This is a genomic window from Natrinema altunense (assembly GCF_000731985.1).
Taxonomy (GTDB): Archaea; Halobacteriota; Halobacteria; order Halobacteriales; family Natrialbaceae; genus Natrinema; species Natrinema altunense.
This window is the reverse complement of record NZ_JNCS01000011.1, coordinates 1-54707: the sequence shown is the minus strand read 5'-3', so window position 1 is coordinate 54707 and position 54707 is coordinate 1. Positions and strand designations below refer to the sequence as shown.

Below are 54707 nucleotides of genomic sequence, written 5' to 3'. Positions count from 1 at the left end.
TCGCCGCATACGCAGTGCTCTCGGGGATACTCATGGCGGCGTACGTCGGCGGACTCGATCGACGGCTCCGCGGCGAGCCGATCGCCGTCGGCTCGTGCGTCGCGACCTACGCGCCGCGGTTCGTTCTGTACAACCTCGTTCTGTTCGGCGCGTTCCTGCTGGGGGTCCCGGTTTTCGTGCTCCAACCCGTCCTCCTCGTGCTCGCGATTCCGGTGATCGTCGCACTCGGCTACGTCTTCTATCCCGTGCCGTTCCTGTTCGTCGCCGCCGACGCGCCGTTTCTCGAGGCGTTTCGCCGGTCCCTGCGACTCACGATGGCCGGCGGCGCAGTTCTCAGCTTCGCGCTCTGGCACCTCGGCACGGCGGCCGTCGCCTCGCTGGGTCTGTCCCTGCTCGTCAGCGGCGGCGGCGCGGCCGTCCTGCTGGCAGTGCTCGCTTCGGCCCCGCTCTCGCTCGTTCTGACGGCCGCGACGGTGTCGTTCTTCCGGGAGGACGTCGTGGGAGGGGCCGGAGACTCGGCCGGCGGCCCTTCGAGCGGCGACCCCGGAGCGATCGAGCGAGACGGGGAAGGATGGGCCGCCGACTGATCGTCGGACGCGGCTCCGTCGAACGCGGGCTCGATAGCGTCCGCATCACGAACCGTTTTTTCCCTCCCCCGTCAACACTGGAACATGGACCCGCGAATCCGCGAACACGCAGAGATCATCGCCAACCACTCGGTCGATCTGGAGGCGGGCGACAACGTCGTCATCGATGCCCACCCGGTCGCCGAGGATCTGGTCGTTGCGCTTCACGAAGTGATCGGCGACCTGGGAGCGAATCCGGTCACGACGAGCCAGCGAACCGGCAAACGACAGCAGCGTGCGTATCTCCGCTCGTCGGAGGGGAGCGAGGCGCGAAGCGCCTCGGACGAAACGAGCGGTGAAACCGCGAGTCCCGAGTTCGAGACTCCCGAACACGAACTCGCGCTCATTGAGAACACGGACGTCTACATCGCCGTTCGCGCGACGGACAACGCCACCCAGACCAGCGACGTCGATCCCGAAATCAGCGCGGCCCACCAGCAGGCCCGTCGCCCCATTCTCGAGGAGCGACTCTCCAAGCGCTGGTGTCTCACGCAGTACCCTGCGCCGGCCAACGCCCAGCTCGCGGAGATGAGCACCGAGGGCTACGAGAACTTCGTCTGGGACGCCGTCAACAAGGACTGGGACGAACAGCGCGACCACCAGGCGAACATGGTCGAAATCATGGACCCCGCCGAGGAGATCCGCATCGTCAGCGGCGATACGACCGACGTGACGATGTCCGTCGACGGCAACCCGACGATCAACGACCACGGCGAGCACAACCTCCCCGGCGGGGAGGTCTTCACCGCGCCCCAGCCCGACAGCGTCGAGGGCGAGGTACTGTTCGACATGCCGCTGTACCATCAGGGACGGGAGATCACGGACGTCTACCTCGAGTTCGACGGCGGCGAGGTCGTCTCCCACTCGGCAGCGAAGAACGAGGACGTGCTGACGGAAGTACTCAACACCGACGACGGCGCGCGCCGACTGGGCGAACTCGGTATCGGAATGAACCGCGACATCGACCGGTTCACCTACAACATCCTCTTCGACGAGAAGATGGGCGATACCGTCCACATGGCCGTCGGTCGGGCCTACGACGATACCGTCGGCGAGGGCAACGAGGCCAACGATTCGGCGGTCCACGTCGACATGATCGTCGACATGAGTGAGGACTCGTTCATCGAAGTCGACGGCGACGTGATCCAGCGAAACGGGACGTTCCGGTTCGAGGACGGGTTCGAAGAGTAGGCGGCGAGCGAGCTGCTATCGGCACGCATCGCGCGGGATCGCCGGACGGACCCGCCGTCGGGCGGGCGACGACAGGCACACGATCGACGAGGGTGACCGGTGCCGGCGATCGCGACCCGGGCGGGTGCCACCGAATGGGTTTATACTCCCGGAAGAGCTATCAGACGTATGGAAGTACTCGTCGCGTACGATGGCTCAAAGCCCGCACAGAAGGCGGTCGAACACGCGTTTTCGACGTATCCGGACGCCGAGATCGTGCTGCTGCGCGTCGTCGAGGCGGCAGGTGGGTCCACGGAGGCGGGAATCAATATGGTCCAGGAGATGCTTCGGGAGCGAGAGGAGACGGTCTCCGAAGAACTCCCCGACGAGATCGCGGCGATCGTCGGCGACCCCGACATCGAGTTTCGGACCGAGACCGTCGTCGGGAAGCCCGCGCGCGAAATCGTTCGGTTCGCCGAGGACCACGATGTCGACCACATCGTCATCGGAAGCCACGGGCGGTCCGGTCTCTCCCGCGTCCTGCTCGGCAGCGTCGCCGAGAAAATCGTCCGGCGCGCCCCCATGCCGGTTACCGTCATCCGGTAGACGGACACGTGAGGGCGGCCGCGGCTCAGCCTCGCATTTCAGTCGACCAGCGCCGCGACCAGGTCGGCGACGGCCGCCAGTTCGTCCTCGTTGATGCCGTGGCCCATCCCCTCGTAGAGCCGTGCGGTGACGTCGGCGTTCATGGCCTCGAACACGGCGGCCGTGTCGTGGACCCGCGCTTCGGGAATGTGTGGATCGTCGTCGCTACAGCCGAGGAAGATCGGCGTCCCCTCGAGATCGCCGGGGTACTCGTCGTCGAGTTGCGCGCCGATGAGACCGCCGCTCAGGGCGGCCAGCCCGCCGTAGCGGCGCGGGTTGCGCGCAACGCACTCGCTGGCGAGACAGCCGCCCTGTGAGAAGCCGAGCAACACGACCCGATCGGTCGGAATCCCGGCGTCGGTGGCCGTCCCGATCGCGTCGCCGATGGCCTGCAGGCCCGACGAGCGGCCGGGTTCGTTACGCTCGACCGGTGCCAGAAACGAGTCGGGGTACCAGGTCTGTCGCGCGGCCTGTGGGGCGAGGACCGCGACGCCATCGCGGTGAACCTCGTCGGCTATCCGGAGCATCCCGCGGGCGCTCGCGCCGCGGCCGTGGGTGCACACGAGCGCCGCGTCGGCGTCCGCGAGGTCGGTCCCGCCCGTCACGAGCGGCTGGTTTTGATGCGGCCCATCGACGCGGTCCGCGCTCATTCGACGCCACCGACGCCCGAACTGGCTTCGGGAAGGTCGTATTCGATCAACTCGAGACCCAGCGCTTCGATCGCACCGCGGAGGTGTTCGTCCTTGGCGTACTCGGCACCGTCGTCCTCGCGGAGTTCCTGTGCCGTCGCCAGCACGTCGCCCCGGCGGTCGTCGGGAATCTCGTACTTGTCGGTCGAGAGTTCGATGACGAGACCGTTGTTGTCGGTGGTGTAGATCGAGTGGAAGATGCCCCGATCGAAGACGTTGTACTGGTGGCCGGCGTCCTCCAGCGCCCGCATCGTGTCCTCGTACTCGTCCGGATCGATGCTGAAACAGAGGTGGTGGACGGCACCGGTGGCGCCGCGCTGTCCTCGCTGGTTCGACGGGCGGTCGTCGCTGACGAAAAACGTGAGGATACGACCGTCGCCCGTGTCGAAGAACAGGTGGGTCTGAGAGGGGTCGTCGAGGTTCGGCTGGCGCAACACCAGCGGCATCCCGAGCAGGTCCTGGTAGAACTCGATCGTATCGTCCTCGTTTGACCCCCAGATGGTGATGTGATCGGTTCCGGTGGTGTGGACGGGGCTGTCTGGCAGGTCGGCAGTGACTGGAGTGTTGTGGTCGTCGGACATGGTGATTGAATCGGGTCTCGTATCGGTACCGAAACGGGTTCGATCGGACTACTCCGAGAGGTGGTCGCCGAAGACACGCTCGGCGTCGGCGGGAACGTCGAAGTCGTGGTAGTGCTCCCCGCGCACGCTCGAGAGGATGTTGAGCGCCGCGGCGGCCCCGTCGCCGACGGCGATCGCGGCCTGCCACTCCTCGGCACGGACCATCGCGCCGGTCGCGTAGACGCCCGCGAGGCTGGTCTCCATTTCGATGCCGACATCGACGGTCCCGTCTTCGGCGAAGGCGACGCCGAGGTCGTCGGCGATGTCGCGGTTCGCGCCCGTCGCCAGGACGACGAAGTCGGCCTCGTACTCCCCGTCCTCGGTCTCGACCGCGAAGCCGTCGCCGGCCTCGCTGACCGCGGTCACTTCCTCGCTCTGTCGGCGGTCGGCACCGAAGTCGTCGACCTGCTGGCGGGCCGTCGCCATGAACTCGCTGCCGCCGACCGAGCCGATTCCGAGGTAGTTGAACAGGTGCGCCTTGTGCATCCACGTCTCGTCGGTATCGAACACCGTCGTCTCGAGGCCGTTCTTCGCGGTCAAGAGGGCCGTACTCAAGCCGGCGGGGCCCCCGCCGATGACTATCACTGACGCGTCGTCTTCGGTCGCTTCGTCGCTCATGTATACACAATGGGACCGGAGTCGTATCAATCCAGTAGCTACCCCGGGACAACCTCGTAACACCGGTGTTACCGGTCACGTCGGTCCCCGGCTGCGGCCCGGCCTACCACCTCCCGACCGGGCGTCGGCCCGCTATTGCCCGCCGCCGCGATGTCCGGGTGCGCGGCCGCTGTTTCCCGGCGGGCTACCGCCATGACCCGGTGCATGGCCGCTGTTTCCGGGACCGTTGCCGCGGTGGCCCGGTGCGTGACCGCTGTTGCCGGGTGCCTCGCCGGCCTCGCCCGTCCGGTCCGACGGCTCGTAGGCGTCAAACAGCGGGAAAGAGTGATTGAGCGCCGCCGTCTCGAGGACCGCGGGATCGTCCGCGAGGTTCCGGTCCGCGTCGACGATCCGGTCCGCGTTGAACCGGAGGTCCGTCCCGAGTTCGGCGGCGAGTCGATTCAGGTGTCGCGTGTGATCGGCGTCGGCCGCCGCGCTGCCAAGCAGGACGACCGCGCCGCCCGCGTTCCGATACTCGCGCAACGCGAGGCGGTCGCCGAACGCGAGTTCGTGCGCGGGCGCGGAGAGCAAAACGGCACGCGGCGGCTCCGATTCGTCGGGCAGCGTCCGCTCGAGATCGTTTATCTGGCGGAGCCGTTCGTCGACCCCCTCGAGGTACCGGCAGTAGTACTTGCAGTCCTCGAGGGAGAGCGAGCCCGCGGCGTTGAACTGCCCCTGTCCACCGGCGAGTATCACGTCGCCGTCGGTCTCGGAGAGGTGGTCGATCAGGTTCGTCAGGAACGGGAAGTTGCCGTAGCCGCTCGTGTCCGCACCGAAGCCCTCGCCGGCCTCGTAGCGTTCGTCGATCAGCAGCCCGCCGACGAGTGCGACCCGCCGCCGTTCGTCGACGCCGACCAGCGGCACGTCGCCGTCGTACGCGACGCCATCGTCCTCGAGGTGCTGCTCGGCGCTCGCGGCCGCCGACACGGCGACCCGGTCGTCCCGGACGCGATCGCCGGCCCGGCCCCGAGCGCTGCGAATGCTCCGGGCCGACGGGACGAACAGCTCCTCGACCGGCTCGTTACGAATGGCGGTGCGCGCGTCGACATCGGATGCCGACCAGACGCCCCGGCCCGCCGCGAGGGCGTCCTCCTCGAGCGCAGCGAACTCGTCGTGGGCCGCGAAGCCCGACGAGTAGACGCGGGCGTACCCGTCCGCCACGATCCGACGGTTGTAGTTCACGGCGAACGAGCCGGCGTCGAAGTCGGCCGTGAAGTCGTCGGGATCGTAGTGGAGGTACCCCAGCAGTCGTCCGTAGTTCCCGCGTATCGGCTCCGCCTCGTCGAAGGTAATCTTGACGTGGCGACCCTTGAGGTCGCCCTCGTCGACCGCCGCGCCGTCGGGTGCCAGCCGCTCGAGGGCGAACGCCGCCGCGCGCTCGCCCCAGTCGTGGAGGTGAGCGGTCGCATCGTCGGGAATGCCGGTCCACTCCCTGGGGCTGGCCTCCGTCGGCGGCGTCTCCGCGGTATCGACGCCGACGTTGCGAACGATTTCGCGGTGGCCGTACTCGGTGTCGAACTCGACCTCGACGGTGTCGCCGTCGAACACGCGAGTGACCCGGCCGTAGTACTCCCCGTCGCGATCGAACTCGATCCCGATCCCGGCCCGTGCGTCGGCGTACTCGAACGCGGGCGAGAACTCCGTCGCGACCGGCTCGTAGACCGGGCCGGCGTTCTGGACCTCGTCTTCGACCTGTCCCCCGTTAAAACGGAAGGCGAGGTCGAGTCGCTCGGCGATCTCGTTCAGAATCCCCGTTCGATCGTTCCCGCCGAAGTCCGACTGATCGAACAGGAAAAGCGCGCCCCCGTCCGCGACGAACGACTCGAGGATCGCGAGTTCCGACTCCTCGAACGCCGACTGGGGCGTCGTGATCACGAGTCCGTCGGCGTCCGACACCCCGACCGACCCCGACCAGTCCGCGAAATACGTCTCGTCGACAGCTGCCGTCGTGAACACGTGATCGTCCCAGCCCGACGCGTCGTCGGCAACCTGATCCGCGTTGAATCGGAACCCGAGATCGAGCCGCTCGGCGATCTCATTGAGGGTCCCCGTCTCGTCGTGGCCGCCGTAATCGGACTGGTCGTGGAGCAAGACGGCTCCGCCGTCAGCGACGAACGACTCGAGGGCCGCGAGTTCGGCGTCGGTAAACGCCGCCGCGGGCGTCGTGATCACGACCGCATCGGCATCGGGTGCCGTTGTGTCGTCCGCACCGTCGCTCGCACCCTCGAGAACCGCCCGCAGGTCGTCGGCGGCGGTGACGGTGTAGCCGTCGTTCTCGGCGGCAGCGATGAACGTCTCGAAACGGTCGGTATCGTAGTACTGGTCGTGGCTCTCGTCCCAGTAGACGGTCTCGCCGTCGATCACCGCATCCCAGACGCCCCGGACGAACGTCCGGTTCTCGTCGTGATCGCTGTCGTCCTCGACGAGCGGCGCACCGACCCCGACCACCCGATCGTCGCGGGTGATCAGCGGAATCCGCTCCTCGTCGCCGTATTCGACGGCATCGGACTGGGTCCGATCGCCGTTCGTCGCCGTCGATTCCGCCCACGCCAGGACCTCCAGGTCGTCGTCCGCGGCCAGATGTGTCTCGGTCAGTACGTCGCCGTCGGGTGCGATCTGACTCGCCGTCGAATAGAATTCGAGCGTCGTCCCGTCGGGGTCGAACTCCGCGAGCGCCCGGAGGTCGTAACCGTTGTCGGCGGCGTAGTGCCGGAAGGTTTCGTGCCTCGAGAGGTCCCAATACTGGTCGTGGCTCTCGTCCCACAGCACCGTACTCTCCGGCCCCAGCAGTTGATCCCAGACGTTCAGGACGAACTCCTCGTTGCCGGCAGTGAAGCCGCCACGTTCATCGCTGAGAAAGCTGGCGCTGCCGATCCCCATCACGGTTCCGTCCTGCGTGATCAGCGGGATGCGTGCGTCCTCGTATGAGACGACGTCGGCGTCGTCCGTTCCGTCGTCGGTACTCGTCACGTACGCGTTCTCGGACGCCCACGCGACGACGTGTTCCGCGTCGGTGAGTGGCCCATACGCCGCGCTCACCTGTGACGCCGTCGAGTAAAACGAGAGGGACTCGAGCCCGTCGCCGGACGCCGAGTCAGCGGTCGTGAACGCGTCGGACGATCGGGACAGCGCAAGCGCGCCCGTCGTCGTCCCGAGCAACGAGACGAACGCTCGACGATCGATACCACTCTCACCGATGGCTCGAAACGAGACCATGCTCCCGCTGCGATTCTTTCGTATGTGAGTGTTCCTAATAGTAATATATCGAGGTATGTAGAATTTTCACGAGACGGCACTCGAGTCGGCGCTCCGTGCTCCACCGTGGGCCGTTCGGAGACGCTGAATATTAGCTTCCAGGTGTGAGTAGCAGCGATATGCTGATTCACGGCGGTAGTGCATCATCGAGACTATTGTACGATCCCCACTCGATTATATTCACATTATTAATAAATATATTTTATGAATTAGTATATGGGGTATTCTCTATGAAGAAACTATGTAAAGAAATCGATGTGGAGCTCGAGCAACACTACCAAGAGCTAGTTGACCCAGAACTATGACAAATAATAGCGAATCAGAGGAAGAGTCTGAAGCAGAGTCCATCCCAGAGGGGATGAAAGATACGATTGAGGGACAAAAACAAGCTATCGAGTCGTTCAAAGAAGAGCTTGATTCAGAGGAAGAAGACGAGAGTGAAAATGATGAAAATGATGAGGATGAGACGAACGGCTCCTGTGAAGAGTGATCCTCGCTGACTAGTTCCCCGACTCAATTCAGATTGGCTATTTTTCCCACGAACCAGAGGGCTCTTTCTGTTCCGGACAATGTCTCAACCCAACTGATCCCCTGCTAAGTGCTTCCGCTAATTAGGATTGACAGAATCCTATCGACACCTACGACCAGTCTATGCATTGCTCACGTTTTGTTTCGGACAGTTCGCCTTTCCACCAGCGCGGTGCGCGCTCTGTGTACCGCGCAATTGTCCTGCCCCCTTAGGGGAACCAACCGTAGGAGTACCCGATAACCCCGTTCCCCGAGCCAACTTCTGAAACGGCCATATTTTCGCGCCCCCATCGCTGTATCTGCGATTCTATCGCTCCGTCGAGTCGGTGAAACCGGCCCAAATATTGCCGCCTCTTGCCGTTAATACTCTGGTGAAAGTAATACTTCGGTCGTCGTCACCGAAAACGCGACGGAACCGGTCCGTCACGTGGGCTCCGCAGTGATCGCACGTCGAGTTGTCGACTGACGGCCACGGTGCGACCGTCACGCAGATCACCCCGTGAGTTGAACAACAACAGAAAACGCACGCGGGCGAGGGGGTGCGTTCAACTGTTGAACGGAATCCCCATTCTCAGAATGGCTACCGAATCGGTAATCCGTTGAATCTGAACGGGACAGTCCGTAACACGTACTCCTGGATAGAAGATCTAAACAAACAGTTTTCGGACGGGCACGATGGGATTTGAACCCACGACCGTCGGATTAGAAGTCCGACGCTCTTTCCGGACTGAGCTACGTGCCCTCGAGTCCGACTCCACGACGGAACGGTATAAGCGGTTGGGATTTCCGATCGCGAACGACCACCTGTTCGGAGCCACGGTCGAACGGGAATCAGTGCCCGACGCTGTCCGATGAGTCGCACGAAAAGAAGCCCCATCCCTGAAACGGGATGCCCCGTCGACGCCGTTATCGCCCGCTGTTAGAACTCGACCTCCGAATCGTGGCCGCTCTCGTTTTCCGTGTCCGATTCGGTGTGCTCGTGGTCGCCCGTTTCGGTGTCGGACTCGGTACTGGACTCGTTGCCGTCGGACTCGGTACCCAGTCCATCGTCCTCGGATTCGTTCCCGAGTTCACCGTCACCGGACTCGTTGTCCGTGTTCGCATCGGAATCTGGGCCGTCGGAACCGTCGCTCGTGCCGTCATCGCTCGAGGCCTCGTCACTGGTGTCGCCGTCGTCCATGCAGCCTGCGACTGCAGCGACCAGCCCAGTGCTGACTCCGGTGACGAATCGACGCCTGTGACGATTGGATCGATCATAGTACAGCGTTTGTTCCTGTGGCTGACAGCCAGTTTATATTTCCCACGGCCTGAAGGTCGTGGTATTGCGCCTGTTCAGCGTATAAGCCACCCTGACTCGAGCGGGTTCGGAATCGAACTGTTCGGGAGGTCCGCGTTCCAGCACAGCCCTCGAAACGTCAATCAAGAAAATTGGCCAAGACGCCGGGAAACCGTAGAGCGGACTGGCAGTGACCCTTCCACAGACACCAACGTGGTAAAACGTTCTCCGTTGCCTGGAAGCCACACCGTTCACGGCGCGGAAAATGTCACAAAACCGTTATTTGTTGTACTAACCAAGAGCAAAACGAGATCGTGGAGGAGAAGTACCGCCGCTCCGAGACCGATCGAGACGAGGACTGTCGTCACAGTGGATGACAGCGAGACAAAGGCGTGGAACTGTGTGAGAGTGCTGATTCCAAACCAACTGAGGAGTTGGTACTCCGAAGGCGTGATCCCTACTGCAGATCGGACTGTAACCACCAGAAGTGGAGCGACGATGGCAAGACCACCTACGAGACCGTAGTGTACAGCCATTTCACTAGCTCTTGGTATAGCAGACATAATGAAGAACTTAGTTATATAAATTCACAATTCGATGCTTCGGGAGGGGGATGCGATTTCTGTCCCATTGTACACAGCAATTCTGCTACAATTTTTGTTAAATAGTATGTAGCGCTTTCTACAGTATTCGTAACGAAGTGATCGACAGCTCCGTCGGTCGAGCGTCCTGCCGTAACTACACCTGCGAACGCAACCAATACTGGAGATACAGCGGTGCTCGCTCCGCTAATTATGAGGGTCCGATACCAACGACCGATCCGGAGTCTTCGTACAAACGGTTGACGGAAACAACGGAGAGTGTCCGTCGAATCGAGCCGCCAGTACAATCCACCCCGTGTGGCGAACACAGCGTTTATGCACACCTCGCCGGTACGTTGAGCCAATGCACGTCATCGGAACGGTGGGACTCCCCGGGAGCGGCAAGGGTGAGGCCGCCACCGTCGCACGCGAGGACGGGATCCCGGTGGTGACGATGGGCGACGTCGTCCGCCAGGAGACGGCCGACCGCGGGCTCGACCCCGCGAAGGATCACGGGACGGTCGCGCAGGCGCTGCGCGAGGAGGACGGCCCGGCGGCGATCGCCGAGCGGTCGCTGCCGATGCTCGAGGACCGTCTCGAGCAACACGAGACAGTACTGGTCGACGGAATCCGCTCGGGCGTCGAGGTCGACGTCTTCGAGGACGCGTTCGGCGACGCGTTCACGCTGGTCAGTATCGAGGCCCCCTTCGAGGTTCGCGCCGATCGGATCGACGAACGCGGTCGGGACGCAGGCGAGGGCGACGGCGGCGAGGGACTGGCAGCGCGCGACGAGCGCGAACGCGGCTTCGGGATGGACGAGGCCATGGACCGCGCGGACATCGTCGTCGAGAACACCGACTCGCTCGAGGCGTTCCACGCGGAGATCCGGTCGGTCATCCGGACGGGAACCGACGGACGGAAACGCGCGGAAGCGGAATCGGAACCATGAGCGAGATCTACCGCGTCGACGTCGAGATCACGGCACCGGTCTACGATACCGAGGTCACGAGTCGCGTGCTCGACGCCGTGGCCAACGTCTTCCCCACCGCCGACATCGAGGAGGAGTTCGGCGAGATCAGGGCCGAGGCCCACACGCTCGATCACTTCTCGGAGTTGCTCCACCGCCAGGAGATCCTCGACACCGCTCGCGGCGAGTTCTTCGCCAATCGTGAGGGCAACACCTTCTCGTTTGCGCTCAAAAAGCAGGCGGCCTTCGAGGAGTACGTCAATTTTTCCGTGGGTAAACCGGACGAGCTCGGCGAGATCGCCGTTCGAGTCCGCGTCGAGGAACCCAGCCTCGAGGAGTACGTCGATCACATCGCGCCGCCGACCGAAGACGGGCGGCCGGTCGACGCCTGAGAACCCGACTCGTACCACGACGGTTGCGGCTCCCGAATAGGTCACGGTCGTGACGCGGGCGAGGAACGATATGCATCGCGCACGTAGTGCCGTCAAATGCACGACACGATACCCATCGCGGAGGTCATGCTCGAGGACGTCGTCACCGCTTCACCCGACGCGACGGCGACCGAGGCGGCGACGCTGTTGTGCGACGAGGGCGTCAGTTCGGTGGTCGTCGTCCGGGACGGCGAACCGGTGGGCATCGTTACCGAGGGCGATTTCGTCGCGCACCTCTGTGACCGGACGGACCTCGGTGGACTCGAGCTACGCGAGATCATGTCGACGCCGCTGACGACGATCGAAGCGACCGCCTCGATCGTCGACGCCGTCGAGCTGTGTCGCACCACGGACGTCGAACACCTGCCGGTCGTCTCGAGCGACGAAGACGCGACCGAGCTGGTGGGGATCGTCACGACGATCGAACTCTCCTACTACGTGCCCCAGCTCGTCCGCCGCGCCACGGACACGCGCGAGCAACCGCCCCGGCGGCGGGTGCGGACCGACACCCTCTACGAGCGGGACGACTGGACGTTCGAGTACCGCGGCGCGGACGAGACGACCGTCTCGGTTGGCGACGTCGCCCGGTTCTCGAAGCCGATCTCCGAAGCCGAGGTCGAGGCCTTCGCGGACGTGACGGGCGATACCAACCGGGTACATCTCGACGCGGCCTACGCAGCCGAGACCCGTTTCGGGAAGCGAATCGTCCACGGCGTCCTCGCAACCGGGCTGATCAGCGCGGCCCTCGCCCGGCTCCCGGGACTGACGATCTATCTCTCACAGGAGAGTAGCTTCCGCGCACCGCTCTCGATCGGGGAGGACGCGACCGCCGTTTGCGAGATCGTCGAGGACCTCGGCCGCGCGAAGTACCGGATCGAAACGACCGTGACCGACGGCGACGGAACCGTCGTTCTCGAGGGCAGTGCGGTGGTTCTCGTCGACGACCTCCCGCCGATGGCGACCCGCGAGGACGACGCGACGCCGGCCCAGTAAGGGGTCAGTTCGAACAGTCCCCGACCCGGTCGAGGGCGGCTTCGGCCTCGCTCCGGTGGTCGCTCGCCGCCGGGTCCCGGTCCGCCGCCGCCGTCGCCGCGTCGGCGAACGCCGCCGCCGCGTCCGTCAGATGGCGCGTCTGGCACGTGGCCGTCTCGAAGTAGCCGACGAGTCCGTCGGGCGCGTCCGCCGTTCCGTCCTCGAGGCGGTGATGCGCGTCCGAAACCGTCGATTCGGCGGTCTCGAATTCGTCCCGGGCGGCCTCGTACGCCGCCTCGTCCAGGTGGTCCCGACCGCGGTCGAGCGCGCCGTATCCCGCGTCGCCCAGCGTCGCGTCGTACGCCCCGGCCAGCGTCTCGAGGGGCGTCACGACCTCGTCGAGGGCGGTCGCTCCCTCCTCGAGATCGGTCCGCGGCACGTCGGCCAACTCGTCGAGCCTGTCGGCGTCGATCCCCTGAATCGTCGCGTCCGCCTCGGCCAACCGCTCGGCGGCGGCGGCGATGTCGGCGTGACGGTCGCCGACCGTCGTGCTCGCTTCCTCGATCCCGCGCTCCGTTTCGAGCGCCGTGGTGACGGTATCGACGTCCTCGGAAAGCCCCTCGTCGGTGACGGTCACAGTGACCGTGATCAGCCCCTCGAGAGCGTCGGCGTACGACCGCAGCGTGTCGACATCGGCCGCACGGTCGTCCCCCAGTTCGGCCGCGGCCGTCTCGAGGTGGTCCCGACCGTCGGCGAGCCGAGCCCGCGGTTCCGAGGGATCGAACTCGACCGCGCTGGGGTCCTCGAGATCGTCGAGTTCGTCCAGCGCCAGCGCGGCGGTGTTCAGATCGCCGGCGGCACGGTCGAGCGCGCGAACGCCAGCGCGACTGTCGACACCGCCGTCATCGGCGTCGGTCGTAGCATCGGTCGTGTTGCCGGACCCGCCCAGGTCGTCGAGACAACCCGCAATTCCAGTAAGAAATCCGACACTGGCGCCGGCCGCGCCGGTTCGTGCGAGATACTGTCTGCGGTTCATCCTACTCGAGAATGGGTCTAGAGGTGTATGAACGTACTGGCAGGGAGAACAAAACAGAACTGACAGGTCCGGGAAGAACGAGCGACGAGGTCGGGTGCAGCGGTCGCCGGAGAGCGGTCGGTGGACGGGACCGGTGGCTGCGGCGATCCGCGGGTTATCCGAACGGTCCCATGCCACCCATGCCGCCGCCACCGCCACCGCCGCCCTGTTGCATCTGTTTCATCATGCGCTGCATCTCCTGTTCGGAGCCCATGCCCTGGAACTGCTTCATCGTCCGCTCCATCATCTTGTACTGCTGGAGCAGTTCCCGGACCTGTTCCTCGTCGGTCCCCGACCCGCGGGCGATGCGCTCGATCTGGCTCGCGCCGATCGCCTTGGGGTACTCCTTTTCCGTCTCCGTCATCGAGTCCATGATGACGGTAAAGGTCCGCATTCGCTCCTGGGTGACATCCATCGCGTCGTCGGGGAGTTGGTCTTTGATCCCGCCGCCGAGCCCGGGGATCATGTCCATCACCTGATCGAGCGGCCCCATGTTGTTCATCGCCTCCATCTGCTTTTGCATGTCGTTCAGGGTGAACTGTCCCTGCAACATGTCCTCGGGGTCCCAGTCGTCCTCCTCGATGTCGGTCTCCTCCATCGCCCGCTCGACGCGCTCGGCGAGCTGGCTGAGATCGCCCATGCCGAGCAGCCGCGAGATGAAGCCGTCGGGTTCGAAGCGCTCGATGTCCTGGACCTCCTCGCCGGTCCCGAGGAAGGCGATCGAGGAGTCGGTCTGGTCGACGGCGGTCAGCGCACCGCCACCCTTCGCGGTCCCGTCGAGCTTCGTGATGACGACGCCGTCGATGCCGATCGACTCGTCGAACTGCTGGGCCTGGTCTTTCGCCCCCTGCCCGATCGCGGCGTCGAGGACGAGCAGGGACGTGTCGGGCTCGACGACGCCCTCGATCTGCTCGATCTCGTCGATCAGGTCGTCCTCGAGCGCGTGGCGACCCGCCGTGTCCACGATGTGAACGTCGGCGTCGCTGGTCTCTTCGAGGCCCTTCCGGGCGATCTCGACCGGATCGTCGTTGTCCGGATTGCCGTAGAAGTCGACCTCGGCGCGGCCGGCCATCTCCTCGGCCTGCTGGTAGGCACCGGGCCGGAAGGTGTCGGTCTGGATGACGGCGGGCCGCAGGCCCTTCGTCGAGAACCACCAGGCCATCTTCGCCGCGGACGTGGTCTTCCCCGACCCCTGGAGGCCCGCCAGCAGGATGGTCTGTTCCTCGAGCGGCAGTTCGGTCGAGTCGCCGATGAGGTCGACCAGCTCCTCGTAGACGATCCGGAGGACGAAGTCCCGTGCCGGCGTGCCGGCGGGGGGTTCTTCCTCTAGGGCCCGCTCTTTGATGTTGTCCGACAGTTCCATCACGAGCGAGACGTCGACGTCGGCGGAGAGCAGCGATCGCTGGATCTCCTTGACGATCTCCTCGATATCTTCCTCGCTGAGTCGCGACTTCCCGCGGAGCTTGTCCAAGGTGCCCCGCAGAGAACTCCCGAGATCGTCGAGTACCATTTGCCCACTCTACGGGGCGATGGCGTTAAAGGCTTTTTCTACTGTACACGCCGCGCACGGAACCCGACCGGCGGCCCGGGCCGTCTGGTGCCACGACGGCGATGCCCTCGAGAGCCGACCGATCGACGGCCGGAACCGCTCTACTGTAGAATTCGCTTTCGCTCGTCCGGCGTGAGTTCGACCGGGCCGACGGCGACGGCGGTACAGTGTTCGCACTCGAAGGCCCCGTCGCCGCTGTCGTAGGTGCGGATCGGGGTCCCGAACAGGAAGAAGGCGTCGCGCTGCTTGCGCGTGATGACGGCGTCGGCGGTCTCGCCGCAGTTGGGACACCACTCTTTCCCCGACGCCGGTTCCTGGTAGGTCACCTTGTGACGGCCGAACAGGTGCCCCTCGTATGCCTCCGCTTCGGTCTGCTCGACGAGCGCTTCCGGCGGGAGGGGATCGGACTCGAGGGCGTTGTCGTAGCCGCTCTCGGCCCCCGTCGTCGCCGTGACGTACGGGCCGACGCTGACGCGGTTGTCGCGGCCGACGAAGTAGACCGTCACGTCGACGGCTCGGCCCTCGATGCGGACCTCGTTCCCCCAGCCCGCGACGTAGAGAGTGATATCGTGCCGTGCGTCGGTCACGGTCAGTTCGTTCTTCGCGCCCCTGACGGAGACGCCGTCGCGGGGATCGCGGACATCCCGCGTCTGTCGCCACCCCGAGACCGAGACCTCGTAGTCCTCGGGCGATCGAGTGGGCGCGGCGGCGTCGTCGTGGAACACCTGCTCGGCACCGATCGTCGAGAGCGTCTCGGCCGCCCCGTGTTCGACGAAGACGTCTTCGGCGCCGGTGACGTGGGCGTCGCCGTCGACGCCGTCGACGTAGCCGTCCTCGAGGTCGCCGGTCAACACGGTCCGAGCGTCGGCCGCGTCGGCGGGCTCGTCACCGGTCGCAACGTCCGTGAAGACGTACTCCGGATCGTGGATCGTGAGCCGACCCGAGACGCTCTCGGCGCTCACGTAGACGTCTTCGGCACCGCGGAGTTCGACGGGTGCGGTCTCGCCGCCACCGACGCGAACGTCACCCGAGACCTCCCGCCGCACCGCGTTCTCGTTCCCGGTCATCCTACGCTCGCGGTACTCAGCCCGTTCACTTCAACCGTTCGAAGCGTGGAGAAAGAGAGGATCGATAAAACCTAAAACACTTTGTGATGGAACGTTCACAGGTGGGTATGAATCGACGGCGATTCCTTCGCCTCGGCGGGGGAGGGCTCGCGATCGCGACCGGGGGGTTGGCCGGCTGTCTCGGGGGCGACGACAGCGACGACCCGCCGCCGCGCAAGGCCGAAGTGTTCGAGGACGTGTCGATCGCCGACGGAACGATGGAGATCGACCTCGCGTCGCAGCCGGAAGTCGAATCGACCATCGACAACGTCGACGAGTCCGCGATCGTCGGCTCGCTGCTCCCGATCGGCACTGCACGTGCCGGCTCGCGGTCGTCGGGGTCCGGCTCCGGGAAAAGCGGTGCGACGGGCCGCGGCAGCGGCGGCTACTCCTCGGCACCGACGGGACGACACGGCTGGGCCATCTACGGGGCCCATTCGCACGGTAACTGGCGCGAGGAACACGGGGACGAAACGCAGATGTACACCGCGGCTCTCGGGGCCCTCGGCGTCGCCTACATGGGCTCGAACACCCAATACCGGACGAGTTCGCCGGGGCCAGAGCCGACCGATTGGGACCAGGAATGGCACGATCCCGATCCGGGGACGACCCTCGAGGTCGACCTCGCGGCCCTCACGTCGGACGCAGCCCTCGGCACCGAAGCGGGATCGGCAACCGGGATCGAGAACACAACCGCCTCTCTCAGCGAGAACGAGACCGCGTCCGACGCCGGATCGGCCGCCGAACCCGAGGCCGGTGACGACTCCGCGTCCGCCCTGACCGCCGACGAAGGCTGGTATCGCGTCGGCACTCGCCTCGAGTCGCCCGACGGCGACACCGACTTCGGCTGGCAGGCGGCCGACTTCAAACTCGACCGCACGTCGACCGGCGGCCTCACCGTCGACGAGGCCTGGCACGTCCGACCGGAGCCGTAGCCGCCGACCCGCCGGCTGACCGTCGTCCCGCTGCATCGGCTCTGACCGAGCGGTCGAGCGCGGTGAGCGACGAATCGATTCCGACGAACCCAGTTCACATGGCCGACGAAACACCGACCGAGAGCGCCGACAGGGGCCGACGCGACGCGACCGAGGGGGCGGGGAGCGAACGGTCCGGGTCGGTCCTCTCCGATCGCCGCGTCGCGCTAACGGCGACGTTCGTCGTCGCGTTCTGTTCGATCGCGTACGAGCTCGTCTACTCGGAGCTGCTGACGGTGTTTTTCGGCGGGACCGTCCTTCGGTACTCGATCACGATCGGACTCTACATGTTCTCGCTCGGGGTTGGATCGGTGCTCTCCGCACAGCTCGGCGAGACGGAATCGAACTTCCTCCGGACCGAGATCTATCTGGCGATCGCGGGCCCCGCGGGTGCGATGGCCATCGTCGCGATCAACTCCCTCCCGGACCTCACCGTCGCCGGGAAGGGGACGGTGGTCCTCGCGTGCTCGCACGTCCCGATCCTCGTCGTCGGCGTGCTGTCCGGGTTCGAAGTCCCGCTCCTGACGGATCTCGTCGAAGACCGCGAGGACACGATCTTCGCCTCGCTGGGGCGGCTGTATCCGCGCCGGATCGTCCGCGGCGTCCTCGGCGTCTTCTTCGCCGTCGGCGAGCCCGACGAGCGGTCATTCTCCGAAGTGCTCGGCGTCGACTACCTCGGGAGCCTGGCGGGGACGGTCGTCTACGCACTCGTGTTGTACCCCCGCTTCGGGCTCGTCGTCTCCGTGTTCGCGCTCGGCCTGTTGAACGCCCTCGCCGCGCTGGCCTTCGCGGTCTGGACGTTCACGGGCTCCGCTCGCGTGCTCTCGCGGCCGACCGCGGGACGATGGCGCGCCGTCCTCGTCGTCGGCGTCCTCCTGACGGGTACCTACGCCGGCCTCGTGGGCCATCCCGCCGCGGTCGATCGCGCGGTGACGACGACCTACCTCGAGCGAAACATCGAGGGCGAGTTCCCCGAGGGCGCGGCCGACGTCAGGGCGCGCAGCTACGAGACGACCCCCTACCAGACGGTGCTCACCTACGAGCGCGACATCGAGGGCCACGCCGGGACGGAGCAGTGTCTCCACCTCGATCGGGCGATCCAGTTCTGTGACACCTGGGTGGACTCCTACCACAGCGGGCTCGTCGACGTTCCGATGACGACGTTCGAGGACCCGTCCTCGCTGAACGTGTTGCTCGTCGGCGGCGGCGATTACATCGCCGTCGATCACCTCCGCCAGTACAACGCCTCGGTGGATCAGGTCGACATCGACGGCGAGTTCCTCGAGTTGGCGCGGGAACGGGAGTTCTTCCGGCAGCACAACCACGACGCCTACGAGTACGACCGGCTGAACACGACGACCGAGGATGCCATCACCTACCTCCAGGAGACCGACGAGACGTACGACCTCGTCTTGCTCGACATCCCGGGTGCGCGAAGCGACGAGACGCTGTCGCTGTACTCGACGGAGTTCTATACGCTGCTTCGACAGCACCTGACCGACGACGGGCTCGTCGTCTCCTGGGTCTACACGAGAAGCGGCCACCCAGCGCACAACAAGGCCTACACGACCACCGTCCGGGAGGCCGGGTTCGACCGCTACCTCCCCTACTACGTGTACGACGACCTCGACGGGGACGGCGGGCTCGAGCCCGGCGAGCGCTTCTACGTGCTTTCTGACGGCCCGACGCCGACCCCGGACCTCGAGCACGCCGAGAGCGACTACGTCCACGACCACGCGGAGACGTTCGACGAGTGGCGCTGGCGGTCGCTGCCCGTCTACGAGACCGTCGAGCCGAACAGCGTCTTGCGGCCGAACTACGATATCATCGTCGACTGACCATGTCCCGACAGACTCTCCAGTTCGTTCACACAAACCGTCCGCCGACAACCGACGACATCCGCGTGTTCGACTCGCGCACGCGGGCGCTCCTCGGAACCGAGTTCACGTTTCGGATCATCGGTAGCTCACACTACGTGAGCGCGCCCGAATACGAGTTTTACGAGGTCTCGACGTGTGACCCGGACCCGGTGGCGAATCACGAGGGGACGGCGATCCCGCTCGAGACGGATCGGCCCCCTCGAGCCCTCACCTTCGAAACCGACGCGTTCCGGTGCGTGACGCGGGTCGAACACCGGCCGCTGTCGGCGTTTCCCCGCGACCGATATCTGAATCGGCCGGATTCGTTCGATCTGGCGTACGCGTTCGGCGGCGATCCCGACGCCGTCACGACGATCGAGATCGACGACGACGGCTACGAGACGTATCACACCTATCCCGAGTTCGACCTCGCCCTGTACACACGGACCGTCTTCGGAACCGATCGGGACCCGGCGGCGCTCGAGGCGTCGGCCGCTCGGACGGCGGAGTCGGACGCGATTTGACCGCAGGCGCTATTCTAAACTTATATGATGGCCGTTTACATAACGAACCCCAATGCCAGAGAAATCAGGGGACGGTGCCGACAACGGTGGCGGGACCGACGCCGACGCGGGTACCGGGCCCGATGTCGAGGGCGGACCGAGGGCAGCGTCGGACGCCGGCACGTCCGTCGACCCGTCGGTGTTACACCTCTCGCCCGCAGAGCGGGAGGCCCGGGGGATCACCGACGACGAAGTCCGCGAGGCGTTTCGTGCGGTACTCGTCCGGGGGACCGAGGCCCAGAAGGACCTCAGCGGCGTCACGCTGCCCGATCTCTCGCTGGATCGGATCGCCCTCGAGAGCGTCGATCGCCACCCGGTCGATCTCAGCGGCGCGACCATCGAGGGGCTCTCGCTGACGCACGCGCGGGTGACGCTGCCGTTCGTGCTCGACGGTGCCACCATCGGATCGCTCCGGTTGACGGAGGCCCACGTCGAAGCATCGATTTCGTGTTCGAACGCGACCGTCACCGGGGAAACGGATCTCTTCGAGGCGCGGTTCGACGACGACGTCACGTTCGACGGGGCGACCTTCGAGGGACCGGTCGACTGCGACGAGGCGACCTTCCGCGACGACGTTCGCTTCGACGGGACGACGTTCGACGACGAGGTGACGTTTCGGGCGGCGGAGTGTCACGGCGATTCGAACCATCTCGAGGACAACACGACGTTTTCGGGGGCGACCTTTCGCGCCAGCGTGACCTTCCGCGAGACGGAGTTCGGCTTCTCGATGTTCGACGGGATCACCTGCGACGAGGCGGCGGTCTTCCAGGAGGCGACGTTCACCGGCGACGCGGAGTTTCGCGGTGCCGAGTTCGGCGCGGACGCGGACTTCGACGAGGTCCGGTTCGAAGGTGATACCGCGTTCACCGACGCCGCGTTTCGCGGAGCGGCGACCTTTCGGGGCGGCTCGTTCGAGGGCGGCGCTCGGACGCTGGTCGACGATGCGACCTTCGCGGGGACGACGTTCCACGACGATGTCTCCTTTCATCGCGCCTCGTTTCGCTACGTGACGTTCGCCGGCGCCGCGTTCCGCGGCGAAGCACACTTCGAGTCGGCGACCTTCGACGGCGACGCCGACTTCCCCGACGTGACGTTCGCGCGGGAAGTCGACTTCGACGAGACGCGGTTTCGCGAGGACGCCGACTTCTCGGGCGTCGCCTTCGACAGCCGATGTGTGTTTCGCGGCTGTGAATTCACTGGCGGGGCGAACCACCTGAAAGACGACGTCTCCTTCGAGGACGCCAGGTTCGCCGACGACGTCGACTTTCACGACGCCGAAATTTCGTCCGCGAACTTCCGGGCGACGGCGTTCGGCGGCACGGTCGATTTCAGCCGCTGTGTCGTCTCCGAACGGATCGATCTCGAGGCGCGGGGGATCGACGACGACGCGTTCGTGGATTTCACCCGCGGGAAGATCCGGAGCGGTCGGATCGTCCAGCCCGCCGAGGGATGGGTACGGTACGACCTGACCCTCGCGAGCATCGGCGATGTCGATCTCGCCGCCGAGCGGACGCGCGACCACCGCCAACTCCTCGATTACTTCCGGTTCTGCCGGACGGAGTTCGACGAGTTCGACGGCCACACCTTCGATTTCAGCGGCCACCGCGAGTACCTCGACAGAAACGACTGGACCGTCCACGCCTTCGACGAACCGTCGACGGACACGTTCGACCCCGACTACGCCCTCGCGATGACGCCGGAGGTCGTCGAGACGACGTATCTGAAGGCCAAACAGAGCGCGAGCGAGATCGGCGACATGAAGACTGCCGGCGAGTTCCGCGTCAAGCGCCAGCGGTACAGCCGACGGAAAAGTCTCGAGGCCGCCCGCGATCCGGACGCCGGAGTAGTGACGCGGGCGAAGAACCTCGGTCGCGCCGCGGAGAACTGCTTCCTCGGGCTCACCTGCGGGCACGGCATGCGGCCGATGCGGATCGGCACGGCGTTCGCCATCGCGCCGCTGTTCTTCGCGTTCCCGTACACGTTCGGCGGCCCGCTGTTCGAAACGCAGGCGTCGGGCTTCTACGAAAACCTCTACTTCAGCTACATCAGTTACACGACGATCGGCTACGGCAACATCGGCCCTGTGGGACCGCTCGCCCGCTTTCTCGCCGGCTCCGAGGCGTATCTCAGTACGATCCTCGCCGCCTTGCTCGTCTACGCGCTGGTCAAACGCTCCGAGCTGTAAGCGAGGCGGGGGCGTCGATGCGTATTTGACTCGCGCGCGCCAACCCTCGCCTATGAGTTCCGACGCAGACGTCGACCCCTCGGAGTACGAGGGGCTCGAGGACGCGGACGTGACCATGCGAGTCAACGACCACGGCCTCCACATCGCCGACGACGAGGCAACCGGCGTCTCGAGTCAGGGACAGACGCCGACGGAAGCCCTCGAGAACCTCGCGGAGGCAGTCGAGACCTACAGAGAAGCCACGTCGGACGATCCCGGCGACGACTGGCTCTAACGCGCTCCCGTCCGAACCCGACACTCGGTTCGGAGACGCATCGGCTCGCTGTCCGTCGGCTACTCGCCCTCGGACGCCGCAACCGGCCCCGTTTCGACCTCGCCGTCGTTGGCGAGCCACTCCGTGAGACTGCCCTCGTAGAAGCGGACGTCCTCGTAGCCCAGCGCCGTGAGCACGACGTAGGTGTGGCTGATCCGTCGCGCGGTGTTGCAGTAGAGGACGACCTCGCGGTCCGGCGTGATGCCGTGAGCGGCCAGCAAGGCCTCGAGTTCGGCCTCGGGTTTCAGCCGCCGCGTCTCGTCGTCGACGACCTCCCGCCAGTCGAACCGCACGGCACCCGGCAGACGCGCCTCCTCGAACTCCTCGAGTTCGCGCGTGTCGACGACGACGGCGTCGCGCTCGAGGGCGTCGGCGACGGCGTCGTAACTCACGAGCGGACTCTCCTCGGGGGAAAGCGGATCGGGGTCGTAGTCGGTTGGCTCGAATGCGGCCGTCTCGGACGTGGTTTCGTACTCCCGGTTCCAGGCGCTGTAGTCGCCGTCGAGCAGACGGACGTCCTCGTGGCCGTACTCGAGCGCGGTGAGCACGAACCGGGCGGCGAAGACGCCGTGGGTGTCGTCGTAGGCGACGATCGTGTCCTCGGGGCTGAGACCCGCGTTGCCGAGCAGGTCGGCGAATGCTTCGGCACCCGGCAGGGTCCCGCGGTCGATGTCGCTCTCGTCGCGATAGCTGTCGAACGGGACGTTCACCGCACCGGGAAGGTGCCCGATCCCGTCGAATTCCCAGGCGTCCCTGACGTCGACGATGCGCACGGCGGGATCGTCCAGACGCGATGCGAGCCAGTCGAGGGAAACGACGACGGAGTCGTCCATTACCCCGCCGTTCGGACCGAAGACTCGAGTACGCACCGGTTCCGGCCCGATTCGCGGCTACCGGGACGGTGGCAACGCTTGCTTGTTCTCGGTGGGGGTTCCACCCCGTCTCGCTCGGCGGCTCGCCGATTCGTCGCGAACCCGTCGAATACAGTCGCTGTACGGACGGCTATTACGATCGGCTCCGATCGAATCGGCAATTCTTTCCGGCAGAGTCGACCGGTGTCCGATTTGTCCGGTTAAGAAGTTCATTTGTGTGATGCCATTGTAGGGACGGGTATGGCAACCGACTACGCCAACGACGTACTCGTCACGGCCGACTGGGTCGCTGACCGACTCGACGACTTCCAGGACGACGACTCCGACCACCGACTGGTCGAGGTCGACGTCGACACGGAAGCCTACGAGGACGAACACGCGCCCGGCGCGATCGGGTTCAACTGGGAAACCCAACTACAGGACCAGACCCAGCGCGACATCCTCGAGAAGGGGGACTTCGAGGACCTCCTCGGCAGCCACGGCATCAGCGAGGACGATACGGTCGTCCTCTACGGTGACAACTCCAACTGGTTCGCCGCCTACACCTACTGGCAGTTCAAGTACTACGGCCACAACGAGGTCTATCTGCTCGACGGCGGCCGCGAGTACTGGCTCGAGAACGACTACCCGACCACGGACGAGGAGCCCGACTTCTCGGCAACCGAGTACGACGCCGCCGGTCCGCGCGAGAGCATCCGTGCCTACCGAGAGGACGTCGAAAACGCGATCGACCGCGGCGTCCCGCTAGTCGACGTTCGCTCGCCCGAGGAGTTCTCCGGCGAGATCCTCGCGCCCTCCGGCCTACAGGAGACCGCCCAGCGCGGCGGCCACATCCCCGGCGCGAAGAACATCTCCTGGGCGGCCGTGACCAACGACGACGGCACGTTCAAGGACCGCGCGGAACTCGAGGAACTCTACGCCGAGGAGGGCATCACCGGCGACGAAACGACCGTCGCCTACTGCCGCATCGGCGAGCGCTCCTCGGTCGCGTGGTTCGCGCTCCACGAACTGCTTGGCTACGAGGACGCCGTCAACTACGACGGATCCTGGACCGAGTGGGGTAATCTCGTTAGCGCACCGATCGAGACCGGCAAAGCCGACGACTAAAGTGAGCGCCTGAGCGGTACGCAGGCGCTCGGCTATGCGAGCGGGAAACACAGTGACCCGCGAGCAAGCGTAGTCGCTCGAGGGAGTCGCGCTCTCCCCTGACCGCGCCGTACGTCTTCGAACGAGACCGATTTTTCCGAGCGGGTCGTCGGGCCGACGAGCGCCGTCGAGCCCACACGATCGACTCCGACCATCCGGCGGACCGACGCCGAGAGGGGCCGCTGTCCGAACGGCTACGCCTCGTGGATGTGGTTCGAGGCGATGTCGTCCGGGCCGACGACCTCGATCTCGCCGGCGGACTCGAGGTCGGCGAGATACGAGACCGTCTCCTCGAACGCCTCCCGCGACCCACCGGAGATGTCCGGGTAGGTAAGCGTCGTGATCGTCCGGAAGTGGGCCGTCCAGTCGAGGAGTCGGCGTGCCTCGTCGGCAGTGGGACCGACGGCTCGGGGAGCGAGCGCGGGGTTCGACAGGTTACCGTGACCGGCGTAGCCGCCGACGAACCCGATATCGTGGTTCGCTTCGACGACGCTCATCGCCGTCTCGTCGTAGCGGTTGAGCGGGTACGAGAAGTACTTCGCGCCATCGTCGAACCCGTTGTCCTCGAGCCACTCGATGGCCCCCTGAATCCGGTCGCGCTGGGCCGACTCGGTCGCCTCGGAGAGGTCGGCGGCGGTCGTCCCCTGACTGCCGATCGTCCACCCCTCGCGTTGGAGGGTCTCGAGGTGGCCGCGGCTGAGATAGCCCGCGCCGCCGACGTAGTCGGTGGGAACGAACGCCGTCGCGGGGAAGTCGTGGTCCGAGAGCGCGGGTCGTGCCCGCGTATAGACGGACTCGTCACCCTCGAACTGGAGGAGGACTTTGCCCGTCTCCGGGCGGGAGACGAAGCGGAGGTCGTCTACCCACATCGTCACCGAGCGGCCCTCGCCCGCCCAGGCGGAGATCTTGACGTGTTTGATCGAACTCAGGTCCGGCTCGCCGCGGGTGTCCGTCACCGCGAGGTCGTGGTGTGCGAGGGGGAGGCCGGGCTTGAGGTCACACTGGAGGAGCAACCGGTTCCCGTCGGTGTCGCTGAGTTGGACGACCGGATCGATGTCGTCCTCGGTGGCGAAGGCCAGCGCGGGAAACTCCGTCGAGAGGTCCCGCGGCGAGTCGAATCGGCGTTTGATCATCACTCGCTGCTGGGACGGGTCGGCCGTCATGCGTCCGGACTGGTCGCCGGTGTACGCCCGCTGCGCGTCCAGTTCCAGGGACCCGTCCATCACTTCCCACATCGAGAGATCGTCGAACTGGTCGAACGAGCCGGGGTCCTCGTCGATCGTGTCGGACGAGTCCTCGGAGTCGTCGCCGTCGGTTTCGTTCGACTCGTCGGACGACTCCGAATCGCTCAGGGCAGAACAGCCACCGAGCGTCGCTGCGGCGGCCGTTACCAGATACGCTCGTCGTTTCATTCCGCTCGAGGACAGTTCGAGTAGGGTAATTGTTATGCTGCTGTTGGCGGTGGGCGGTCGAACGGTAAGTGGTACATATCGACCGACACGGCGACGACAGGGAGGGTCCCCAGCGAGCGCCGTCACGATAAGCATAACTCGAGTCCGCTCGAAGGGGTCCTATGACCGATCCGGACGCGTTCGTCGACACTGTCAGCGAAGACAACCAGACCGCGCTCTCGCGACTCGGCTCCTCGAAGTCGCTGTACGCCGACACCGGCGGCGAAATCGAGACGGAACCGGTCCTCGAAGCCACTGCCGACGCCGAGTACGCCGCCTGGCAGACGTTCCGCGAGTGGGCCGACGACGAGGCGGACGACGACGCACGTGCGGCGTTCGAAACGACGGCCGCGGAGGAACAGGAGCACTACGAGACCGTCGACGGGGAACTCGCGGACGACGGCTACGAACCCGACGACGTGCCCGCGCTCCACGAGTACCTGCGCGATCAGACGGACACCGTCTCCCGCGTCGGCGCACTCGTCGGCCGCATCCTCGCGAGCCAGCGCTCGAAGGACCAGGTAGTCGGCTACTTCGTCGGCGACGCCGACCCCCAGACCGCGAGCCTGTTCCGTAGCTTCGGCGAGGACCTGGACGACCAACTCGAGCGCGCGACGACCCTCCTCGAGACGGTCTGTGAGAGCGACGCGGACTGGGACCGCGCCGCGGAAGCCGCCACGGGCTCGATCCAGGCCGCCTACGACGAGTACGTCGAGACGCTCGAGGGGATGGGCGCGAATCCGAAGCCGGTCTGTTAGGGACGAACAGCGGTCCGTTCAACGGATGGGCGCGACCGTCTGAGGGTCGTGATTCGTGTGCCGTCGGGGCCTCCAGGTCGAGCGGCCGAGACGGGTGGCTGCGCTACACGGTAGCCACGGCGCGGCAAAAAACGTCCGTCTCTGCGGCTTCAGACCCCCTCGAGCGTCGATCGGAACTCGGTGATCGCCTCGAGGGCATCGTCGATGTCGTCCGCGACATCGCCGCCCTCGTCGCCCGCGATATCCTTCAGGATGTGCTCGTGGCGCGCGAGTTGGCCGTGATCGGGACCGTGCTCGGCCGTGGCGTAGTCCTCGAACGTGGCCGCCTGGTTCTGAAGCCGTTCCCGTGCCTCGTCGTCGGACGCGGCCGTCGCCGCCGCCTCGATCGACTCGGCCGCGCTCTCGAGTTCGGTGCGTGCCATAGCAGACGTTTCTCCCGGTGGGTACTAAAACGGTGACAGTACGTTCCGGATCGCTGGAAGTACCGGCCGGCCGACGCGAGGACGGCCGACTGGGGCCGCGGCGTTAATCGAGCCGTTCGATTCGGTCCGCAAGCGCGAGGTCGGCGACGATGTCGCGGGTGAGGCCGTAGACGGCGTCGCGGAAGGCCGTCTGGTAGCTCCCCGGTCCCGACTGCTCCATCTCGGCCGCACGCTCGCCCGCGATTCCGAACGCGAGCGTGCCGTGGACGGCGGCCTCACGGGGGTCCTCGAGCGCGCCGCCGAAGGTCCCGATGGTCGCGGCGAGCATGCAGCCGGTGCCGACGACCTCGCCGAGCATCTCGTGACCGGCGGTGAGTCGGACCGCACCGTCGGCGTCGGCGACGATATCGTCGACACCGGACGCGACGACGGTCGCGCCGGTCGATTCGGCGACGGAACGGGCCGTCTCCTCGATCTCCGCGTAGTCGCCAATGGACTCGACGCCTTTCACGTCGGCCTCGACGCCGGCGAGCGCGCTGATCTCGCCGTAGTTGCCCTTGATCGCGGCGAACTCGAGTTCCGAGAGGAGGCTCTCGGCGACCGCGTCGCGGGAGGGCGTCGAACCCACGCCGACGGGATCGAGGACGACCGGAATCCCGCGCTCGTTGGCCGTCCGACCGGCCTCGTGCATGGCCTCGACGCGGCCGTCGGGTACCTGGCCGATGTTGAGCACGACCGCACGCGCGGCCTCTGCCATCTCGCCGGCGTCCCCGAAGGAGTCGGCCATCACCGGCAGCCCGCCCCAGTGAAGGGTCAGGTTCGCCACGTCGTTGATCGTCACCGTGTTCGTCAGGTGCTGGACGAGCGGCTCCGTCTCTCGGACCGCTCGGACCGAATCCGCGAGGTCGGCGGCGGCGATGTCGGTAACGCTCATTCGTCGATACCTCCGTGGCCGACTTCCTTCGGCGTTTCGACGGCGGCGGCGAGCCTCTCGGTCGCCGCCTGCGGGTCCGAGGCCGCCGTAATCGCACTGATAACCGCCACACCGGTTGCCCCCGCCTCGACGACCGGAGTCGCGTTGGCGGGCGTGATGCCGCCGATGCCGACGATCGGAATCGGGACCGCGTCGGCGATGTCGGCGATCCGTTGCGGACCGATCCCGTCCGCGTCCGCATCGACGTCCTTCGAGGTGGTGCCGTAGACCGCGCCGACGCCGAGATAGTCCGCCCCCGCGGCGGCCGCCGCCCGGGCTTCGGCGACCGTCGATGTCGAGCAGCCGACGATCGCATCCGGCCCGAGCAGGTCGCGGGCGACCGCGACCGAGAGGTCCGACTGCCCGACGTGGACGCCGTCGGCGTCGATCGCTCGCGCGATGTCGACGCGGTCGTTGACGATCAGATCGACATCGGCTGCGGCCGTCAGCTCGCGCACCTCGAGCCCGGTCTCGTACCGCGAGCGTGCACTCGTTCCCTTCTCGCGCAGTTGCACGGCGTCGACGCCGCCGTCGATGGCTGCGCGGACGATGTCGGGCGTCGACCGATCGCCCGACAGCGACGCCTGCGTGACGAGATACGTCCGCCAGTTCGAGGGATTCACGGCCGATACCAGTCGGTGGTCACACTAAGCGGTATCGGTCGACGTAGCTCAGCGGACCGTCTCACCGTCTCGGTGGTGAACGGAGCGGCCGAGGTTCTTGAGCCTCCGCGGGATAACGAAGGTATGGCATTCGATCCCGACCGCGTCACGACGGTCACGTTCGACTCCTACAGCACGCTCGTCGACGTCGATGCAACCGTCGGCGCACTGGCGGACCACGCGGAGATCCCGGATCCGGACCCCGTCTCCCGGACCTGGCGCGAGCGATCGATACAGTACACGCTCGTCGCGAACCACCTCGAGTCCGACGAGACGTTCTACGAGATCAACCGCGACGCGCTCGCCTACGCCCTCGCGGCTCACGGGATCGACCTCCCCGCCGACGAGCGCGAGGCCATCCTCGAGGTCTATCACGAACTCGAGGTCTTCGACGACGTCCGGGAGAGCGTCGAGCGGTTGCACGAGGCCGGCTACGACACGTACGTCCTCTCGAACGGCACTCCCGAGATGCTTGAGTCGATGGTCGACCACGCCGGCATCGGCGACCTCCTCGTCGATACCATCAGCGCGGACGAACTCGAGACGTTCAAACCCGATGCCGAACTCTACCGCCACGCCGCCGGACGGACGGGGACGCCGCTCGACGAACTCGTCCACGTCTCGGCGCTGTGGTTCGACGTGCAGGGCGCGATCCGCGCGGGAATGCAGGGGGTCTGGCTCGACCGGAAGGGAACACCCTGGGAACCCTTCGGCGACGAGCCGGATCTGATCGCCGAGGGGCTCGCGGCGGTGGCGGATCGACTGACACGGTGATCGGCCGACGGCTCGGTCAGGACAGTTCGAGCGAGTCCTCGCCCGTCCGGACGAGGGTCTCCCAGTCGTCGTCCTCACGAACCGCCGGGAACGGGCGCGGCCGTTCGGGCGGCTCCGTTTTCTCGGCGAGCGGTCGCCGCCACCAGGCCACGTCCTGCCACTCGCCTTGGGTGTAGCCGATCGCCGGAAAGTCGACCAGACGCTCGAACCCCAGCCGCTCGTGGAACCGTTCGGTTTCGGGGTTCGGGACCGTCGTCACGGCGTAGGCGTCCCGAATGCCCTGGCGCTCGAGGACGGCGAACAGCGATTCGTAGAGCCCGCGACCGACGCCGGCCCCGCGGGCCGAATCGGCGACGTAGACCGAGAGTTCGACGACCCACTCGTAGGCGCGCCGTTTGCGCAGCGGCCCCGCGTAGGCGTACCCGACGACCGCACCGTCGATCTCGCAGACGAGCCACGGATGGCGCTCGAGGGTCGACGCGATCCGATCGGCGACCTCCGCCTCGGCGGGGACGGTCTCCTCGAAGGTAACCGCCGTCGACTCGCAGAACGGCGCGTAGATGTCGCGAACGGCGGCCGCGTCGGCCGAAGCCGCGACCCGAATACTGGCATCGGATGTCATCGATCGTGGTTGCCCTGCAGCAGAAATAAGTCCGCTGAAGGCGGCGAACGAATCGGTGCGAGCGCCCCCTCGATCGGCGGGGTCGACCGTCAGTCGCGACGCTCGCGTCGATACCCGAGGCCGGGGAACGAGACTACATCGAGAAGACAGCGTTCTCCCGTCATCTCTTCACCTTGTGACCAGAGGTACTTAAACGACGAACGGCGCGAACGATTCGGTAGTGTAATCTGAAGTATACAGCGAGGAAGGACGGTGTCACTCGGGACCGATTTCGACCCGGAGACGCCGCCACGTTCACGGCGTGGCATCGAGATAGAGTGTCGGAGACGGGTACCGCGAAACCCGTCCCGCTGATCGGCAGCACGGTCGACTATCAACAGGTCGGCTGTCCGGAGGGTGATCTGAGCCGGGAAGCCGACGACCGGCCTCGTGGCGTCACTCAGTCGTTCCGGCGTTTCAGATCGGGAGCCGGATGGTTCGGTCGCTGGCGAAGAGCACGAACAGCGCGAAAAGAGCGTACAGCGCTGGCTCGTTCGTCCATACGCCGATAATTCCGAAGATTCCCAGAACGCCGAGTCGACTCACTCGAACGCGCATGCTAAACGATAGCTGATGAGTACTGAAATGCCGTGGGCCGCCTCCAGCGGCGTGAAAATCGTGTCCGGAACTGAAGCCGGGGCGACGCGGCCGTTGCTCGAGCGCTAGTGACCGAAGTCGTGGGGGTTCAGTTCGGTGCCGTAGTTCTCTGCGTGGTCCGTGTACTCGATGAACCGCGGCGCGTCTGGGTCGAAGGGCCGCTCCAAACTCTCGAAGGCCTTCTTCTTGTCCCAGCCCTGGAGCTTGCCGACCGCGGACTTGTCCTCTAAGTCGTGGTAGTCGAGTTTCGGCTCGGTCAGCTCCCAGGCCTTCATCCCTTGCTCGGTTCGGATGATGACGCTCGAGTAGTCGTCGCTCGAGCCGACGGAGCCGACGGTGATGTCCGAACAGAAGCCGGTGAAGTCGGCACACTCGTCACAGCCCTTGAGGGCGGCGTCGTGGAAGTTCTCGATGTCCTCCTCGACGATCATCTCACCGTCGTGGTCGTAGACCATCATCTTGCCGTCGAGGACGTCCATCTTGCCGATCTCCGACGGCGAGATGCCGCGTTGTGCCTCGAGTTGCTCGCCCATGAGGCTGTGGTAGTTGAAGTTCTTCGTACACATCAGCGCGATCGTGTAGTCGACTGCGCGGATGCCCTCGTTTTGGGCCTGGTAATCCCACTCGAAGTCCTGCAGGGCGCGGATGCCCTCGATCTCGCAGGGTGTGCCGACGATGGCCAGCGAGAGGTCGTCCCAGTCCTTGTCGGGGAGTTTGTGCTCCCACTGTTCGAGGTCGAGGTTGCCAAGCGCCAGCGTCTGGTTGTAGACGGTGCCGGCGTTCTCGATGAGCTCCTCGGTCGTCGTCGCGAGGTAGCTCTCGGCCTTCCAGGCCTCCTCGTCGCTCTCGGTGGCGACGAGCGCGCCGTCGATCTCGCCCTCCTCGAGTAGCGTCGCGAGGACGCCGGTGACGACGCCGCCGTCCTGTGCGTTGTCGGTCCAGTCGTCCTCGACCTTGGCGGAGAACTCCGTGATCGGATCGCCCGCGCCCGTGACGTTGTCGTCGCCGCCGGTGATCTTCCACTGGCGCTCGTATCGCAGGCCCCCGCGGGGGCAGAAGTCCCAACACAGCGAACAGCCCGTACACATCTTGACCAGCTCGGGGAGGCCGTCGTCGCCGACGCCGATCGAGTCCGACGGGCAGGCAGCGACACAGGTTCCACACTGGATACAGCGGCCCTCGTCGATGACCGCCTCGTCCAGTTCCATGAACCAGGTCTTCTCGTCGGGCGTCTCGATGTCGTTCATCCGCGATCGGATCGAGTAGGTTGGCGTCTCCAGATCGACGCCTTCGGGAACCCCGACGCGCGTGTCGGGTGCGTCGTCGTAGACGTCCTGGCTGACGTGCTCGGCCGGCTCGGTGAACTCGAGGTCGCCGAGGTCGCCCATCTCGTCGACGTTGGCCGCGCCGGCTCCGTCCGTAGCGACGCGCTTGTCGCCGGTCGATTCGACCGCCGGTTCGGCGGTCTTCTCGCCGCAGGTGCAGGTGTCGGGCGAGCAACCGTCGCCCGCCGCGTTCGCGCCGCCGTCGGTCGCGATGGCACCCTCTCGATCGTGGTCGGTGTTCGCCCGGGACCGGGACGCGCCACCCTCGGCGTCGGGGACGACGACGGCGTCGTCATCGTCGTCCGATTCCGGGACGTGGGGGAAACGGGGTTCATCCTCGCTCCCTCGCGGGTCGCTTCGCTCCCCGCTCGATCCGTTCGAGGCCTCCCGTCGGTCGGCCCCGCGCCGCTCGTCCTCGCCGTTAATCCCCATGGGCAACACCCCGTGCGACCGGCGCATCGGCTCCTTGCATGATCGTCCGGAGCCGTTCGTTGTCGACGCCGCGACACCACTCGTAGAACTTTTCGCCCTCGTCGCGGTCCGCCGAGTAGGCCTCGAACAGTTGCTCTAAGGCCGGAATCACGGAGTCGGCGGGCACGGCGTTCTCGACCCAGTCGAGGAACTCGTTGTCCGCTCCGAGCGACCCACCGAGGCCGAAGTCCATCCCTTCGACGATGTCGTCGCCCTCTGCGTTGGTACTGTTCTCGTCCTCGAGTTTGACCGTCTCGCCGCGGAAACCGATGTCGGCGATCTGTGGCTGGGCACACGAGGCCGAGCAGCCGGACATGTGCATTCGGATAGCCTCGATGTCGTCGGGCACGTCGATGCGGTCGTCGAGTTCGCGAGCCCAGCGCTTGGTCCGCTTTTTCGTCTCGATGATGGCGTAGTTACAGAACTCGTTACCCGTACAGCCGACCGCGCCGCGGGAGAACGGCCCGGGATCGGGGCTGTACTCCTGTGCGAACGGCTCGGCCAGCAGGTCGTCGACGTTCTCGTCGGGGATGTGGGTGATCAGGAAGTTCTGATCGGTCGCAAGGCGCACGGTGGCGTCCTCGGTCCCATACTTCTCGGCGGCGCGGGCCGCCGCGGCGAACTCGTCGCCGCCCATGCGGCCGGCGATGACGTTGAAGCCGACGTAGTTGAGCCCGTCCTGTTTCTGCTCGTGGACGCCGACGTGGTCGCCCTGGTAGCCGACGGTCAGGTTCTGGCCGCCGGTCGGCAAGTCGACGGTACAGCGGTCGCGGACGGCTTCCTCGAACTTCTCGGCCCCCAACTGCTCGACGAGGTAGCGCATGCGGCAGACGCCCCGGTTGTTGCGGTCGCCGAGTTCCTTGAACGTCTGGGCGACGGCGCGGCAGAACTCGACGGCGTCTTCGGGCCGGATGAAGACGTCGAGCTCCGAGCCCATCCGCGGGCCGTCGGAGAGACCGCCACCGACGCGGGCATGGAAGCCGTAGAGGTGCTCGCCATCGATCTCCTTCTTCGCGGGGACGAGCCCGACGTCGTTGATCTGAGATTGTGCGCAGTCGTGGGCGCAGCCGGTGATCGTGATCTTGAACTTCCGCGGGAGGTTGGCGTACTCGCGGTTCTCGGTGAAGAAGTCCGAGACGGCCTCGATGACCGGCTGTGCGTTGAAACACTCGTGATCGTCGAGGCCGGCCGCGGGGCAGCCAAGCACGTTCCGAGCGGAGTCACCGCAGCCCTGGACCGTCGTCAGGCCGACCTCGTCGTAGCGGTCCCACATCTCGGGCACGTCCTCGACGCGGATCCAATGTTTCTGGATGTCCTGTCGGGTCGTGATGTCGAGGTAGGCGTCGCCCCAAAGTTCGTTCTGTTCCTCCCCGCCGTACTCCTCGGGGGCGACCGCGAGGTCGTCGGTGACCTCGCCGATCACTTCGGCCTGCTCGGGCGTGAGCTTCCCGCCCGGCACCTTGGTCCGGATCATGAAGTAGCCCTCCTGCTTCTGGGCGTACATGCCGGCCCACTTCAGGCGCTCCCACTCGCCGCCGCCGGCACGGTCCTCGATTTCCTCGAAGGAGAGTCCCTCGTCGGCGTAGTCGTAGACATCGTCGACGACGTCGAGGGGATGTTTCTCCTGTTTGTGTCGTTCGACTGTATTCACGCGACCCACCTCGTCGTTCGTCCGGCGACAGAAGTACCGACGCGTCCGGCAGCACGGGAATTCGTTTGGAAGACCATCGTTTAGCGGGTAATACCACCCCACGACTATACACCCGCGTAACTCGGCGAATCATGACGTGGATCGCTTTCACCGGCAAGTGTTGCACCCTCGGTCGACCGCTGGCGACGGTGCCGAACGGAAACCGACGACAGCGCGCCACAACGCGTCAGTCGGCGCCATCCCAAGTACGGATGCGTCGGTGATAGCGGCAATCGTCCCCGGTACCGTGTAACCCGTCACACGACCTCGATCGACCGCCGAACCCACGGGTGGCCACCCGCGAGCGCGTTCCGACCGGCGTCCGCTTCGTGACCGGTCAGTCGAAGCAGGCGACGGGCGTCCCCCGCGCCCGCGGGTCGGGGTCGAACGACAACTCCTCGGCGACGCCGTCGTACCGCGCCCGGAGCAGGACGTGCTCGTCGAGATAGTAGACGACGCGGACGTCCCACTCGGTGCGTTGATCCGCGATCGACTGGCGCGTCCCCTTCGTCAGGTTGTACCGAATCGCCACCAAAACGGCATCCTCGGTTCCGGACGGATCGATCGGTGCCGTCCGATACGCCGTCCGGTGAAGCGTGACGGTCCGCGCCAGCGACCCGTACCGGGCGAGAAACGCGTTCCGTCGATACGCCCGCTCGAACTCCGTGACGTACCGGCTCACACCGTACACCGCCGACGATCGTGAGCCGTCCGCCGGACTGCGGTCCTCGCCGGCGTTCGCCTCCGACGGCGGTGCTGGATACGGCAGCGACTCGAGTGCGTCCGTGCCGTCGAGCCGGTCGGGCTCGGGGCGCTCGACGTCGCTGCAGTCGTACCGATCCGCGGGAACGGTGCCGGACTCGAGCGAAGGGGCGGTCGCGCCGCTCGGGTCGGACTCGAACCCGCCCGTGGCGACCGCCGCGGTCGTCGCGATCGACGCGAGAACCGTTCGTCGAGAGGGAGGGCGGCTCATACACAAACGTCTCAAACGGATAATAAGTGTCTTCTGAAATGCAAGAGAGCTAACTGGATTGCGACCGTGCGACGAGACGCTTACGCGTCGTCGTCGGCGAGCAGGCGGTCGACCATCTCGTCGGGGTCGAACCGCTCCAGGTCGTCATAGCCCTGTCCGACGCCGAGGAACAGGATCGGTTTGCCGGTCACGTGAGCGATCGAGATCGCCGCACCGCCGTTGGAGTCGGCATCGGCTTTCGTCAGGATCGCGCCGTCGATCTCCGCGGCCTCGTTGAACTCGCGGGCGCGGTTGACCGCGTCCTGACCGGCGACGGCCTCGTCGACGAACAGCGTCATGTCCGGATCGACGACACGGCCGATTTTCTCGAGTTGGTCCATCAGGCCCTCGTCGGTGTGGAGTCGACCCGCCGTATCGCCCAGGACGACGTCGATGTCGTTTGCCTCGGCGTACTCGACGGCGTCGTACAGCACCGCCGCGGGATCGCCGCCCTGTTCGTGGCTGATGCACTTCGTGTCCAGCGCGTCGGCGTGTTCCTGAATCTGCTCGTTGGCCCCGGCGCGGTAGGTGTCACCGTTTGCCATCACGGACGAATAGCCGCGGTCCTCGAAATAGCGGCTCAGTTTGGCGATCGAGGTCGTCTTCCCGACGCCGTTGACGCCGGTGAAGATGATGGTGATCGGCTTGTCCGCGGCGGCGATGCGCTCGTCGAAGTCGAACTGGCCGACGCTGATCACGTCATAGATGGCGTTGTACAACGCCTCCTCGACGACCTCGCCGGTCGAGGTCGTGAAGGTGCGGGTCTCGCCGACCAGTTCGTCGCGGATGTTGTCGAGGATTTCCTCGGCGACGCCCATCTCGACGTCGCTCGAGAGCAGGGCCATCTCGAGTTCGTGTAGCGGGCCCTCGAGGTCCTCCTCCTCGATGACGAACTTCCCCTTGACGAGGGATTTGGCCTTCGTTCCGAACCCCGTCGCGTTGCCACCGGCATCGGCGTCGTCCTCGGTCTCGGTGTCGTCGGTGGTCGGGTCGGCCTCGTTGGGAGCCGGGTCGGCCTCGTCGGGAGCCGGGTCGGCCTCACTGGCCGCCGCATCGTCCGGGTCTTCGTCGACGGCCGCCGTCTCCGTCGACTCCGCGTCAGGCGTCGCCTCGGCGGTCTTCCCCTCCTCGGGAGCCGCCTCGTCCGACGCCGAATCGCCGTCGGACGATCCGGTAAAGAGGGATCTGGCTCGGGCACCGAGACCCGTCCGGCCGCCGTCGTCGGCGTCGTCCGATTCGTCCTCCTCGAGCGGCTGCTCCGCCTCGGGCGCCGCCGTCTCGGCTGGCGCTTCGCCGGGAGCGTCCCCGTCCACGACCGAGTCGGGATCGGCGGACTCGGGCGAATCGGGCTCGGATTCGGTCGCCGACTCTCGGTCGACGGCGTCGGCCGCGTCCGCACCGGCGGACTCCGTCGCCGCGGGTTCGGCTGCCACGTCCGATGCTGCGTCAGCGCCCCGTTCCGGTTCCGAATCCGACTCCACCGCAGCGGTCGCCGACTCGGCGGCCGCCGGTTCGGTGGTCGTATCGGTCGCTTCCGCGTCCGTCGACACCGAGTCGCTCGCCTCGGTTTCTTCGTCCTCGAGTTCGTCGTCGTCGACCGCCTCGACGTTCTCTTCGGCGGCCTCTTCGGCGTCTTTCCGGAAGCTACCGAGCTTATCCTTCAAGTTATCGAACATGGATACTGGGAATCCCTACGCCGCGTTATTCGTCGGGCTGTCCCTGACCCATGCCCTGCATCTGCTGTTGCATCGCCTGCTGTTGGAGCTGCTGGGCCTGCTGTTCGAGTTCGTCGCTTTCGGTCTCGAGTTCCGCGATCTCCGCGTTGAGTTCGTCGATCTGGTCGTCGAGGTGCTCTTTCTTGTTCTCGAGGGCGTCGACGGCGTCGTCTTCCTCGAACTCCGCGGCGTAGTCGGCCCCGAGGTCGACGATCACTTCGTCGATGTTCTCGATGGTCGTGCGCAGGTAGGCACCGCCGCCCAGCGGCATCTGCACGGTCGACCCCGTCTCGAGGGTGTCGAGGGCCTCGATCGCCTCGTCGACCTCGGTTTTCTCCTGCTGGACGGCCTCGACGTTCGTCCGGAGGGTCTCGATCTGTTCTTCGATCTCCTGCAGTTCCTGGGACAGTTGCTGAAGTTGCTGCTGACTCATTGCTGGGCTACCTCCTCGAGTTCGATTTCGCTCCGTTTCAGCCCGTGCTGGCTTCCGAGCTGGGTGTAGGTGTGTTCGCGAGCGACGTTCTCGTTCTCGGCGTCGATGGTCGTCTCGAACTCCGCGAAGCCGTCGCGGCTCTTGAACCGGCCACTGACCGTAAATTGACTCATACCCATTCCTCCGGCAGGCAGTCGGAAGAATCTTCCCTTCCCTTTCGAGCGGGCGCAACTGCCGGCGACGGCACCGAGAGCGGCCAGCGTGCGTCGATCCCCCGACGAGCGGAGGGTCAACGATTTTAACCCGCGGGGCTGAAGCCGCTGGCATGAGCGATCTCGACGCCGACGAGTTACTGCCCAGCGACCGAATGCGAACACAGGTCCTCGAGGGCGAGGTCACCCAGATCCACCGCGGCCACCGGTACGCCGACGAGGGCGACACGTTCGTGATCGATGGAACGACCTTCCAGGTGACCGCCATCCGCGAGCGAACGCTCGGGGACCTGACCGACGAGGACGCCCGCGCCGAGGGGGTAGCGGACCTCGACGGGTATCGACGCATGCTCGAGCGCGTCCACGAGAACTTCGAGTGGGACGACGACAGCGACGTCGTCTTACATCGGTTCGAACGGCAGTAAGGTCAGTCGAGCCGCCGCGGCCCCTACTCGTCGCGTGCGATCGAATCGGGTGCGACCGGGGTGCCCGCGCGAGCGCTCGAGGCCGCGGTCGCCGACGGCGACCGGTACGCCGCGAGCAGAGACCACATGATCCCGGTGGCGAGGAGGCCGACCGCGGCCAGCGACATCCCCATCGTGGCGAACGTGACCGCGTAGACGGCTCCCAGCGCCATTTTGGGAACGCTCGTCATGAGGGGGATCCGCGCGTTCACGTCCCGGAGCGCGGGCGCGAGAAAGACCACCGAGAGCAAACTGCCGGCCATGAAGACGAGATCCTGCCAGACCATACGTAGAGGACTCGCTATCGAGTAAATATAGACATCGGTCGGAAGCGGTCCCGAGACGACGGCATCCGGACACGGACGGCGACGATCGCGGCCGCTCGAGGACGTACAAACAGAAGTCGGGCTGATAGACCGTCAGTCGAGATAGCCCAGCGCGTCCTCGATCCGGCCCAGTTCCGGCCCGGTAGTGTCCTCGCCGACGACGTACCCGGCCTCGTTGGCGATCAGACCGGAGCCGACCAGCGGCGCGCCGTAGTTGACGGTCCCGACATCGGCCCGAACGTCGAGGGCGTCCTCGAGGATATCGAGTTCCGCGTCGGTCGCCTTGGGATGACAGAGCACCCCGGTGTTGGTCGCGACCGCGGCGGTACCGACGGTCCGGACGCCCGCGAGGTCGCCGCGCTCGACGGGAACCTCGAGGGTGTCCGCGACGATTTGCACCGCCTCGCGGGGCAGGTCCGGATGGACGTAGGCCCCGTAATCGTTCGCCAGCACGACGTTGCCGGCGGCGTTGATACTGCCCGGCAGTTCGGCGACGGGTACGTCGACCGTCTCTTCGAGCCGCTCGCGTTCGTACTCGAGAACGCGAGCGCTGACGAGCAGGCCGTTCTCGTTACCGGTCGCTAGCGCGCCGACCGTCGAGGAGCCGCCGACGGTCGTCCGAATGACGGGCACCTCGAGTTCGTCTGTCAGGTCGGCAGCAACGTCGTCGTCGACGTCGTGGCGAACGAGCACGCACGAGTCGGTCGCACGGGCGAAGACGCCGACGTAGGCCGACCCGGCGAAGGCGAGGCGTTGCAAGTTTAGTCGGCGACCTCGGCTTCGACGACGGCCTCACCCTCTTCGTCGAAGCGGGCCGCGCGGACTCGCAGCTTTCGCGGCGGGTTGGAGCGACCGTTCGACCAGACTTCCTCGTTGATCGAGGGGTCCAGACGGATGGCGTCCTCGTCGACCGCGAAGTGTTTCGCGAGGTGTTCGCGGACCAGTCGCATCGCGTAGTCGGCGGCCTCGTGGTTGGCCCCCTTCTTGACGTCTCGCAGCGGAACGGTGACGACGCGTTCCTCGAAGTCACTTGCACTCATCGTTATTCGTCGGTGTCGTTACGCCGCCAGTTGCGTCGCTTCGGGTTCCGCTGGACTTCCATATCCGTCTTCATCATAACCCAAGCCGGCACGCGGCTGTTCTGGTTCTCGAGTTTGGCAAGTCGCTTCTTCTTGCCCTTCGATTTCTTACCCATAGTAGCCGGACGTAGCCTACGCTGGCATAAAATCTTGTCCATCTTGCAGGGCATCGCCGGTCACGGCCGCCAGAGGGCGCCGACTGGCCACACCACCGCGGACGACCGCAGGGCACGCCGTCCCGCCGAACGACGAGGCTTACCCCTCGAACCACCGCTCGAGATGGCGGGTAACTCCCTCACGCGTCGCCTCGCTGAGTTCGGTCGTGTAGGTCCAGGTATCGATGCCGTCGGTGCCGTCGTGGCGGTAGAACCGGCTCCGATCGCAACAGCCGGTGCCGTGAAAGCGGGTTCCGCCGCCGATTCGGTCGGGACCGGCGTAGGCGGTCGCGATCGGGGAGATTTCGAGCGTCGCTGCGTCCGTTCGCACGGCGGTCCCGAGTTCGTGATCGCAGGCCGCGTCGCCGATCGCGTCGACGATATCGTCCGGGAGGAACGTGTGGAGCGTCTCGTGGATCGCCATGTTCCGCGTCACCGGCCGCGAGTCCCACACCTCGGTCGCGCCGACGTTGACGACCGCCTGTGCGTCACCGGTATCGCCGCCGTCGGCCTCGCCGGTAATCGAATGCGGTGCCAGCGCCCCGCCGTAGCCGATGCGATAATTCAGCGGCGACCACTCGAGGAGGACGTGACAGCATCGTCCGGTGAGCGCGTTTCGCGTTCGTATGCGGTCGCGAAACCGCTCGAGAAGGCACCGCAGCGACGGGAGTACGGCGTCGATCGAGAGCGGCATCGACGCGGGCGGGAATCGGATCGGAGCGCCGCGCTCGACGCGTATGTCGACGCTCTCGAGCCGGGAGCGGTCGCGGGCGTAAGCGAGGACCTGATCGAACGCCCCCTGGATGGCCGCCAGCGCGTCTCGGAGCGGCGTCGGCCAGTCGCGACGCAGGTCGTCGATTCCGTACCACACTCGGGCGGGGAACGGGACGCGGCCGGGGTAGACGCGAACGCGAACGAGTCCGTCGCGGCTGCGATCGGCCGCCACCGCGGTCTTCGATGGACCAGTCGAGGCAGTCAGGGCCGCGCCGCCGAGTGCGACGAGTGCCTCGCGGCGCGTGACGTGCCACCGACCGTGCGAACCGCCCGACGAGCGCTCGTCGAGTCCGGGTCCCATCGTCTCGCGGTCGGTATGCGAGACCGGTCCTTGAGACCACCGTCCGTAGTGCCCGACTACAGCCGGCCGAGACGCGATACGCACATCCTACGGCGACAGCCACGGTTCCGGACCGGGATACCGGCGGCGGACGTTCACACTGCGCAGTTCCGGGCGGCTCGAGGCTCACTCGAACGGGAACGACTCGACGGTCGAGTAGAGCGGGCCTTCGTCAGTGAGGGTACTCTCGGTGAGCCGGATCTCGTCGACGCGGGCCTCGCCGATCGTCGGCTCGCGCTCGCGGACGAGGTCCTGGACCAGTTCCTTCCCGCCGGCGTGGTTCATCCGGGCGAGCGTGACGTGTGGCGTGAACTCGTGGTCTTCGGGATCGAACCCCATCGCCGTCGTCCGGTCCTCGATGGCCTCGTGCAGCCGGGTCAGCTCCTCGCCGCCCGCTTCGACGCCCAGCCAGACGACGCTGATGTAGTCGAGACTCGGGAAGACCCCCAACCCGCCGTAGCGCACCGTAAAGGGGTCGACGTCGGCGTCGTCGACCGCGGCGGACAGCGCCCGCTCGAGGGCGGGTAGCCGGTCCTCGTCGGTCTCGCCGAGGAACTTCATCGTGAGATGGGCTTGCTCGGGATCGGTGAAATCGAGCCCGCTGGCGGCGGCGAACTCGTCTTGCAGGTCGGCGACCGGGTCGGCGAGGTCGTCAGGGAGGTCGACGCTGACGAACAGTCGCATAGTCGATCCCTCGCGGGCGGCGCACTCAATACTGACGGCGACGGGGACGGGCCGGTGACGAGCGTGCCCGCTCTCGAGGGGTTCGTGGTTAGGGACGCCCGTTATGCGGATCGGACGCCGAGGAACGCCAATGACCGACGTAGCCGTACTCGGTGGTGGTATCGGCGGCCTCACCGCGGCTCACGAACTCGCCGAACGCGGGCTCGACGTGACCGTCTTCGAGGCGAACGACCGGTTCGGCGGGAAGGCCCGATCGATGCCGGTCGCGGACGAGCCGGCGACGTTGCACGGCGAACACGGCTTTCGCTTCTTCCCGGCGTTCTACCGCCACGTCGTCGAGACGATGGAGCGCATTCCGACCGACGGCGGGACGGTCGCGGACAACCTCGTCGAGACCGAGGCGACGCTCATCGCGAGTACGACGGCCCCGGAGCGGATCGCCGAGACCAGTGCGCCCGATTCGTTGCGTGGCTGGCTCGAGGCGCTGCGGCCGGCCTTCGCCGAGGATCTGCCCCGCGAGGACGTTCGCTTCCTGCTCGAGCGGCTGCTGTACCTGCTGACCGCCTGCGAGCAGCGACGCGAGGCGGAACTCGACGACATCTCCTGGTGGGAGTTCATCGACGCCGAGAACCGCTCGGAGGAGTTTCGCGACCGACTCGCCTACGCCACCCAGGCGCTCGTCGCGCTCCGGCCGCAGGTCGGCAGCGCCCGAACCGTCGGCACCATCTACCTGCAGTTGCTGTTCGGCCAACTCGATCCGACCGAGCCGACCGAGCGAATCCTGAACGCGCCGACGAACGAGGCCTGGATCGATCCGTGGGTGCGCCACCTCGAGACGCTCGGCGTCGCGTTTCAGGCGAACACCCCTGCACGGGGCCTCGAGTTCGACGGCCGCCGGGTTACGGGAGTCACGTTGGCCGACGGGGAGACGGTCACGGCCGACGAGTTCGTGCTGGCCGTTCCGGTAGAGGTCGCCCCGGCGTTCGTCACGCCCGAACTGCGCCGGGCCGCGCCGGAGTTGGGCCGGATCGAGCGCCTCGAGACGGCCTGGATGAACGGCATCCAGTTTTACCTCTCCGAGGACGTCGAACTGACGCGGGGCCATCAGGTCTACGCGGACGCCCCGTGGGCGCTGACCTCGATCTCGCAGCGCCAGTTCTGGACCGACTACGACCTCGAGGGGCGCGGCCCCGACGAGGTCGAGGGCGTCCTCTCGGTGATCGCCTCCGACTGGGACACGCCGGGAATCCACCACGAAAAGCCGGCCAGAGAGTGTACGCGCGAGGAGATCGCGGTGGAGATCTGGGCACAGCTCGAGACCCACCTGAACGGGGCCGACCGGCGGCTGCGGGACGACATGCTGGTGGACTGGTTCCTCGATCCGTCGATCGTCGAAACCGAAACCGGCGTCGAGAACCGCTCGCCGCTGTTGATCAACACCGTGGGGTCGCTCCGGAACCGGCCGCCGGCCGATGTCGGCGTCCGAAACCTCACGCTGGCGAGTGACTACGTGCGAACGAACTCCGACCTCGCCTCGATGGAATCGGCCAACGAGGCCGGCCGCCGCGCGGCCAACGCCGTCCTCGATCGACGCGGCGGACGGGGGCGGGCGCAGATCTGGGACCTCAGAGAGCCCGCCGTGTTCGAGCCGCTCAAACGACAGGACCGGCTCCGATATCGCCTCGGACTGCCACATCCGGCGGCGGTGACGCAGTCGCTTCGCGGGGTCACCAGACGCCTCGGCGAGCGCGTCTGAGAGTCGGGGTCCGCCGGGACTCGAGGGCAGCGAAACCCCGCCGACACCCGGGTCGCAGGCCTTAACAGTCGTCACCGCGACATTCGATTCATGACCGACCGAGACGACGATCGCGACCATCGCTTCTCCGAGGGAGAGGGGTTCGGCGATCCGTACGAGGAGTTCGACCTGGACCCGCCGGAGCTCGGCATCGACCCGTCGAAGGTCGACCCCGTCGACTCCCGTGTCGTCACCGACACGCTCGACCAGCACAACATCGACCAGGACGACGTCGACGCGAGCGAACTGCTCGACGTCGGCCTGAACTACATGCAGATCAACCGCTACGAACAGGCCACCGACGCCTTCGAGCGAACCGCCCGCTACGCCGAGGACGACAAACTCGAGCAGGAGGCGTGGGTGAACAAGGGCGTCGCCCACGGCGAACTCGAGGAGTGGGACGAGGCGATCGGAGCCCACCGGGAGGCCCTTCGCATCGACGAGGAGAGCGAACACGCCGCCACCGCCGAGACCAACCTCGCCTACGCCCTCTGGGAGTTCGGCGAGACGAGCGAGGCCCTGGAACACGCCGAGCGCGCCATCGAGATCGACGAGCGCTTCGCCGCGGGCTGGTTCAACCGCGCGTTCTTCCTCTCGGAGCGCGGGCTGTCCGAGGAGGCGCTCAACTGCGTCGACAACGCGATCCGGCTTGGCCTGCGCAACGCCAAGGTGCTCGAGACGAAAGCCGAGATCCTCGAGGAACTCGGCGAGTTCGATCAGGCCGAGGAGGTCGCCGATGAAGCGAATCGGATGCGCGAGCAGGCCGAACGGGAGATGATGGACGACCGCGAGGAGCTGTACGGTCAGGATGCGGGCCGCAGTGCCGGCGCTGGCGGCGGTCCGGGAGCCGGACGCGGCGGTCGCGGCGCGAACCGCCAGTCACCGTCCCAGCGACGGGGCGATATCGGACTGGACGACCTCGGCGTCGCCGATCTCGGCATCGGCGACGCCGAGGACGAGGACCGCGAGCGGGAACTCGAGTGATCGGATGATCGTCAACGAACGACAGACACAGGAGGGACTGCTAGTCGCCGTCTGCGACGAGGACGTCCTCGGCGAGACCTTCGAGGAGGGTGATCTCTCGCTGACCGTCACCGAGGAGTTCTACGGTACCGATACGGTCGACGAGCGCGCAGCGGTCGAGAGCCTCGCGCAGGCGGACGTGGCCAACATCGTCGGCACCCGTGCCGTCGAACTCGCCGTCGAGGAGGGGTTCATCGACGAGGCGAACGTCCTCGAAGTGGGGACGACGCTGCACGCGCAGTTGTTGCAGATGCAGTGAGGCGGCCGGAACCGAGCACCGATCGCGACCGGTCGAGCGCCGACGGAGACCGTTTTTCGGGGACGGGGGCCGAAGCCGCGACGGAGCCGGCCACGCGGCGTGGATGTCGGGTTCTAGAGATCGGCGCGATTGAACCAATAGGAGCCGATCGCGACGGGCACGACCAGCCATGCCAGCATGACGACGACGGCCATCGACTTGTCCCGTGTGGAGACGGCGGCCGAGACGCCGACGGCCAGCCCGACGAACAGCAGCGACATGGCCCCAAAGCCAAGTCGGTCGAGGAACGACACCGAGCTGAAGAGGACGGTCCCGAGGGCGAACTGCTCTCGCCGTACGTCGCTTCGCCCCGGTGGATACCAAAATTCTTTGGAACTACCGGTATCCGTGCGGCCGTCCACCGACTCACTGCGGCAGGGGACCCACCAGAACCTCTCCACCATTCCCCTGCCGTTCCCCTCCCACCCCGTCTCCATCCACCTTTCATCCCCAGTCGCTTCCCCTGTTACCGCACCGCTCGAGCAGCGTGTCACGACCCGATCCGGCAGCCCGCTTGCATCGGGAGCGGCCTCGAATCGGCAATCCGAGCCGGTTCGAGACGCGCCCCGACCGCGCGGCTGGTTTCGGACCGAAGGAGTGTTTTGTGTGCAGTCCGTTCTACTCACCAATGAGCCAACGGAACCTCGAGGCGCTCGACGTCGGCGCGATCCGGGAGGCGTTCCCGATCCTGCAGCGGGAGTTCAACGGCGAGCAACTCGTCTATCTCGACAACGCGGCGACGACCCAGACGCCCGATCCGGTCATCGACGCGATGAGCGACTACTACCGCGAGTACAACGCCAACGTCCATCGCGGGATTCACCACCTGAGCCAGGAGGCCTCGATCGCCTACGAGGAGGCCCACGACCGCGTCGCCGAGTTCATCGGTGCCAGCGGCGGCCGCGAGGAGATCGTCTTCACCAAGAACACGACCGAAGCCGAGAACCTGGTCGCCTACGCGTGGGGGCTGAACGAACTCGGTCCCGGCGACGAGATCGTCCTCACCGAGATGGAACACCACGCCTCGCTGGTCACGTGGCAACAGATCGGCAAGCGCACCGGGGCCGAGGTCAAGTACATCCGGATCGACGACGACGGCCGTCTCGACATGGACCACGCCGCCGACCTCATCACCGACGACACCGCGATGGTCTCGGCGGTCCACGTCTCGAACACGCTCGGTACCGTCAACCCCGTTTCCGACCTCGTCGACATCGCCCACGACCACGACGCGCTGGCGTTTATCGACGGCGCACAGGCCGTTCCCAACCGGCCCGTCGACGTCGAAGCCATCGACGCCGACTTCTACGCCTTCTCGGGCCACAAGATGGCCGGTCCCACCGGCATCGGTGTGCTCTACGGCAAGAAAGCGGTTCTCGAGGCCATGCAGCCGTACCTCTACGGCGGCGACATGATCACGAAGGTCACCTACGAGGAGTCGACCTGGAACGACCTCCCCTGGAAGTTCGAGGCCGGCACGCCACAGATCGCCGAAGCCGTCGGCCTCGTCGCCGCGATCGACTACCTCGAGGACATCGGCATGGACCGCATCGAAGCCCACGAGCAGGAACTGGCCCGCTACGCCTACGAGCAACTCGGCGCGGAACCGGACGTCGAGATCTACGGCCCCGAACCCGGCCCCGACCGCGGCGGCCTCGTCGGCTTCAATCTCGAGGGCGTCCACGCCCACGACCTCGCCTCGATCATGAACGATCACGCGGTCGCGATCCGCGCGGGCGACCACTGTACCCAGCCGCTGCACGACAAACTGGGCGTCGCGGCCTCGGCTCGCGCCTCGTTCTACGTCTACAACACGACGGCGGAGATCGACGAGTTGGCCGTCGCCATCGACAATGCGCGGCAGCTGTTCGCGTAAGCGAACGCTGACCGCGAGGCACGATGCTTTCACTGGCGCTCGAGGGCCGTCTCGGTAAGCACCGCGAGCCAGGGCTCACAGTGGAGTCACCGCTTCGGAGGAACGCGGCAACTGTTCGCGCCCCACCGTTCGTCTCAGGTTTGTGGAACGTTCGTCGACCCCCCGGGGAGTATTCCAGTAGTAACGGTCGACGAAACGAGTGCCGTTAATCCAAGCGTATTAGATTCTGTAGGTTCGATATCCAGCATGGTTTCAGCAGGACCCTTGTAGGGTTGAAGCATCCAGGCGGCTTATCGTGAGGGATGGAAGAACTCGTTTCAGCAGGACCCTTGTAGGGTTGAAGCGATGTCTCGAATCTCGAGGGAACTCAGAAGATGGTGGTTTCAGCAGGACCCTTGTAGGGTTGAAGCGTCACACCAGTCTGGAAGCCATCAGCAGGAGTCGAGTTTCAGCAGGACCCTTGTAGGGTTGAAGCAACACGTCAAACGGACTGCTGTCGCAGTATCAATGTTTCAGCAGGACCCTTGTAGGGTTGAAGCGATTTATCGAAGCATATCAGAGCGATGCCCGGCGTGAGTTTCAGCAGGACCCTTGTAGGGTTGAAGCGGCCTGGAGTCGAACGCCGAGGCCCTGGGCGTAGAGTTTCAGCAGGACCCTTGTAGGGTTGAAGCCGCTTTGGCCCATCTTTCGTCCGGAGAACGAGCCAGTTTCAGCAGGACCCTTGTAGGGTTGAAGCAGAGAAGATCACCTTCCGGGCAAAGAGGATTCGACGGTTTCAGCAGGACCCTTGTAGGGTTGAAGCTCCGCTCGAGATCGAAGCGCCGCTTCCGAGCCAGTTTCAGCAGGACCCTTGTAGGGTTGAAGCTCCTCGGTCTGCTCCTCCGCTCGAGCGTGGCACTCGCTGTTTCAGCAGGACCCTTGTAGGGTTGAAATGGTGACGTTCGCGCGGAACTGCAGCACCGGCCCCATTTTAATTAGATTTTCGATCAATCCAAACCAAATTCACCCGGTTGGGCATGTCGGAACCCCTCATATGCGACGAGGCGACTCGAGCAACGACAAAAAACGAGTGCTCGGCGGCCCGTTATTCGCGCTCGAGGCTGCCGGGCGGGACGGAACAGCCACAGGGGGAGGCGGTGGCGTCGCTGGGACCGTTGACGGTCACGACCCAGACGGGACGGCCGCAGGCGGGACAGTCGGGAAGCGACCAGTCGGTCGCGTCAGCCGCCTCGTCGGCCGGCTCCGTCCTCGTACTGGCTGGGTCGACCCACTCGTCGTGACCAGTCATCGCGACCTCCGTGGCCGCCGCGGCCGGTCCCGAGTATCGGGCGCTGTCGCTGGTTGGTGGTGTTGATTCCATCGTCGGGCGGGATGTTTATATCCCGGTAGAATGTATGCGGTCATGCTTTCAAATCCCTCGGTGGGGATTGGAAGCCAGTCTCGGGTGCTCTGACACCCGGGGCATTATCGATACGTGCCCCCTCCGCTCGCGCGTTTGGAGAGCGGCTTCCATGCTGATTGTCAGCCTATAGTAACGTATATCTATTGTTCGCCGCCCGGAGAAATACCGTACACGGCTCGAGCACGCCAGGATCGACCGCTCGCCGTCGCGACGACATCAGGCCGATCGCGGACTCGCGATTCGGTCGCGGTAGCGGAGACGGCGGCCGCGCCGAACCGACCGGTATGGGTCCAGTGACTGTTCAGCGAGCGTGACACGGGCGTTTTACCCGCGCACGTGATAGCACCTCCAAATGTCGACGGAAACCGAGCGAACGGGGGAGCAAATCGATATCCTGCTGGTCGAGCCGAACCCCGGCGACAGCCGACTCTTCGAGGAACAGTTCGCGGACGCGAAACTCCTGAACACCATTCACATCGTCTCCGACGGCGATTCGGCGCTCGATTTCGTCCATCAGCGAAACGAATACGCGGACGAGCCGTGTCCGGACATCGTCCTCCTCGAGCCCCAGTTGCCCGGCAAGAGCGGAATCGATGTCCTCTCGGAACTGAAAAACGACCCGGTGCTGGCCGAGATTCCCGTCATCGTGCTCACCAGCTCCGACGCGGGGGAGAAGATCGTCCAGTCGCACGGTCTCGAGGCGGACACCTACATGCAGAAGCCGGTCGAACCCGAGGACTTCGTCGAGTTCGTCCGATCGATCGAGGAGTTCTGGTTCGCGATCGTCCAGACATCGTCGCAGTGACCGCGAGCGCGGGCGACATTCGACCGCAACCGTCTGAGACGATCCACGTCGCTCGTCCGTCGGCCGCCGCCGGACCCCGCGGACGGCACACTTATTTTCCGGCTGCCGAAACCACGCAGTAATACTCGAGGCAGTTCGCGACCGCGCACGCCCGTATTTCGACGACGCGTCGCCGGCCCACGACTGGCACCACGTCCAGCGGGTCGACACGCTCGCCGAGACCCTCGTCGACCGCCATCCGGAACCGGTCGACGACCGCGTGATCCACCTCGCCGTTGCCCTCCACGACATCGGTCGCTCCAGGGAGGACCGCGGCGAGATCGACGATCACGCGACGTGGGGGATGCGGGAAGGCGGCCGGATCTTGCGCGATCTCGGCGCGACGACGGAGACGGTCGAACGCGTCCAGCACTGTATCCACGCCCATCGCTACTCGAACGACGTCGAACCCGCCACGCTCGAGGCGAAACTCGTCTCGGATGCGGACAACCTCGACGCGCTCGGTGCGGTCGGCCTCGCCCGCGTGTTCGCCTACGGCGGCGAGATCGGCGACCCGATCCACGACCCCGCCCGGCCGGTCGCCGCGGACGACACCGACGCCGGCGCAACCCAGTACAACCACATCCACAAGAAGATTCTCGACCTGCCGGCGCGGATGTACACGGCCGTCGGTCGGGACCTCGCCGCGGAGCGTGTGGCGTTCGTTCGCGCGTTTCTCGAGCGGCTCGAGAGGGAGGTACGGGGCGAAACGTAACGACCTGACGTCGTCGGCGCCTGCCCCCTGAACCCGCCGGTCGTCCGGGGGTCAGCGTAGCAGTACCGGCTTTCACCCGTTCGCGAGCGCGGCGTGCAAGGAGTGTGGCACGCGTTCTGCGGACGGTCGAGTCACGAACTCCCGAGGCGACGTGACGAGAACGTGGCCCCTCCTCCCGCGAGGGACGACACCCGGAGACCGGCCGCCGGAAGCAAAAACCCGACCGCCGCGGTACGGAGCACGGCCAGTGCCAGAATGCCGAAGTCCCCGCTCACGGACTCGGGGGAGATACGTGAACCACTTCCAGGTATCGTCACCCCGCCACGGCCACACGATGTAGCCGATGAGAGTCAGCACGACCGCGCTGACGACCGTTTCTTTCATCCGGCGGAACATATTTCGCCGTTCGATGGCAGAGTACAAAACAGCCCCGGAGCGGTCATCAAACTGAGATGTGGCCGCGAAGTTGCGGCCGGATCGCTCCGCTCGAGGGACGCGTCGCAGGCCCGAATCCGTCGGAGACGGACTCGGTCGCCCGTTTCGGCCCCGGAACCCTTTTACAACTCACTGGCCTATCCGTATCCACCGATGGGACTGGGCTCCGATATGTACCGACAGCAGATCCTCGACCACTACAAGAACCCGCGCAACTACGGGGAACTCGAGGATCCGACGTTCACGCACGTCGGCGAGAACCCGATGTGTGGCGACGAGATTCGTATGGATGTCCAACTCGCCGACGACGGGGAGACGATCGAACGGGTCGCCTTCCGGGGTGACGGCTGTGCGATCAGTCAGGCCTCCGCCAGCATGCTCTCGGGCGAGCTCGCGGGCACGACGCTTGCGGAACTCCACGAGATGGACCGCGACGACGTGATCGACATGCTCGGCGTCGATATCTCGCCGATGCGCGTCAAGTGCGCCGTCCTCGCCGAGAAGGTCGCACAGGACGGCGCGGAGATCTACCAGGGCGACCTCGACGTCGACAAGACGACGACCGAGGACTGAGTCGGCTCTCGTTCCGTCTGCCGGCCCTGAGAACGAGCCAGCGCTTCGATTGCGGAGGGTTCGAAGACGACTTCTGACATGGATTGGACGCGGGGAGCCGTCGCTTTCGCGAGTGCGATCGGTGGCACGCGATCGTCCCGACCCCTCAGCGGTGATCAGGAACGCAAGAGCGAGCCACGGCGGCTACTCAAGCGATCGCGTGATGTCGGCGCGGGACTTCATCTCGAGGATGTTGTACGGGGCATCGATATCCGCACCGACCGATCGAAACGAGGGAAGGGGATCGTGGGAATCCGTTTTCCCGTCATTGTCGTGGAGGTGGGCGAGGTGAATGCGGTCGCCAAAGCGGTCGACGAACCGCTCGTAATCGATGTCGCTGGCCTTCGCATGCCCGACATCGAGGGTGATGCGAAGCGCGTCCGGCCCGACACCGACGTCCTCGAGGAAGGACGCGAGACGGTCCGGGGTCGCGGTGAAGCGTCGGACATCGGACTTGCGTCGCTGGTTCTCTAGACAGAGCGGGACGTTCACGTCCGCGGCGCGGCGGGCACACGCTCGAACCGTTTCGACGGCCTGAGAGCGGGTGTACTCGCGGACGCGGGTCGGGTACCGCGTCCGTGCGCCACCCCCGTGGACGACGACGCCGACGGCGTCGATAGCAGCGGCGAACTCGAGCGCGTCTGTCGTCGCCTCGACGACGCCTGACCGGATGTGGTCGTTGATCGCTCCCGGTGCGACATCGAGGTGTGGAGCGTGGACGGAGTAGGTCACGTCGTACTCGTCGGCCACGGTCCGGAGTGTCTGCGAGTCGGGACCGTCCTCGCGGACGTCGAGATAGCCGGCGCGGAGTTCGACGTGTTCCAACCCCGCGTCGGTCAGAAAGGCGACGAACGACTCCACGTCGGTCTCGAAGCGGATGTCCATCGCAGCGCCGAATCGGAGGTTCGACTCAGACATCGGCAACACCCGCTCCGACGAACCGGTCCGCTTCGGTACGTAACTCCACGACGCTCCGTTTGCGACGAACTGCTGTGTCCATCGTCCGAATGCGACGAGCGTGCACAAGTAAGCCCAGCTATGAGAGCTATATATCCAACATATCGGTGGTAGCATCTATCGAACGAGGGCCTCCCGCCGGTTTCGTTATGTACCTCAATTATAAGATTACAAATACGAATCGGGGAACCACTGATCTGCACATGAGTACATCGACAGCTACGGGGAGTCGCTTTACCTTGGGCAAACACGACATGATGGTGTTCATACTCGTGATGTCGCTCACGGGACTGCAAAACGCCGTCACGGAGATCCTGCCGGAATTCACGCTCGGACCGCTCGAGTTAGGGGTCGGCGGGTTCGTCTTCATTCCGATCGTACTGGTTCTCCTGTTTCGGACCTACTGGGCGGCGCTGGCCGTCCCCGTCGGCGAGATCGTCTTCGGCGAGATTCTGCTTGGCGAGTTCGACGGGCTGGGTGCGATGGAAGGATTGCTACTGATTCCGGTCTGTTACTATTTCGCCGTGAAACTCCTGCAGGATCCCGAGAATACGACGCAGCTGGCGCTGGTCGTGTTCCTCGCGGAGGCCCTCGAGGAGTTCTTCGCGATGTGGATCGATATCGGAAAGATCTACGTCGGCGTCGAGGAACTCGAAGCGGTCCCCGGCCTTCCCGAGAGCATCCTCGTGCTCGAGGGAGTCGACTTCGTCACGCAGATGGCGATCACTGGGATCGTCTTCGGCGTGCTTCCCGCACTGTATCTCTATCCCAAGCTCCACGGAAAGGTCGAGCCACTGTTGGGGATGGAACCGTTTCAGGGCGAGCGCGGTGCATCGATGACCGATGGCCTCTCGATCAAGGCGCTATTGGCGGTACTGATCGCCGTCCCGCTTGCGTTCGTGGCCGAGGCTGCGAGTGAAGTCGGCGGGGCCATCAACGTCGTCTGGGAGCCCGAATTCCTCGACGTGTACGGTCAACTCTTCATCGCGGTGCCCATCGTCATCGCCGCGGCCGTCGCGGCTATCGTCTGGTACCGAGCGAGCCAGCCTACACGAGAACGATGACGGAAACGCACGACGCTGGGATCGTCGTCGACGACCTCTCGTTTCGCTACCCGGGAACCGACGATGCCGTCCTGTCGGGCGCGGATCTGGAGATCGATCCCGGCGAGTTCGTCGCGGTCGTCGGCGGAAACGGCTCAGGCAAGACGACGCTGTGCAAGTCGTTCAACGGGATCATTCCCCACTTTTACGAGGGGGAGATCGAGGGACAGGTGACGGTCGCCGATCTCGACGTGCGGACGAGTTCGGTGTCGGAACTGTCCCGCCACGTCGGCTACGTGTTCCAGGAGTTCGACAACCAGCTCGTCAGTCCGACGGTGTTCGAGGAGGTAGCGTTCGCCCCGCTGAACTACGGGCTCGAGGACTACCGCGAGCGAGTCTCCCGGACGCTCGAAACCCTCGATCTCGAGGGGCTCGAGGACCGGTTCGTCTGGGAGCTGTCGGGCGGCCAGAAACACCTCGTCGCGCTGGCTGCGGCGCTCTCGCTCGACCCCGAGATCCTCGTCGTGGACGAGCCGGCCGCACAGCTCGATCCGATCAACGCCCGCGAGACGTACGATCGGCTCGCCCGGCTCAACCGGGAGCGGGGGAAGACGGTCGTCACGATCGAGCACCAGACGGAGTTCATCGCGGAGTACTGCGATCACGTGGTTCTCGTCGACGACGGTACCGTCAGCTGGAAGCTCCCCGTCGACAAGGCTCTGAACAGGCTGGACGATCTTCGAGCGCAGGACATCCATCCGCCGCAGGTGACCCGGATCGCGGATCGCGTCCTCGACGACGGCGATCGGCTTCCGGTGACGCTGGCCGATGCCATCACTCAGTTCACGGAACAGGCGTCCGAGTCGGCGGTTCGGACCGATGGCTCCGCCGCGGATGCGCAGCCGGCCGACCGGCGATCCGAGCCCGTGATCTCGTTCGACGATGTCACCCACACCTACCAGACGCTCCGGAGTGGGACGCGAACGGTTCTCGACGACCTGTCGCTGGATCTCTATCCCGACGATCGAATCGCCCTCGTCGGGAGCAACGGGGCCGGAAAGTCGACGCTCTTGCAGTTGATCACCGGTCTCGAAACGCCCGATACGGGAACCGTGACCGTCGACGGCGTCGACACGGGGACGGTCCTCCCGGAACGGCTCGCCGACGACGTCGTCTACGTCCACCAGAACCCCGAGGAGATGTTCATCGACGATTCGGTGCGGGCCGACGTAGCCCACTATCTCGAGGACAGGGGCTATCCCGACGGGGCGGAACGCGTCGACGACGTGATCGACTTCCTCGATCTCGGCGCGTTACAGGACCGCGACGGACGACTCCTCAGCGTCGGCCAGCAACGGCGTGCCTCGCTGGCGATCGGGCTGGCGACCGATCCCTCGATCATTCTGCTGGACGAACCGACCGGCAGTCTCGACCTCGCGAGTCGTGAAGAGGTCGGCCGGACGATCGACCGGGCTGGAACGCGCGTCGAGACGGTGGTCGTCGCGACGCACGACCTCGAGCTCGCGGCGGCGTGGGCGACCCGCGTCGTCGTCCTCGACGACGGCGACGTCATCGCGGACGGCTCTCCCGAGCACGTCTTCGCGGACACCGGCGTCCTCGAACGGGCGAACCTCCATCCGCCGCAGGTCGTCCGTCTCGCCGCGGAACTCGGTCTCGATCCCGCACCGTTGACCGTCGAGGCGTTCGCGGACCGATTCCGTGCCGACGGTCCGTCGCCGGCATCGATCGGGGGGGACGATCGATGACCTACCTCGACGGGCTCCGGGACGCAGCGTCGGTCGACGCGATCAAGACCGATCTGCTCCGGACGGCCTACGAGAACGAGGGATCGTTCCTCCACCGCCTCGATCCACGGGTCCTGCTTCTGTGGTACGCCGTCTTCCTGTTCGTCCCCTGGCTGTTCTACGACACTAGGGTGTTGCTGGGGTTGCTCGCGTTCGTCTCGATACTCGCAGTCCTATCGCGGGTGAGCGTCTTTCTCGTCGGTGTGATGGCGTTCAGCGTCGCCTCGACCCTCGCGTCCTACGCGGTCGTAACCGCCTTCACCGGCGATCCGGTCGCGGCAGTCCAAGCGCTGCTCCCGTTTACGCTAAAGCTGACGATCATCTCGGTCTCGAGTCTGGCCGTCTTCTCGAGCATGGGGCCGAAGACGCTCGCTCACGGCCTGCGCAGTCTCGGGGTGCCGCGGCAGTTTACGTTCCTCATCACCTACGGCTACCGGATGCTGCCGGTGTTGTTCGAGGAGTACCACGACCTCGTCAACTCGTATCGGCTTCGGAGTGCCGCACCGGACTCGCCCGGCCGGTTCCGCTGGCGACACTACGCGTACCTGCTCAAACTCTCGATGCGAGCGTTCTATCCGATGATATTCAACGTCGCCAAACGGAGCCGGGTCACCGTCGAAGCGATGGAAACCAGAGGGTTTTCTCACTCGCTCCACGACGAGGCGAGCGCGGAGCTCCAGTTGGCGGACCTCCGAATCCGACCGGTCGACGTGGGGTTCTTCGGCGGGTCGCTGGTCGTCGTAGCCGCCATCGCACTCCTCCTGTAGGCCCCGCGTCAACCAGTTTTCGACAGCGATCGCGGGAACACGTCGAGCGACTGCACTCGGTAGGAGGATAGTGTTCAGATAAGCTGATTCCATGCGAA

General features: G+C 65.7%; 55 protein-coding genes, 1 tRNA gene, 1 pseudogene and 1 CRISPR repeat array (1 of these 58 running past the window's edge). Of the genes and pseudogenes, 26 read left to right on the top strand and 31 right to left on the bottom strand.

Annotation, left to right across the window (positions count from 1 at the left end; genetic code table 11):
* The 3 genes from ALTAJ2_RS15935 to ALTAJ2_RS15925 all read left to right on the top strand — a co-directional run.
* Positions 1-587, top strand: the 3' portion of a protein-coding gene (locus ALTAJ2_RS15935) for a hypothetical protein (protein ID WP_049900774.1). The gene continues 508 nt to the left of window position 1, outside the view; the window shows 587 of its 1095 coding nt (coding positions 509-1095); its start codon lies off the left edge, out of view; the stop codon is at positions 585-587.
* An 84-nt stretch (positions 588-671) separates the two neighbouring features.
* A complete protein-coding gene (locus tag ALTAJ2_RS15930; protein ID WP_007110204.1) occupies positions 672-1817 on the top strand; it encodes an aminopeptidase in 1146 nt (381 codons plus the stop codon).
* A gap of 168 nt (positions 1818-1985) precedes the next feature.
* Positions 1986-2402, top strand: a complete 417-nt coding sequence (locus ALTAJ2_RS15925; RefSeq protein ID WP_006184841.1) for a universal stress protein — start codon at positions 1986-1988, stop codon at positions 2400-2402.
* Positions 2403-2440: 38 nt separating this feature from the next.
* Here the strand turns inward: ALTAJ2_RS15925 and ALTAJ2_RS15920 are convergent, their stop codons facing one another.
* The 4 genes from ALTAJ2_RS15920 to ALTAJ2_RS15905 all read right to left on the bottom strand — a co-directional run bounded on the left by ALTAJ2_RS15920 (position 2441) and on the right by ALTAJ2_RS15905 (position 7623).
* Entirely contained in the window at positions 2441-3091 is a 651-nt protein-coding gene (locus tag ALTAJ2_RS15920) for an alpha/beta hydrolase (RefSeq protein ID WP_007110203.1), read from the bottom strand.
* Positions 3088-3711, bottom strand: a complete 624-nt coding sequence (locus ALTAJ2_RS15915; protein WP_007110202.1) for a VOC family protein — start codon at positions 3709-3711, stop codon at positions 3088-3090. Before ALTAJ2_RS15915 ends, ALTAJ2_RS15920 begins: the two co-directional genes overlap by 4 nt.
* 48 nt (positions 3712-3759) lie before the next feature.
* Complete coding sequence (locus tag ALTAJ2_RS15910; RefSeq protein ID WP_007110201.1) at positions 3760-4368, bottom strand: NAD(P)/FAD-dependent oxidoreductase; 609 nt, start codon at positions 4366-4368, stop codon at positions 3760-3762.
* Between the two features lie 132 nt (positions 4369-4500).
* A complete protein-coding gene (locus tag ALTAJ2_RS15905; RefSeq protein ID WP_007110200.1) occupies positions 4501-7623 on the bottom strand; it encodes a thermonuclease family protein in 3123 nt (1040 codons plus the stop codon).
* Between the two features lie 340 nt (positions 7624-7963).
* Between ALTAJ2_RS15905 and ALTAJ2_RS15900 the strand changes: the two genes are divergently transcribed.
* The gene (locus tag ALTAJ2_RS15900; protein ID WP_007110199.1) at positions 7964-8152 is read left to right on the top strand and encodes a hypothetical protein; all 189 of its coding nucleotides are present in this window, start codon (positions 7964-7966) and stop codon (positions 8150-8152) included.
* A 429-nt stretch (positions 8153-8581) separates the two neighbouring features.
* On the opposite strand, the pseudogene ALTAJ2_RS20495 reads toward ALTAJ2_RS15900, so the two are convergent.
* The 3 genes and pseudogenes from ALTAJ2_RS20495 to ALTAJ2_RS15890 form a co-directional block, all read right to left on the bottom strand.
* Positions 8582-8686 (bottom strand): annotated as a pseudogene (locus ALTAJ2_RS20495) (DUF7563 family protein); the annotation flags it as partial.
* Between the two features lie 171 nt (positions 8687-8857).
* Positions 8858-8932, bottom strand: a tRNA-Arg gene (locus ALTAJ2_RS15895).
* A 177-nt stretch (positions 8933-9109) separates the two neighbouring features.
* Positions 9110-9370 (bottom strand): hypothetical protein, encoded by a 261-nt coding sequence (locus ALTAJ2_RS15890; protein WP_007110198.1) that lies wholly within the window; start codon positions 9368-9370, stop codon positions 9110-9112.
* 1041 nt (positions 9371-10411) lie between these two features.
* On the opposite strand from ALTAJ2_RS15890, the gene ALTAJ2_RS15885 reads away from it, so the two are divergent.
* The 3 genes from ALTAJ2_RS15885 (at position 10412) to ALTAJ2_RS15875 (ending at position 12438) form a co-directional block, all read left to right on the top strand.
* Positions 10412-10996, top strand: coding sequence for an AAA family ATPase (locus ALTAJ2_RS15885; RefSeq protein WP_007110197.1), 585 nt, complete (start codon positions 10412-10414; stop codon positions 10994-10996).
* Entirely contained in the window at positions 10993-11406 is a 414-nt protein-coding gene (locus ALTAJ2_RS15880; RefSeq protein WP_007110196.1) for an RNA-binding domain-containing protein, read from the top strand. Before ALTAJ2_RS15885 ends, ALTAJ2_RS15880 begins: the two co-directional genes overlap by 4 nt.
* Positions 11407-11502: 96 nt before the next feature.
* Positions 11503-12438, top strand: coding sequence for a CBS domain-containing protein (locus ALTAJ2_RS15875; RefSeq protein ID WP_007110195.1), 936 nt, complete (start codon positions 11503-11505; stop codon positions 12436-12438).
* A 4-nt stretch (positions 12439-12442) separates the two neighbouring features.
* Here ALTAJ2_RS15875 and ALTAJ2_RS15870 read toward each other — a convergent pair whose 3' ends face one another.
* From ALTAJ2_RS15870 to ALTAJ2_RS15860, 3 genes are all read right to left on the bottom strand, one after another.
* A complete protein-coding gene (locus tag ALTAJ2_RS15870; protein ID WP_007110194.1) occupies positions 12443-13453 on the bottom strand; it encodes a hypothetical protein in 1011 nt (336 codons plus the stop codon).
* Between the two features lie 154 nt (positions 13454-13607).
* Positions 13608-15002, bottom strand: a complete 1395-nt coding sequence (locus ALTAJ2_RS15865) for a signal recognition particle protein Srp54 (protein WP_007110193.1) — start codon at positions 15000-15002, stop codon at positions 13608-13610.
* A 140-nt stretch (positions 15003-15142) separates the two neighbouring features.
* Complete coding sequence (locus ALTAJ2_RS15860; RefSeq protein WP_007110192.1) at positions 15143-16108, bottom strand: hypothetical protein; 966 nt, start codon at positions 16106-16108, stop codon at positions 15143-15145.
* Positions 16109-16215: 107 nt separating this feature from the next.
* Between ALTAJ2_RS15860 and ALTAJ2_RS15855 the strand changes: the two genes are divergently transcribed.
* The 5 genes from ALTAJ2_RS15855 (at position 16216) to ALTAJ2_RS15835 (ending at position 22002) form a co-directional block, all read left to right on the top strand.
* Positions 16216-17082: a hypothetical protein gene (locus ALTAJ2_RS15855; protein ID WP_049900726.1), complete on the top strand. Its 867-nt coding sequence runs from the start codon at positions 16216-16218 to the stop codon at positions 17080-17082.
* Between the two features lie 98 nt (positions 17083-17180).
* On the top strand, positions 17181-18959 hold the full coding sequence (locus tag ALTAJ2_RS15850) for a spermidine synthase (RefSeq protein ID WP_007110190.1): 1779 nt from the start codon (positions 17181-17183) through the stop codon (positions 18957-18959).
* A gap of 2 nt (positions 18960-18961) precedes the next feature.
* The gene (locus ALTAJ2_RS15845) at positions 18962-19504 is read left to right on the top strand and encodes a DUF2617 family protein (RefSeq protein WP_007110189.1); all 543 of its coding nucleotides are present in this window, start codon (positions 18962-18964) and stop codon (positions 19502-19504) included.
* 52 nt (positions 19505-19556) lie between these two features.
* Entirely contained in the window at positions 19557-21728 is a 2172-nt protein-coding gene (locus ALTAJ2_RS15840; RefSeq protein WP_007110188.1) for a pentapeptide repeat-containing protein, read from the top strand.
* A gap of 52 nt (positions 21729-21780) precedes the next feature.
* Positions 21781-22002, top strand: a complete 222-nt coding sequence (locus tag ALTAJ2_RS15835; protein ID WP_007110187.1) for a type II toxin-antitoxin system HicB family antitoxin — start codon at positions 21781-21783, stop codon at positions 22000-22002.
* A gap of 59 nt (positions 22003-22061) precedes the next feature.
* Here ALTAJ2_RS15835 and ALTAJ2_RS15830 read toward each other — a convergent pair whose 3' ends face one another.
* Positions 22062-22874 carry a sulfurtransferase gene (locus ALTAJ2_RS15830; protein WP_007110186.1) on the bottom strand — a complete coding sequence of 271 codons (813 nt, stop codon included), beginning with the start codon at positions 22872-22874 and terminating at the stop codon, positions 22062-22064.
* Positions 22875-23153: 279 nt separating this feature from the next.
* On the opposite strand from ALTAJ2_RS15830, the gene ALTAJ2_RS15825 reads away from it, so the two are divergent.
* A complete protein-coding gene (locus ALTAJ2_RS15825) occupies positions 23154-24020 on the top strand; it encodes a sulfurtransferase (protein ID WP_007110185.1) in 867 nt (288 codons plus the stop codon).
* 233 nt (positions 24021-24253) lie between these two features.
* Here the strand turns inward: ALTAJ2_RS15825 and ALTAJ2_RS15820 are convergent, their stop codons facing one another.
* On the bottom strand, positions 24254-25471 hold the full coding sequence (locus ALTAJ2_RS15820) for a polysaccharide deacetylase family protein (protein ID WP_050031487.1): 1218 nt from the start codon (positions 25469-25471) through the stop codon (positions 24254-24256).
* A gap of 161 nt (positions 25472-25632) precedes the next feature.
* Here ALTAJ2_RS15820 and ALTAJ2_RS15815 point away from each other — a divergent pair, with 161 nt between their 5' ends.
* Positions 25633-26268 carry a hypothetical protein gene (locus ALTAJ2_RS15815; RefSeq protein WP_007110183.1) on the top strand — a complete coding sequence of 212 codons (636 nt, stop codon included), beginning with the start codon at positions 25633-25635 and terminating at the stop codon, positions 26266-26268.
* Positions 26269-26417: 149 nt separating this feature from the next.
* Here the strand turns inward: ALTAJ2_RS15815 and ALTAJ2_RS15810 are convergent, their stop codons facing one another.
* The 3 genes from ALTAJ2_RS15810 to thiE all read right to left on the bottom strand — a co-directional run bounded on the left by ALTAJ2_RS15810 (position 26418) and on the right by thiE (position 28286).
* On the bottom strand, positions 26418-26690 hold the full coding sequence (locus tag ALTAJ2_RS15810) for a DUF7553 family protein (RefSeq protein WP_007110182.1): 273 nt from the start codon (positions 26688-26690) through the stop codon (positions 26418-26420).
* 103 nt (positions 26691-26793) lie between these two features.
* Entirely contained in the window at positions 26794-27624 is an 831-nt protein-coding gene (gene thiM / locus ALTAJ2_RS15805; RefSeq protein WP_007110181.1) for a hydroxyethylthiazole kinase, read from the bottom strand.
* Positions 27621-28286: a thiamine phosphate synthase gene (thiE, locus tag ALTAJ2_RS15800; RefSeq protein ID WP_007110180.1), complete on the bottom strand. Its 666-nt coding sequence runs from the start codon at positions 28284-28286 to the stop codon at positions 27621-27623. Before thiE ends, thiM begins: the two co-directional genes overlap by 4 nt.
* A gap of 123 nt (positions 28287-28409) precedes the next feature.
* On the opposite strand from thiE, the gene ALTAJ2_RS15795 reads away from it, so the two are divergent.
* Entirely contained in the window at positions 28410-29099 is a 690-nt protein-coding gene (locus ALTAJ2_RS15795) for a haloacid dehalogenase type II (protein WP_007110179.1), read from the top strand.
* A gap of 16 nt (positions 29100-29115) precedes the next feature.
* On the opposite strand, the gene ALTAJ2_RS15790 is transcribed toward ALTAJ2_RS15795, so the two are convergent.
* From ALTAJ2_RS15790 to rpl18a, 7 genes are all read right to left on the bottom strand, one after another.
* Positions 29116-29721: a GNAT family N-acetyltransferase gene (locus ALTAJ2_RS15790; RefSeq protein WP_007110178.1), complete on the bottom strand. Its 606-nt coding sequence runs from the start codon at positions 29719-29721 to the stop codon at positions 29116-29118.
* A gap of 701 nt (positions 29722-30422) precedes the next feature.
* On the bottom strand, positions 30423-32114 hold the full coding sequence (locus ALTAJ2_RS15785) for a Coenzyme F420 hydrogenase/dehydrogenase, beta subunit C-terminal domain (protein ID WP_007110177.1): 1692 nt from the start codon (positions 32112-32114) through the stop codon (positions 30423-30425).
* Positions 32104-33804: a nitrite/sulfite reductase gene (locus ALTAJ2_RS15780; RefSeq protein ID WP_007110176.1), complete on the bottom strand. Its 1701-nt coding sequence runs from the start codon at positions 33802-33804 to the stop codon at positions 32104-32106. The genes ALTAJ2_RS15785 and ALTAJ2_RS15780 overlap by 11 nt, the downstream gene beginning before the upstream one ends.
* 376 nt (positions 33805-34180) lie before the next feature.
* Positions 34181-34816 (bottom strand): hypothetical protein, encoded by a 636-nt coding sequence (locus ALTAJ2_RS15775; protein WP_007110175.1) that lies wholly within the window; start codon positions 34814-34816, stop codon positions 34181-34183.
* Positions 34817-34896: 80 nt separating this feature from the next.
* A complete protein-coding gene (ftsY, locus tag ALTAJ2_RS15770; protein ID WP_007110174.1) occupies positions 34897-36531 on the bottom strand; it encodes a signal recognition particle-docking protein FtsY in 1635 nt (544 codons plus the stop codon).
* 25 nt (positions 36532-36556) lie between these two features.
* Positions 36557-37003: a prefoldin subunit alpha gene (gene pfdA / locus ALTAJ2_RS15765; RefSeq protein WP_006184869.1), complete on the bottom strand. Its 447-nt coding sequence runs from the start codon at positions 37001-37003 to the stop codon at positions 36557-36559.
* Positions 37000-37176: a 50S ribosomal protein L18Ae gene (gene rpl18a, locus ALTAJ2_RS15760; protein WP_014862763.1), complete on the bottom strand. Its 177-nt coding sequence runs from the start codon at positions 37174-37176 to the stop codon at positions 37000-37002. The genes pfdA and rpl18a overlap by 4 nt, the downstream gene beginning before the upstream one ends.
* A gap of 152 nt (positions 37177-37328) precedes the next feature.
* Here rpl18a and ALTAJ2_RS15755 point away from each other — a divergent pair, with 152 nt between their 5' ends.
* A complete protein-coding gene (locus ALTAJ2_RS15755; protein WP_007110173.1) occupies positions 37329-37640 on the top strand; it encodes an ASCH domain-containing protein in 312 nt (103 codons plus the stop codon).
* A 23-nt stretch (positions 37641-37663) separates the two neighbouring features.
* Here the strand turns inward: ALTAJ2_RS15755 and ALTAJ2_RS15750 are convergent, their stop codons facing one another.
* From ALTAJ2_RS15750 to thpR, 6 genes are all read right to left on the bottom strand, one after another.
* The gene (locus tag ALTAJ2_RS15750) at positions 37664-37966 is read right to left on the bottom strand and encodes a hypothetical protein (RefSeq protein WP_007110172.1); all 303 of its coding nucleotides are present in this window, start codon (positions 37964-37966) and stop codon (positions 37664-37666) included.
* Between the two features lie 132 nt (positions 37967-38098).
* Positions 38099-38764, bottom strand: a complete 666-nt coding sequence (locus ALTAJ2_RS15745) for a translation initiation factor IF-6 (protein ID WP_007110171.1) — start codon at positions 38762-38764, stop codon at positions 38099-38101.
* A gap of 2 nt (positions 38765-38766) precedes the next feature.
* Positions 38767-39045, bottom strand: a complete 279-nt coding sequence (locus tag ALTAJ2_RS15740; RefSeq protein WP_006184873.1) for a 50S ribosomal protein L31e — start codon at positions 39043-39045, stop codon at positions 38767-38769.
* Positions 39046-39047: 2 nt separating this feature from the next.
* A complete protein-coding gene (locus ALTAJ2_RS15735) occupies positions 39048-39200 on the bottom strand; it encodes a 50S ribosomal protein L39e (protein ID WP_004267621.1) in 153 nt (50 codons plus the stop codon).
* 139 nt (positions 39201-39339) lie between these two features.
* The gene (locus tag ALTAJ2_RS15730; RefSeq protein ID WP_007110170.1) at positions 39340-40314 is read right to left on the bottom strand and encodes a hypothetical protein; all 975 of its coding nucleotides are present in this window, start codon (positions 40312-40314) and stop codon (positions 39340-39342) included.
* A 165-nt stretch (positions 40315-40479) separates the two neighbouring features.
* Positions 40480-41037, bottom strand: coding sequence for an RNA 2',3'-cyclic phosphodiesterase (gene thpR / locus ALTAJ2_RS15725; protein ID WP_007110169.1), 558 nt, complete (start codon positions 41035-41037; stop codon positions 40480-40482).
* Positions 41038-41167: 130 nt separating this feature from the next.
* Here thpR and ALTAJ2_RS15720 point away from each other — a divergent pair, with 130 nt between their 5' ends.
* The 3 genes from ALTAJ2_RS15720 to ALTAJ2_RS15710 all read left to right on the top strand — a co-directional run bounded on the left by ALTAJ2_RS15720 (position 41168) and on the right by ALTAJ2_RS15710 (position 44114).
* Positions 41168-42793 (top strand): hydroxysqualene dehydroxylase, encoded by a 1626-nt coding sequence (locus ALTAJ2_RS15720; RefSeq protein WP_007110168.1) that lies wholly within the window; start codon positions 41168-41170, stop codon positions 42791-42793.
* A gap of 90 nt (positions 42794-42883) precedes the next feature.
* Positions 42884-43816, top strand: a complete 933-nt coding sequence (locus ALTAJ2_RS15715; RefSeq protein WP_007110167.1) for a tetratricopeptide repeat protein — start codon at positions 42884-42886, stop codon at positions 43814-43816.
* A gap of 4 nt (positions 43817-43820) precedes the next feature.
* On the top strand, positions 43821-44114 hold the full coding sequence (locus tag ALTAJ2_RS15710; protein ID WP_007110166.1) for a DUF424 domain-containing protein: 294 nt from the start codon (positions 43821-43823) through the stop codon (positions 44112-44114).
* A 113-nt stretch (positions 44115-44227) separates the two neighbouring features.
* Here the strand turns inward: ALTAJ2_RS15710 and ALTAJ2_RS20165 are convergent, their stop codons facing one another.
* A complete protein-coding gene (locus tag ALTAJ2_RS20165) occupies positions 44228-44557 on the bottom strand; it encodes a hypothetical protein (protein WP_239647749.1) in 330 nt (109 codons plus the stop codon).
* Between the two features lie 224 nt (positions 44558-44781).
* Here ALTAJ2_RS20165 and ALTAJ2_RS15705 point away from each other — a divergent pair, with 224 nt between their 5' ends.
* A complete protein-coding gene (locus ALTAJ2_RS15705; RefSeq protein WP_007110165.1) occupies positions 44782-46029 on the top strand; it encodes an aminotransferase class V-fold PLP-dependent enzyme in 1248 nt (415 codons plus the stop codon).
* 249 nt (positions 46030-46278) lie between these two features.
* Positions 46279-46962: a CRISPR direct-repeat array (repeat unit 30 nt; unit sequence GTTTCAGCAGGACCCTTGTAGGGTTGAAGC).
* A gap of 151 nt (positions 46963-47113) precedes the next feature.
* Here the strand turns inward: ALTAJ2_RS15705 and ALTAJ2_RS15700 are convergent.
* Entirely contained in the window at positions 47114-47389 is a 276-nt protein-coding gene (locus ALTAJ2_RS15700; RefSeq protein WP_007110164.1) for a hypothetical protein, read from the bottom strand.
* A gap of 394 nt (positions 47390-47783) precedes the next feature.
* Between ALTAJ2_RS15700 and ALTAJ2_RS15695 the strand changes: the two genes are divergently transcribed.
* The 3 genes from ALTAJ2_RS15695 (at position 47784) to ALTAJ2_RS15685 (ending at position 49998) form a co-directional block, all read left to right on the top strand.
* On the top strand, positions 47784-48236 hold the full coding sequence (locus tag ALTAJ2_RS15695) for a response regulator (RefSeq protein ID WP_007110163.1): 453 nt from the start codon (positions 47784-47786) through the stop codon (positions 48234-48236).
* Between the two features lie 121 nt (positions 48237-48357).
* A complete protein-coding gene (locus tag ALTAJ2_RS15690; protein WP_049900719.1) occupies positions 48358-48990 on the top strand; it encodes an HD domain-containing protein in 633 nt (210 codons plus the stop codon).
* A gap of 588 nt (positions 48991-49578) precedes the next feature.
* A complete protein-coding gene (locus tag ALTAJ2_RS15685; RefSeq protein ID WP_007110161.1) occupies positions 49579-49998 on the top strand; it encodes an iron-sulfur cluster assembly scaffold protein in 420 nt (139 codons plus the stop codon).
* A 183-nt stretch (positions 49999-50181) separates the two neighbouring features.
* Here the strand turns inward: ALTAJ2_RS15685 and ALTAJ2_RS15680 are convergent, their stop codons facing one another.
* Entirely contained in the window at positions 50182-50955 is a 774-nt protein-coding gene (locus ALTAJ2_RS15680; protein WP_007110160.1) for a sugar phosphate isomerase/epimerase family protein, read from the bottom strand.
* Positions 50956-51197: 242 nt separating this feature from the next.
* Between ALTAJ2_RS15680 and ALTAJ2_RS15675 the strand changes: the two genes are divergently transcribed.
* From ALTAJ2_RS15675 to ALTAJ2_RS15665, 3 genes are read left to right on the top strand one after another with little or no spacing between them, the layout of a single operon-like run.
* The gene (locus ALTAJ2_RS15675; RefSeq protein ID WP_049900717.1) at positions 51198-52058 is read left to right on the top strand and encodes a hypothetical protein; all 861 of its coding nucleotides are present in this window, start codon (positions 51198-51200) and stop codon (positions 52056-52058) included.
* Positions 52055-53803, top strand: a complete 1749-nt coding sequence (locus ALTAJ2_RS15670) for an ABC transporter ATP-binding protein (protein ID WP_007110158.1) — start codon at positions 52055-52057, stop codon at positions 53801-53803. The genes ALTAJ2_RS15675 and ALTAJ2_RS15670 overlap by 4 nt, the downstream gene beginning before the upstream one ends.
* Entirely contained in the window at positions 53800-54609 is an 810-nt protein-coding gene (locus tag ALTAJ2_RS15665) for an energy-coupling factor transporter transmembrane component T family protein (RefSeq protein ID WP_007110157.1), read from the top strand. The genes ALTAJ2_RS15670 and ALTAJ2_RS15665 overlap by 4 nt, the downstream gene beginning before the upstream one ends.
* Positions 54610-54707 lie beyond the last annotated feature (98 nt).

What these genes read in the sequence shown, in the direction of transcription:
- ALTAJ2_RS15930 (WP_007110204.1), top strand. Translation starts at nt 672, where the DNA reads ATGGACCCGCGAATCCGCGAACACGCAGAGATCATCGCCAACCACTCG.
- ALTAJ2_RS15925 (WP_006184841.1), top strand. Translation starts at nt 1,986, where the DNA reads ATGGAAGTACTCGTCGCGTACGATGGCTCAAAGCCCGCACAGAAGGCG.
- ALTAJ2_RS15920 (WP_007110203.1), bottom strand. Translation starts at nt 3,091, where the DNA reads ATGAGCGCGGACCGCGTCGATGGGCCGCATCAAAACCAGCCGCTCGTG.
- ALTAJ2_RS15915 (WP_007110202.1), bottom strand. Translation starts at nt 3,711, where the DNA reads ATGTCCGACGACCACAACACTCCAGTCACTGCCGACCTGCCAGACAGC.
- ALTAJ2_RS15910 (WP_007110201.1), bottom strand. Translation starts at nt 4,368, where the DNA reads ATGAGCGACGAAGCGACCGAAGACGACGCGTCAGTGATAGTCATCGGC.
- ALTAJ2_RS15905 (WP_007110200.1), bottom strand. Translation starts at nt 7,623, where the DNA reads ATGGTCTCGTTTCGAGCCATCGGTGAGAGTGGTATCGATCGTCGAGCG.
- ALTAJ2_RS15900 (WP_007110199.1), top strand. Translation starts at nt 7,964, where the DNA reads ATGACAAATAATAGCGAATCAGAGGAAGAGTCTGAAGCAGAGTCCATC.
- ALTAJ2_RS15890 (WP_007110198.1), bottom strand. Translation starts at nt 9,370, where the DNA reads ATGGACGACGGCGACACCAGTGACGAGGCCTCGAGCGATGACGGCACG.
- ALTAJ2_RS15885 (WP_007110197.1), top strand. Translation starts at nt 10,412, where the DNA reads ATGCACGTCATCGGAACGGTGGGACTCCCCGGGAGCGGCAAGGGTGAG.
- ALTAJ2_RS15880 (WP_007110196.1), top strand. Translation starts at nt 10,993, where the DNA reads ATGAGCGAGATCTACCGCGTCGACGTCGAGATCACGGCACCGGTCTAC.
- ALTAJ2_RS15875 (WP_007110195.1), top strand. Translation starts at nt 11,503, where the DNA reads ATGCACGACACGATACCCATCGCGGAGGTCATGCTCGAGGACGTCGTC.
- ALTAJ2_RS15870 (WP_007110194.1), bottom strand. Translation starts at nt 13,453, where the DNA reads ATGAACCGCAGACAGTATCTCGCACGAACCGGCGCGGCCGGCGCCAGT.
- ALTAJ2_RS15865 (WP_007110193.1), bottom strand. Translation starts at nt 15,002, where the DNA reads ATGGTACTCGACGATCTCGGGAGTTCTCTGCGGGGCACCTTGGACAAG.
- ALTAJ2_RS15860 (WP_007110192.1), bottom strand. Translation starts at nt 16,108, where the DNA reads ATGACCGGGAACGAGAACGCGGTGCGGCGGGAGGTCTCGGGTGACGTT.
- ALTAJ2_RS15855 (WP_049900726.1), top strand. Translation starts at nt 16,216, where the DNA reads ATGAATCGACGGCGATTCCTTCGCCTCGGCGGGGGAGGGCTCGCGATC.
- ALTAJ2_RS15850 (WP_007110190.1), top strand. Translation starts at nt 17,181, where the DNA reads ATGGCCGACGAAACACCGACCGAGAGCGCCGACAGGGGCCGACGCGAC.
- ALTAJ2_RS15845 (WP_007110189.1), top strand. Translation starts at nt 18,962, where the DNA reads ATGTCCCGACAGACTCTCCAGTTCGTTCACACAAACCGTCCGCCGACA.
- ALTAJ2_RS15840 (WP_007110188.1), top strand. Translation starts at nt 19,557, where the DNA reads ATGCCAGAGAAATCAGGGGACGGTGCCGACAACGGTGGCGGGACCGAC.
- ALTAJ2_RS15835 (WP_007110187.1), top strand. Translation starts at nt 21,781, where the DNA reads ATGAGTTCCGACGCAGACGTCGACCCCTCGGAGTACGAGGGGCTCGAG.
- ALTAJ2_RS15830 (WP_007110186.1), bottom strand. Translation starts at nt 22,874, where the DNA reads ATGGACGACTCCGTCGTCGTTTCCCTCGACTGGCTCGCATCGCGTCTG.
- ALTAJ2_RS15825 (WP_007110185.1), top strand. Translation starts at nt 23,154, where the DNA reads ATGGCAACCGACTACGCCAACGACGTACTCGTCACGGCCGACTGGGTC.
- ALTAJ2_RS15820 (WP_050031487.1), bottom strand. Translation starts at nt 25,471, where the DNA reads ATGAAACGACGAGCGTATCTGGTAACGGCCGCCGCAGCGACGCTCGGT.
- ALTAJ2_RS15815 (WP_007110183.1), top strand. Translation starts at nt 25,633, where the DNA reads ATGACCGATCCGGACGCGTTCGTCGACACTGTCAGCGAAGACAACCAG.
- ALTAJ2_RS15810 (WP_007110182.1), bottom strand. Translation starts at nt 26,690, where the DNA reads ATGGCACGCACCGAACTCGAGAGCGCGGCCGAGTCGATCGAGGCGGCG.
- thiM (WP_007110181.1), bottom strand. Translation starts at nt 27,624, where the DNA reads ATGAGCGTTACCGACATCGCCGCCGCCGACCTCGCGGATTCGGTCCGA.
- ALTAJ2_RS15795 (WP_007110179.1), top strand. Translation starts at nt 28,410, where the DNA reads ATGGCATTCGATCCCGACCGCGTCACGACGGTCACGTTCGACTCCTAC.
- ALTAJ2_RS15790 (WP_007110178.1), bottom strand. Translation starts at nt 29,721, where the DNA reads ATGACATCCGATGCCAGTATTCGGGTCGCGGCTTCGGCCGACGCGGCC.
- ALTAJ2_RS15785 (WP_007110177.1), bottom strand. Translation starts at nt 32,114, where the DNA reads ATGGGGATTAACGGCGAGGACGAGCGGCGCGGGGCCGACCGACGGGAG.
- ALTAJ2_RS15775 (WP_007110175.1), bottom strand. Translation starts at nt 34,816, where the DNA reads ATGAGCCGCCCTCCCTCTCGACGAACGGTTCTCGCGTCGATCGCGACG.
- ftsY (WP_007110174.1), bottom strand. Translation starts at nt 36,531, where the DNA reads ATGTTCGATAACTTGAAGGATAAGCTCGGTAGCTTCCGGAAAGACGCC.
- pfdA (WP_006184869.1), bottom strand. Translation starts at nt 37,003, where the DNA reads ATGAGTCAGCAGCAACTTCAGCAACTGTCCCAGGAACTGCAGGAGATC.
- rpl18a (WP_014862763.1), bottom strand. Translation starts at nt 37,176, where the DNA reads ATGAGTCAATTTACGGTCAGTGGCCGGTTCAAGAGCCGCGACGGCTTC.
- ALTAJ2_RS15755 (WP_007110173.1), top strand. Translation starts at nt 37,329, where the DNA reads ATGAGCGATCTCGACGCCGACGAGTTACTGCCCAGCGACCGAATGCGA.
- ALTAJ2_RS15750 (WP_007110172.1), bottom strand. Translation starts at nt 37,966, where the DNA reads ATGGTCTGGCAGGATCTCGTCTTCATGGCCGGCAGTTTGCTCTCGGTG.
- ALTAJ2_RS15740 (WP_006184873.1), bottom strand. Translation starts at nt 39,045, where the DNA reads ATGAGTGCAAGTGACTTCGAGGAACGCGTCGTCACCGTTCCGCTGCGA.
- ALTAJ2_RS15735 (WP_004267621.1), bottom strand. Translation starts at nt 39,200, where the DNA reads ATGGGTAAGAAATCGAAGGGCAAGAAGAAGCGACTTGCCAAACTCGAG.
- ALTAJ2_RS15730 (WP_007110170.1), bottom strand. Translation starts at nt 40,314, where the DNA reads ATGGGACCCGGACTCGACGAGCGCTCGTCGGGCGGTTCGCACGGTCGG.
- thpR (WP_007110169.1), bottom strand. Translation starts at nt 41,037, where the DNA reads ATGCGACTGTTCGTCAGCGTCGACCTCCCTGACGACCTCGCCGACCCG.
- ALTAJ2_RS15720 (WP_007110168.1), top strand. Translation starts at nt 41,168, where the DNA reads ATGACCGACGTAGCCGTACTCGGTGGTGGTATCGGCGGCCTCACCGCG.
- ALTAJ2_RS15715 (WP_007110167.1), top strand. Translation starts at nt 42,884, where the DNA reads ATGACCGACCGAGACGACGATCGCGACCATCGCTTCTCCGAGGGAGAG.
- ALTAJ2_RS15710 (WP_007110166.1), top strand. Translation starts at nt 43,821, where the DNA reads ATGATCGTCAACGAACGACAGACACAGGAGGGACTGCTAGTCGCCGTC.
- ALTAJ2_RS20165 (WP_239647749.1), bottom strand. Translation starts at nt 44,557, where the DNA reads ATGGTGGAGAGGTTCTGGTGGGTCCCCTGCCGCAGTGAGTCGGTGGAC.
- ALTAJ2_RS15705 (WP_007110165.1), top strand. Translation starts at nt 44,782, where the DNA reads ATGAGCCAACGGAACCTCGAGGCGCTCGACGTCGGCGCGATCCGGGAG.
- ALTAJ2_RS15700 (WP_007110164.1), bottom strand. Translation starts at nt 47,389, where the DNA reads ATGGAATCAACACCACCAACCAGCGACAGCGCCCGATACTCGGGACCG.
- ALTAJ2_RS15695 (WP_007110163.1), top strand. Translation starts at nt 47,784, where the DNA reads ATGTCGACGGAAACCGAGCGAACGGGGGAGCAAATCGATATCCTGCTG.
- ALTAJ2_RS15685 (WP_007110161.1), top strand. Translation starts at nt 49,579, where the DNA reads ATGGGACTGGGCTCCGATATGTACCGACAGCAGATCCTCGACCACTAC.
- ALTAJ2_RS15680 (WP_007110160.1), bottom strand. Translation starts at nt 50,955, where the DNA reads ATGTCTGAGTCGAACCTCCGATTCGGCGCTGCGATGGACATCCGCTTC.
- ALTAJ2_RS15675 (WP_049900717.1), top strand. Translation starts at nt 51,198, where the DNA reads ATGAGTACATCGACAGCTACGGGGAGTCGCTTTACCTTGGGCAAACAC.
- ALTAJ2_RS15670 (WP_007110158.1), top strand. Translation starts at nt 52,055, where the DNA reads ATGACGGAAACGCACGACGCTGGGATCGTCGTCGACGACCTCTCGTTT.
- ALTAJ2_RS15665 (WP_007110157.1), top strand. Translation starts at nt 53,800, where the DNA reads ATGACCTACCTCGACGGGCTCCGGGACGCAGCGTCGGTCGACGCGATC.